We start from the raw sequence: 57393 nt of genomic DNA, 5'->3' as shown, positions 1-57393 counted from the left end.
GCTCGATCGGTTGCAGTCCGTGTGTGACAGCCAGGGCCTTGCCCGGCCCATCACCGAGTACAAGGAGCAAGCACGTATCCATGAATGACGACCACGATCACTGGCGCGCATATCCGTTGACGTGCAGAAAGATTGGAGAGTGGCGATGCGGATCGGGCTGACCGGCGGCGCGTCATCGACCGACAAGATCGTGGAGCAGGCCCAAGCGGCTGAAGCCGATGGCTTCACGTCCCTGTGGTACGCCAGCACGGTGGCCGGCGACCCGCTGGTGGCGATGGCCCTGGCGGGACGGGCCACCACATCCGTCGAACTGGGCACCGCCGTCCTTCAGACGTATCCCTGTCACCCGCTGCTGCAGGCTAACCGGGTAGCCGCCGCGGCAAATGCCATGGGCCGCCCGGGATTCACGCTCGGGCTGGGCCCCTCGCACGAGCCGCGCGTCAGCGGCGTGCTCGGCTTGTCCTACGACCGTCCCGGCAGGAACACCGAAGAATATCTGCGCATCATCAGTGCCCTGTTGCGGGGCGAGGAAGTCGACTACTCCGGTCAGGACTGGACGACCCGCAGTCCCGCCGGGGTGGTCAGACTCGACTATGAGGTGCCGCTGCTGCTGTCGGCGCTGTCACCCCGGATGTTGCGCATTGCAGGTCGTTTCGCCGATGGAGTCGTGCTCTGGATGGCGTCGGCATCGGTCATCGAATCCCGCATCGCACCCGCGCTCCGCCACGCGACCACGGAATGGGGTCGGCCCCCGCCAAGGATCGTCGCCGGACTACCCGTCGCCGTGCACGACGACACCGTCGAGGCCCGGGCGGCCACCGCGGCGATGTCCACGATGTACGCGGGGGTGACCAACTATCAGCGGGTCATCGAGGCGGGCGGCGGCGCCTCCCCTGCCGATGTCGCGATCATCGGCGACGAGGAGTCGGTGCGAAAACAACTGCAGGACCTGCTCGATGCCGGAGCCACCGACATCTGGGCACAGCCCATCGGCGTCGGTGATGAGCGAGCACAGCGAACGGCATCGGCCCAACGCACTCGGGAACTGCTCAGCGAACTCGCCCGCCTCGGTTAGGACTTCTGACCACTACGCGACTATGCGTGATGAGCTGCGATAGCCGAGCGCGTCGCCGGCCTGATCGCCTCCAAGGCGCGACCCGTCCCTCCGGCGAAGTAGACGCCGAGATGCCACACCCGGTTCGTATGCCGAGCGTGGGCGATCTAATCGAAAGGTAAGTGTGTGACAAAGAAATTGCGCGTCATCCAGTGGACCACCGGCAAGGTCGGCAAGCTGAGCCTGCGGGGCGTGCTGGACGATCCGCGGTTGGAACTCGTTGGTGTCTACGCATTTTCGGAGGAGAAGGCAGGCTCGGATGCGGGTGCGCTGTGTGGCCGTCCCGATACCGGGGTGTTGGCCACCACCGACATCGACGCGCTGCTCGCGTTGAAAGCGGACACCGTTATCTACACCCCGTTCATGGCCGACATCGACCAGGTAGTGCGTCTGCTCGAAAGTGGGCTCGACGTGATCAGCACCAACCTATTTCTCAATGTCGGCGGCATCCAGGGCGAGACAAAGCAGCGGCTGGCGGCGGCGTGCGAACGTGGGGGCAGCTCGCTCTACATCACCGGGGTCAACCCGGGGTGGATCAACACCATGGTCACGGCGATGACCGCGGTCTGCCGTGACGTCGAGATGGTGTCGGTTTCCGAGTCTGCCGACGTGTCGGTCTACGAGTCGCCCGAAACCTGGCAGTCGCAAGGCTTTTCACTGTCCGAGGCGCCGCCCGCCGTGATCGAGACGGCCAAGATGTGGCTGAGCACGTTTCGCGATTCGGTCCAGCGGATGGCGGTCGCCCTGGGCTTCGAGCTCGACGACATGGAATTCTTCATCGAGCACGCCACCGCGTCGGAGCGGGTCGATCTCGGCTGGTGGGTCATCGAGAAAGACACCATCGCCGCGATGCGGGCCGGCTGGAACGGCAAAGTCAACGGCAAGACGGTGGTGCAATCGAACGTCGCCTGGTACATGACCAAACTGCTGAACGAGGGATGGCAGTTCGACGACGACCACTATCACGTCGTCATCAAAGGCGAGCCCGGCGTCGACACCCGGATTCGCTTCCTGCCACCCGAGAGCTGGGGCAACCACGAATGGGACACCATGACGGCGATGCCCGCGGTTAGCGCTGCCGTCGACGTCGCCGCCGCGCCGGCCGGTATCTTGACCCTCAAGGACGTCGGGCTGCCGTGCGCGCCGGCCGGTTTATGGCTCGAGGGCTGAAGCATCTCCATGAACTGCACTTCAGCGCCGGGGCGCCGACACCGCCGCGGTGCCGGGCGAGCGTGCCCGGGGTCAGTGCGCGGGGGTGTTGCCGATCAGCTCGACGGCGTTGCCGTTCCAGTGGAACTTCACGTCGGTGCTCAGGCCGGAAAGCCCGCCCGGGTAGGTCAGCGCCACCGTGTCACCGGTGGTCTGGGCCGGGTCGATGCCGTTGAACCCGTAGGTGTCGGGCACCCCCTGCGGGATGAATTGGCCGAGGTGGAACAGCACCGCCCGGGTGCTCGGGCTGATCGCGTTGGTGTTGGCCTTGACGATCACCGCCGACAGCTGCGCGCACTGGTTGTAGTTGCCGGCCAGCGGCTCGGGGTTCCACGGCTGCTGGCTGCGCGGGTCGCGCGGCAGCTCGGAGACCACTTTCGCGATGGTCGGTGCGGCGAGGTTGACCGCGCACGGGTCGGCCGGCTGCCCGACGCCGGGCTGCGCGGCGGCCGCCGACGGCGTGGCCGGTGCGGTGATCGACGGGGTCTCCGACGTCGTGCGGGCCTGCGGCGTCTTGGCGACGGTGGAGTCCCCGGAACCGCATCCGGTCAGCGTGACGGCGATCAAGGCGACAGCGGCCGAGCCGGTCAGCGGCTCGGTACGACACGGTGGCGACCACACATCGACGCACCGTACCGTCATCGCGGCCGCGGGGGTGGCAGGCGTGGCCGGGCGTCGCCCGGCTGTGCCCACGATCACGGGCCGCACCGGGCGCGGCGCGACCACTAGACTCCATGGGCGATGACCCTCCCGGACAGCTCGACTGAGGCTGCCTCCCCGACATTTGCCGACCTGCAGATCCATCCCTCGGTTTTGCGGGCGATCGCCGACGTCGGCTACGAGACGCCCACCGGCATCCAGGCCGCGACCATCCCGGCGTTGATGGCCGGCTCCGACGTCGTCGGGCTGGCCCAGACCGGCACCGGCAAGACGGCCGCGTTCGCGATCCCGATCCTGTCCAAGATCGACGTCGCCAGCACCGCCACCCAGGCGCTGGTGCTGGCGCCCACCCGGGAGCTGGCGTTGCAGGTGGCCGAGGCGTTCAGCCGCTACGGCGCGCATCTGCCGAAGATCAACGTGCTGCCGATCTACGGCGGCTCCTCCTACGCCGTGCAGCTGGCCGGATTGAAACGCGGCGCCCACGTGGTGGTCGGCACGCCGGGCCGGGTGATCGACCACCTCGAGCGCGGCACGCTGGACCTGTCGCACGTCGACTACCTGGTGCTCGACGAGGCCGACGAGATGCTCACCATGGGGTTTGCCGAAGAGGTCGACCGCATCCTGTCCGAGACCCCGGAATACAAGCAGGTCGCGCTGTTCTCGGCGACCATGCCGCCCGCGATCCGCAAGCTCACCGCCAAGTATCTGCACGATCCCCTCGAGGTCAGCACCAAAGCGAAAACCACGACCGCCGAGAACATTTCGCAGCGCTACATCCAGGTCGCCGGTCCGCGCAAAATGGACGCGCTGACCCGGGTGCTGGAGGTCGAGCCGTTCGAGGCGATGATCGTGTTCGTCCGGACCAAACAGGCCACCGAGGAGGTCGCCGAAAGGCTCAGGGCGCGCGGCTTCTCGGCGGCCGCGATCAACGGGGACATCCCGCAGGGCCAGCGTGAGCGGACCGTCGCCGCCCTCAAGGACGGCGGCATCGACATCCTGGTCGCCACCGACGTGGCCGCCCGCGGCCTGGACGTCGAACGGATCTCACACGTGCTCAACTACGACATCCCGCACGACACCGAGTCCTACGTGCACCGGATCGGCCGCACCGGCCGGGCGGGACGCTCGGGAACCGCGCTGCTGTTCGTCTCCCCGCGAGAACGCCACCTGCTCAAGGCCATTGAGAAGGCGACCCGCCAGCCGCTCACCGAAGCCGAGCTGCCCACCGTCGAGGACGTCAACGCCCAGCGGGTGGCCAAGTTCGCCGACTCCATCACCGCCGCGCTCGGCGCTCCCGGCATCGATCTGTTCCGCAAGTTGGTTCAGGACTACGAACGCGAGCACGACGTCCCGATGGCCGACATCGCCGCCGCGCTGGCCGTGCAGTCACGCGACGGCGAGGAGTTCCTGATGGCGCCCGAACCGCCGCGGGAGCGACGCGAACGGCACACCGAACGGCGCGAGCGCACCGAGAAACCCAGGAGCACAAGGCCGTTGGCCACCTACCGCATCGCGGTGGGCAAACGGCACAAGATCGGTCCGGGCGCGATCGTGGGCGCCATCGCCAACGAGGGCGGGCTGCATCGCAGCGATTTCGGCCACATCGCCATCGGACCCGACTTCTCGCTGGTGGAGTTGCCGGCCAAGCTGCCCAAGTCGACGCTGAAAAGGCTTGAGCAGACCCGAATCTCCGGAGTGCTGATCAACCTCCAGCCGGACCGGGCGGCGGCCAAGGCGCGCGGTCGGGACGGCGGGAAACCACGCAGGAAATACGGCGGATGACGCTGTCGGAAGAACAAGACGCCCAGGGCGGGCTCGAGCAGACCTCTCGCGTCGACCGCGTCGCCTCGCTGACCGGGGTCCGTGCGGTCGCCGCGCTGCTCGTCGTCGGCACCCACGCGGCCTACACCACCGGCAAGTACACGCACGGGTATTGGGGGTTGGTCGGTTCCCGCATGGAGATCGGGGTGCCCATCTTCTTCGTGCTCTCCGGCTACCTGCTGTTCCGGCCGTGGGTGAAGTCCGCGGCCACCGGCGGCCCACCGCCGTCGCTGAGTCGCTATGTGTGGCACCGGGTTCGGCGCATCATGCCCCCCTACGTCATCACGGTGCTGTTCGCCTACGTGCTGTACCACTTCCGCGAGGCTGGTCCCAATCCCGGGCACAGCTGGCTGGGTCTGGCGCGCAACCTGACGCTCACCCAGATCTACTGCAACGGCTACCTGGGCAAGTATCTGCATCAGGGGCTGACCCAGATGTGGAGCCTGGCCGTGGAGGCGTCCTTCTACGTCATCCTGCCGCTACTGGCCTACCTGCTGCTGGTGCTGGTCTGCCGGCGGCAGTGGCAGCCGAAGCTGGTGCTGGGCGCGCTGGCGGGGCTGGCCTTGGTCAGCCCGGCCTGGCTGGTGCTGGTGCACACCGATCACTGGTTTCCCGACGGCGCCCGGCTGTGGCTGCCCACCTACCTGGCCTGGTTCCTGGCCGGCATGATGCTGACGGTGCTGCAGGAAATGGGCGCGCGCGCCTACGGTTTCGTGGCCATCCCGCTGGCGGTGGTCAGTTATTTCATCGTCTCCACCCCGATCGCCGGCGCGCCCACGACGTCACCGGCCACGCTGAGCGAGGCGTTGTTCAAGGCCTGCTTCTACGCCGTGATCGCCGCCCTCGCCGTGGCGCCGCTGGCGCTGGGCGATCACGGGTGGTATTCGCGGCTGCTGGCCAGCCGCCCGATGGTGTGGCTGGGGGAGATCTCCTACGAGATCTTCCTGATCCATTTGATCACCATGGAATTCGCGATGGACTACATCGTCGGCGCCCGCGTCTACACCGGCTCGATGCTGAACCTGTTCGTCGCGACGCTGGTCCTGACGATCCCGTTGGCGTGGCTGCTGCACCGGTTCACCCGGGTGCGCGACTGAGCCGGCAGGCGCCCGTCGTCGCGCACCCTTCGTCACATGGGCCACAGCAGCCTCTCCGAGAGCGGACAGGCGATATGCCCGCCTCACAGCGACAACTCGGTTACGGGTGCGAGCGCACCAACAGGTTGTCGCTCAGAGGCGGGCACTTCGAACACCGGCTGCGGGCCGGCCCGACGCGACCTGCGGGCTTAGCCGCGGGCGGACACCGGCGTCACGATCGGGACGACGAACTCTTCGATCATCGCCCGCTCGTCGGCCTCGTCGTGTCCGGGAAACAGCAGCAGCGACGTGATCACCCGGACCACCCAGCGTGCCCGGCGCTCGACGACGGCGGGCTCTTCCGGGCCCAGCGAGCCGACGAACGCGGCGGCCAGGGCGGTGATCACCTCGGAGTGTTCGGCCAGCTCACCGGCGATGGGCGGGCGGGTGACGGCGAACCACGACGCCAGCGCGGGGTTGCCGCGGACCATCCGCAAGGTGGTGGTGATGCTCGCGGTCAGCCGCTGGCGGGGCTCGTCGATGCCGTCGATCTGTTCCATGATCGCCCGGCCCAGCCGGTTGGCCTCGCGGTGCACATACGCGGTGCGCAGCGCCTCCCGGTTCTCGAAGTACCGGTACAGTGTGGCGCGGGAACACCCTGCGGCCCTGGCGATTTCGTTCATGCCGATGGATTCCGAATCGCGCTGGGTGTAGAGCTCCTGGGCCGCGTCGAGGATCCGGTCGACGGCCGCCTCGTTGCGGTGTCCGGAAAGCCAGTCGGTGCTCCTGCGCGCGCCGGGCATCAGGACTTCACCCGGATCGGCACCGACAGCGGTCGCCGGACGTAGTTGCCGCCCGCCCACACGATGCCCGACTCGTCCACCTCGAAGTCGGGGCAGCGGGCCAGCAGCTCGGTCAGCGCGACCCGCGACTGCATCCGCGCGGCGGCCGCGCCCAGGCAGTGGTGCGCGCCGTGGCTGAACGTGAGGATGTTGCGCGGACAGCGGGCGACGTCGAGTTCGCCGGCGTCGGGCCCGTACTGGCGTTCGTCGCGGTTGGCCGACCCGTACAGCAGCAGCACCCGGCGCCCGGCCGGGATGGTGGTCCGGCCGATCGTCACGTCCCGGGTGGTGGTGCGGGCCAGCCCCTGCACCGGCGAGGTCAGCCGCAGCAGCTCCTCGACGGCGTCGGGGATCAGCTCCGGCTCGTCGACCAGCCGCTGCCTTTGGTCGGGCCGCTGGTGCAGCAAAGGCATTGACCCGCCGAGCATTCCGGTGGTGGTGTCGTTGCCGCCGGTGACCATGGTGAACGTGAAGGCCAGCACCGACAGGGTGCCGGCGATGTCGCCGTCGGCGCCCACCCCGGCGGACACCAGATGCGAGATGGTGTCGTCCTCGGGGTCGGTCCGGCGCCGCTCGATCAGCCCGGTGAAGTAGGCCATCATCGACGTGACCGCATCGCCCGCACTGCCCAGCGCGCCGGCGACACCGCCGTCGGCCGTGTTGGCCGCCACGATGGCCTCGGTCCAGCCGTCGAATTGTGCCCGATCTTCCTCGGGCACACCGAGATAGTGGGCGACGACCATCGACGGCAGCGGTTTGAACAGCTCGGCGACGATGTCCCCGCCGCCGGCCGCGCGCAGCCGTTCGATGCGCTCGACCACGAAGTCGCGCACCTTGGGCTCCACCGCCTCGACCTGCCGCGGCGTGAAGCCGCGCGACACCAGCTTGCGAAACTCGGTGTGCACCGGTGGGTCCTGCATCACGAACGGCGGATTGTCTTGCAGCCCAATGAGTTCCAGGTCGTCATAGTTGACCGTCAAACCCTTCGCCGAGGAGAAGGTTTCGTGGTCGCGGGCCGCGGCCCACACGTCGGCGTGCCGGGACAGCACGTAGTAGTCGTGCTCCGGGCGCTTGGGCGGGACGACGTGGTGCACCGGGTCGTGGTCACGCAGCGCGCGGTACATCGGCCACGGGTCGGCCCAGGTGTCGGCGTTGGGCAACTCGAACGCCACCGGCACGTTGTGAGACACAGTCGATGTCATGTCTCATTCGTACGACAGTTACGGGCGCTGTGTCAACCCCGTCGTGGCCTCCCGTCACGCTGGCGTGACGCTCGGCGGGCGAAGCCACGCTAGCGTGACGCTCGGCGCCAACTTGGCAACAAACAGCTCAGATCCCCGAGCCGGGGTTCAAGATGCCCTGCGGGTCCAGCGCCTGCTTGATCCGCCGGTTGAGGTCCATCACCTCGGGCCCCAGGTAGCCGGCCAGCCAGGGCCGCTTCAGCCGGCCGACGCCGTGCTCGCCGGTGATGGTGCCGCCCAGGCCGACGGCCAGGTCCATGATCTCGCCGAACGCCAGGTGTGCGCGCTCGGTCATGTCGGCATCGGCGGGGTCGTAGACGATCAACGGGTGGGTGTTGCCGTCGCCGGCGTGGGCGATCACCGAGATCATCAGGTCACGTTCGGCGGCGATGGCCGCGATCCCGGTGACCAGCCGGCCCAGCGCCGGAAGCGGCACCCCGACGTCTTCGAGCAGCAACGACCCCTTGGCCTCCACGGCCGGAATGCAGAATCGGCGGGCGACGACGAACGCTTCGCCCTCGTCCGGGTCGTCGGTCGAAAACACTTCCGTCGCAGCGTTTTCCGCGAACACCTTGGCCATGATCTCGGCGTCCTCGCTGCCGGCGCGGCCACGCTCGTCGGACCCGGCGACCAGCATCGCGGCCGCGCCGCGGTCCAGGTCCATCCGCAGGGTGTCCTCGACGGCGTTGATCGCGACGGAGTCCATGAACTCCAGCATCGACGGGCGCAGCCGCCCGGTGACGCCGAGCACCGCGCCGACCGCATCCTCGACCGTGGCGAAGCTGGCCACCACGACGCTGGAGGTGTTCTGCTTGGGCACCAGCCGCAGCGTCACCTCGGTGATGACGCCCAGGGTGCCCTCGCTGCCGACGAACAGCTTCGTCAACGACAGCCCCGCGACGTCCTTGAGCCGCGGCCCGCCGAGCCGAACGGCGGTGCCGTCGGCCAGCACCACCTGCATGCCCAGCACGTAGTCGGTGGTCACGCCGTACTTCACGCAGCACAGGCCGCCGGCGTTGGTGGCGATGTTGCCGCCGATGCTGCAGATCTCGAACGACGACGGGTCCGGCGGATACCACAGGCCGTGCTCGGCGGCCGCCTTCTTCACCTCGGCGTTGAACAGCCCCGGCTGGCAGACCGCCGTGCGGGTCACCGGGTCGACGGTGATGTCGCGCATCTTCTCCGTCGAGAGCACGATGCCGTTGTCCAGGGCGGTCGCACCGCCGGACAGGCCGCTGCCGGCCCCGCGGGTCACCACCGGGACGCCGTGCGCGCTCGCCCAGCGCAGCACGGTCTGCACCTCCTCGGTGCGCCGCGGCCGCACCACGGCCAGCGGTTTTCCGGCCGACGGGTCGAACGCGCGGTCCTGGCGGTAGCCCTCGGTCACCGTCGGGTCGGTGACCACAGTCCCGTCGGGCAGGTCGGCGATCAGGCTGGCCAAGGCTTCGGAGCTCACCGCCCGATCCTAAGCCCGCCTCACGGACCCGGGTCGTCGGCGAACTGCGGTGCCCGGTCCAGTTCGCGCAGCGACGGCAGGCCGCAGGCCACGACACCGATCGCCAGGATCGGCACCGCCAAGGTCAAAAAGGTGGCCTTCAGGCCGGCGGCGTCGGCCAGTGGGCCGGCGACCAACAGGCCCAGCGGCCCCGCCGCGTAGGTCAGTCCGGCCATCACCCCGACCACCCGGCCCCGCAGGTGATGCGGCGCCCGGGTCTGCATGACGAAGTTATAGATCGGCTGGATCGGGCCGTACACCACGCCGGTGACGGCGCACAGCCCCAGGATCACGGGCAACGGCGGCAGCACCGCGATACCGGCCGTCGTCGCCCCGAAGGTGAGCGTCGCCGTCAGCACCGCCGTCCGCCGCCGCAGCCGTGCTGACAGCACGCCATAGCCCAGCGCGCCCGCCACCCCGCCCAGCGCCAGCGCCATCAGCGCCCAACCCAACTGGGCCGGCTGGTGCTGATCGGCGAAATACTTGGGGAACAACACGCTTTCCATAGGCAGATACAGCGCGGTCACGGCCAGGTCGATCAGCCCCAGCGTGCGCAGCACCCGCAGGTTCCAGACGAACCGCACGCCCTCGGCGATGCCGGTCACCAGCCCGACCGGGCGGGTCGCCCGCGGCGGTTTGCCGGCACCTTCGAGCCGTAGCGCCCCAATTGCCAAGAAGGACAAGGCGAAACAACCCGCCGTCACCCACATCGTGTTGATGCCGCCCAGCGTGGCGATCAGCAAGCCGCCCAGCCCCGGGCCCACGATGAAAGCCAGATTCAGCATCGCCTCGTAGCTGCTGTTGGTGCGGTCCAGCGACCAGCCGGCCCGCGCGGCGGCCTCGGGCAGCATGGACTGGCGCGCCGTCATCCCGGCCGGGTCGAAAGCGGCGGCGCAGAAGGCCAATACGGCCAGCTCGGCGACGTCGATGGCCGCGGCGCCGAAGATCCAGGCGGTCAGCGGCACCGCCGTCACCGCCGCACCGGACAGCCAATCGCAGACCAGCGACACCCGGCGGCGCCCGAAGAAGTCGACCGCGGTGCCCGCGATCAATGTGGCGAGCACCAACGGCAGGGTCATGGCCGCGGCCACGATCGACGCGTCGGTGGCGCTGTGCCGGTGCTGCAACGCGAGCCACGGGAAAGCGACGATCGATATGCCGGTGCCCGCCGTCGCAAGCAGCGTTGCGAACAAGATCAAAAGGGCCGGGCCGCGGCTCGTGTCAGGCATGGGGATCGCGGGGAGAATGTAACCGCATACCCCGCGCGGCGGCCACTGAATTTCGCGGTGGCCGGCCGCGAATGCAGGATGTTGGTGTGCTCGAGCATCCGCGTACCGGCCAGGCGTTCGACTCGCCGGTGCCGGCCGGTAGCGGATGGCCGGGGGATCCGGCCACCCCGCAGACCCCGGTGGCCGCCGATGCCGATCAGGTGATCGCGTTGGCCCGCCACGCCGGCGCGATTCCCGAACTCGACGCGCTGGTCAGCGTGTGCCGGGCCTGCCCGCGGCTGGTCGAGTGGCGCGAGGAGGTCGCGGTGGTCAAACGCCGCGCCTTCGCCGACCAACCGTATTGGGGCCGGCCGGTGCCCAGCTGGGGATCGGCGCGGCCCCGGCTGCTGATCGTCGGGTTGGCGCCCGCCGCGCACGGCGCCAACCGGACCGGCCGGATGTTCACCGGCGACCGCTCGGGCGACCAGTTGTACGCGGCGCTGTACCGGGCCGGTCTGGTGAACCAGCCGACCAGTGTCGACGCGGCGGATGGGTTGCGCACCAAGCACATTCGCATCGTCGCGCCGGTGCACTGTGCCCCGCCGGCCAATGCCCCGACGCCCGTCGAGCGGGACACCTGCTGGCCCTGGCTGCAGGCCGAATGGCGGCTGATCTCCGAGCATGTCCGGGTGGTGGTGGCCCTGGGCGGCTTCGGCTGGCAGATCGCGCTGCGGCTACCGGGCGTGCCGGCCGCGCGCAAGCCCCGGTTCGGGCACGGCGTCGTCGCCGAGCTGGCGGCCGGTGTGCGGCTGCTCGGCTGCTACCACCCCAGCCAGCAGAACATGTTCACCGGTAGGTTGACACCAGCAATGCTCGACGACGTCTTCCGCGACGCAAAAGGACTGGCGGGGATCAAGTGAGTTGTCATGTCTGACGTGCTGGTGTCCGGTGCCAGCGTGGCCGGTACGGCGGCGGCCTTTTGGCTTGGGCGCCATGGCCATTCGGTGACCGTGGTGGAGCGCCATCGCGGGCCCCGGCCGGGTGGTCAGGCCATCGACGTGCGCGGACCGGCGCTGGGCGTGCTGGAGCGCATGGGGCTGCTGGCCGCCGCGGCGAAGCGCAAGACGCAGATCCGGGGCTCCTCGGTCGTCGACCGGGACGGCAACGAGCTGTCCCGGGACACCGAAGCCGCGATTTCTGGCCCCACCGGCGGGCCGATCGAGAGCACCGACATCGAGTTGTTGCGCGACGACTTGGTCGAATTGCTTTACGGCGCAAGCCAATGGACCGCCGAGTACCTGTTCGACGACACCATCACCGCGCTCGACGACGGGGGCGCGGCGGTCCGCGTCAGCTTCGAGCGCGCCGCCCCGCGCGATTTCGACCTGGTGATCGGCGCGGACGGCTTGCACTCCAACGTGCGGCGCCTGGTGTTCGGGCCGGAAGACGAGTTCATCGAGCGGTTGGGCACGCACGCGGCGATCTTTACCGTGCCCAATTTCCTGGGCCTGGACTACTGGCAGATGTGGCACTACGGGGACTCCACCATGGCCGGGGTGTACAGCGCCCGCGACAACGCCGAGGCCCGGGCCATGCTGGGCTTCATGGACGCCGAGCTGCGCCTCGACTACCGCGACACCGAGGCGCAATTCGCCGAGCTGGAGCGGCGGATGGCCGCTGAGGGATGGGTGCGCCCGCAGCTGCTGGAGTACATGCGGACCGCGCCGGACTTCTACTTCGACGAAATGTCGCAGATCAAGATGGACCGCTGGTCGCGCGGCCGGGTGGCGCTGGTCGGCGACGCCGGGTACTGCTGCTCGCCGCTGTCCGGGCAGGGCACCAGCGTCGCGCTGCTGGGCGCCTACATCCTGGCCGGCGAGCTGAAGGCGGCCGGTGAGGACCATGAAGCCGGTTTCGCCAACTATCACCGCGAGTTCGCCGACTACGTCCAGCGCAACCAATGGCTGGTGGTGGACAACATCCCGGGCGGCGCGCCGATACCGCAGGAGGTGTTCGAGCGCATCGTCGCCTCGATCACGCTCAAGGACTACTGATCCTCGGGTGCCCGTGCGCCGGGAAGGTTTGCCGGCGCCGGCGCGTTGACGCCAGCGTGCGTCTTTCCGTCCTCGATCTCGTCCTGGTGCGCACCGACCAGACCACCGGCGACGCGCTGGCCGCCACCGTGGCGCTGGCGCAGGCCGCCGATCGGCTCGGTTTCACCCGCTACTGGGTGGCCGAGCACCACAACATGCCGTCGGTGGGCGCCACCAGCCCGCCGGTGCTGCTCGCGTACCTGGCCCCGCAGACCACCCGGCTGCGGCTCGGCTCGGGCGGGGTGATGCTGCCCAACCATGCGCCGCTGGCGGTGGCCGAGCAGTTCGCGCTGCTGGAGGCCGCCGCGCCGGGCCGGATCGACCTCGGCATCGGCCGGGCGCCCGGCTCCGATCCGGTCACCTCCTACGCGCTGCGCGGCGGCCGCGGCGACGAGGACATCCAGCGCTTCCCCGACTACCTCGACGACGTGGCGGCGTTGATGAGCGCGCGCGGCGTGGTGGTGCCGCTGCGCTCGGGGGACTACCGGCTCAGGGCCACCCCTGCCGCCGCCGGCGAGCCGCGGCTGTGGCTGCTGGGCTCGTCGATGTACTCCGCGCACCTGGCCGCCGCCAAGGGGTTGCCCTACGTGTTCGCCCATCACTTCTCCGGCAAGGGAACCGAGGAGGCGCTCGAGGTCTACCGGTCGCGGTTCCGGCCCAGCGCGCTGACGCCCGAGCCGCTCACCTTTTTGACGGTCAACGCCGTAGTGGCCGAAACCCGGGACGAGGCAACGGCTTTGATGCTGCCCAACCTGCAGATGATGGCGAAGCTTCGCACCGGGCAGCCGCTCGGGCCGGTGCCGCTGGTCGAGGAGGCCGAGCACGCCGAGCTCACCGCCGAGCAGCGGCGCATCGTGGACAGCGGGCTGCGGCGCGCGGTGTTGGGCGGCCCGGCCGAGGCCGCCGAGCAGGTTCGGGCGCTCGCCGAGCGGTTCGGTGTCGACGAGGTGATGGTGAATCCGGTGGCATCGGCCCGCCGCGGGACCGACCCCGCCACCGCGCCGGCCCGGGTCGCGACGCTGGAGCTGCTGGCCAAGGAGCTGTTCTGACTCCCGGGCGAACTCACCCCCGGGACTGGCTGGGATCCGGCGCGTGGCTGGCGATCCAGGCCCGCAGCTCGTCGGGCGGCAGCGGCGGGGTGTGCACGAAGCCCTGGGTGATGTTGCAGCCGTAGCGTCGCAGCGCGTCCAAGGTGTCCTCGTTCTCGACGCCCTCGGCGACCAGGTCGGCGCCCAGGTTGTCCGCCAGCGCCACCGTGGACCGCACGATGGCGACCGAGCGTGCGTCGTGAGCCAGGCGCGCCACGAAAATGCGGTCCAGCTTCAACTCGTCGACCGAAACCTCCTGCAGGCGGGCCAGTGACGACCAGCCGGTGCCGTAGTCGTCGATCGAGATGCGAATTCCCAAGCGCTGCAACGCGGTCACGGTGTTGCGGGATCGCACCGAATCCACCAGCGCGCTCTCGGTGATCTCGAGGATGAGCGCGTGCGCGGGCAGGTCGTAGTTGGCGAGCAGTCTTTCCACGGTGCCGACGAGCTCGATGTCGAGCAGGTTGGTGGTGGACAGGTTGACCGCGACGGTGAGGCGCAGACCCTCTTCGCGCCAGGAGCGGACCTGTTGCAACGCCATGCTCAGCGTGCGGTTGGAGATCTTGCGCATCAACCCGGCGCGTTCGGCGACGGGCAGGAACTCCTCCGGCAGCAACGTCCCGCGGGTGGGATGCTGCCAGCGCAGCACGGCCTCGACGCTGTGGATGCTGCCGTCCCGCCCGTCGATCTTGGGCTGGTAGTGCAGTTTCAGCTCGTCGGTGTCGAACAACGCGGTGCGCAGTTCCTCGATGAGGTTGGTGTCGTTGTCGCGGTGGGCCTCGAACGCGGAGTCGTAGACCGCGATCTTGCTTCGCGCCGATTTGGCGTGCGCCAGCGCGGTTTCGGCGCGGCTCAACAGCTCCCGGGGATGGTCGCAGTGATCCGGACACAGCGCGATGGCGATGCGGCCGTCCACCTGGACGGTGATCGGATCCAGGGCGATCGGTTCGCTCAACGCCTCGAGCAGCCGGCCCGCCTGAGCGCTCGCGGCGGTGAGGTTGGCGCCGTCGGCCAGCAGCACGGCGAACTGGTCGTCGCCCACCCGGGCGAGCAGGTCGTCGCGACGGACGCTGCCGGCCAATCGATTCGCGATGTGGCACAGCAGCTCATCGCCGAATTGCCGGCCGATCGATTCGGTGATCTCGTGAAAGTCGCTCAGGCTCAACAACAACAGCGCGCGACGGGGGTTTGCCCGGCTCGGCATCGAACCGGCGCCGGGCGATGCCGAGCCGGGCAAACCCTGCAGGGCCGTCACCAGCTGGCGCCGGTTGGGCAGCGCGGTCAGCTCGTCGGTCATGGCGTGCCGGTCGTGGCTGTGCAGCAGGCTCACGTCGCGGAAGGTCAGCGAAAACCGCCCGGCTCCGACCACCAGGCTCAACGCCGCCAGGGTGGCGGCCGAACGCGAATGATGGGCCAGCACAATCACTCCCAGCGCCACAATGGTGGACGCCACCGGAGTGACATAGGGGCTGAAACGGCGTCGGGCCTGCGTCGCCGTGGCGGGCGGCGGCGCCCAGCTCGCCATCGCGATGAGCACCGACGACGCGGGCCAGCACACGTCCAGCAGGGAACCGACCCGATACGATCCGGCCGCCGTCTGGAACAGGTAGGCCCCGTCGGCGACCGCGAACAAAACCAGCCCCGCCACCAGCAGCGCCCAGCGAATCTCGTTGCGCCAGCCCAAGATCGGCAGCATGCCGGCCGCCAGGGCCAGCAGCATCAGATCGCACCACGGGTAGGCCAGCCCCACCCACACCGTCTTCGGTGCGTGCACCGCCGCCTGGTGCAGCGGGCCCGCGGTCAGCGCCGCGGCCACCGCGGCCAACGTCAACGCGCACACCACCGAGTCGAGCTGGACCGCGATCGGCAGCCGCTTGAGCCGGGCCCGCATCAGCAGCAGCAATCCGGCGTAGACGAACGGGTAGTAGGCCAGATACTCCGGGTCGGCCACCGACGGTGAGCGCCCGTCGGGCACCCACACCGCGTACACGACGTCGCCCACCGCCGAGCACGCCATGCCGGCGGCGATCAGCGCCCACGCCCACCGGTCGGCCGGAATCCGGCAGGCGCGCAGCGCGATCAGCCCGGCGGCGACGGCGTTCAGCGCCGAATACAGCGCCGTCGCCGAGAAGATTCCGTGCCCGGCGTCCGGATGCGCGACGCTGGACACGCTGAAGGCGACCACCCCGATGGCCAGCATCCCGAGGGCGGCCCGAATACCCCGCGGGGGCCGCCGGGCGGCGTCATGCGGGGAGGGTGACGAGGTGGCCGCGGTCGCGACCTGGGGCGGCGACGCCGGGGCCGCGCCGTTGCCCCCGGCGGCGACGGCGGCAACGGCGGTCGGTGCGGCCGAGCCGGGCGGCGGCGGGAACGCGTACGGCAGCGGCAGGTCCGGCATGAAGCTGCGAATGCATTGGCCCCCTTCGCGTTTGGCCGCATACATGGCCAGGTCGGCGTGCCGCAACAGCTGGTCGACGGTGCAGGTGGACGCGCCGGTGCACACCGTGAATCCGATGCTCGGCCGCACGGTGATCGGAATGCCGTCGATCAGGATGGCCCCGGTGAACGCCTCGAGGATGCGGTGCGCGGCCGCTTGGGATTCGTCGACGGAGGCCTCGATGACGGCCGCGAACTCGTCGCCGCCGAGCCGGGCGATGGTGCCGCTGTCGCCCAGCGCCGCGGTGAGCCGCTCGGCCACCCGGACCAGCAGCTCGTCGCCGGCGGGATGGCCCAGGGCGTCGTTGACCGCCTTGAAGTTGTCGAGGTCCAGGCACAGCACGGCGATGGGCGTGCCGTCGGGATGCCGGCGCGCGACGGCCTGTTCCAGCCGATGCACGAACAGCGCCCGGTTGGCCAGGCCGGTCAGGTTGTCGCGGAAGGCCTCCCGCGCGACCTCCGACAGCAGATTCTGGTTGTCGACCAGGACCACGAACTGCCGCGCCAGCACGGCGGCCACCAGGATTCCCAACGCGGCCAGCATGGGTTCGTGGATGGCTTTGCCCGCCGCGTGCCCCCACCCCACCGCGGCGGCCAGGATCAGCGGCAGGTAGGGCAGCCACAGCCGGGTCCGGAACTCGATCTCGTCCGGCGACCCCGGCGCCGGCTGCTCGTACACGCTGGCCAGCCCGGCCAGCGCCAAGGTGCCCACGCCGGCCACCCGGGCCAGGTCGCCGATGTCGTCGGTGTGGTAGCTGCCGATGCCGGTGTAGAAGACCATCGCGATGTCGGTGACGCTGATCGTGGCGATGCCACAGGCCAGCAGGCTGCGGCTGGGCCGGTCGCCGGGTCGCGCCCGGGACAGCGTCAGGATGGCCGTGGTCATCAGCACGATGTCGTTGAAGACCTCGGCCAGCGTCGCCACCTGGGTGCCGGTGTGTTCGCGCAGCTGCGCCTCGACGACGAACACCCAGGAGATGACGAACAGCGACGTCGCGACGATGAGGCCGTCGAGCAGCAGCCGGCGGGGGCTGTGCCGGGACAGCTGGGACAGCAGCACCAACGACGTCATGGCGCCGACCGGGAACAGCAGCAACACCATCTCGGCCGCCGCCGGGTGGGCGGCGTGTTCGAATTCGGGGCGGACGTCATAGACCGCCCAGATGACCTCGCCCACCGCCCAGCCGAGCAGCGCGGTCGTCAGCGCCAACCAGCCGTACCGGCGCCGTCCGGACGCGGCCCGGGCCGCCCGCGCGGCGCACATCGCCGCGACGGCCAGGCACACAAACATGACGAGGTCGTCGACCGGCCGGGTGCCGTACGGGCCGCGCCACCCGCGGACGGACGAGAGCAGCACCAGCAGGGCGGCCGTGCCGTACCCGCCGGCCAGCAGCCAGCCCACGCGCGCGGGCACCCCCGACCGCCGCCACGGATTCACCGCCCAGCGCTTCATCGCCGCTCCAGCCATCCCTTAGCTGTGGTAATCGACCTCACCACGAGTTACAGGGAATTAAACCGCTGCCGACGTGCGCGGAGTGCGGCTTTGACAGGGTTGGGCGCGGCGTGCGGGCGGCCGAGGCGGGCTCAGTCCGGCTGATTGGCGTCGATGCGGGCCAGCGCCAGGCGCAGGATCTGGCCGGTGGCGTCGCGGTCGGGATCGCGGCGCAGCAGCATTCCCTTGGCCACCGACAGCTTGTCGCCGTTGCGGCGCGGCAGGACGTGCAGGTGGATGTGGAAGACCGTCTGGAAGGCGGCGCTGCCGTCGTTGATCGCGATGTTGGTGGCGTCGGCCAGCTCCGTGCTGCGGGCGGCCCGGGCGATGCGCTGGCCCAGGGTCACCATCCCGGCCAGCGTCTCCGGCGGGGTGTCGGTGAGGTCGACGCTGTGCCGCTTCGGCAGCACCAGCGTGTGGCCGCGGGTGAACGGGCGGATGTCGAGGATCGCCAGGTAGTCGTCGTCTTCGTAGATCCGGATGGCCGGAGCCTCCCCGGCGACGATCGCACAGAACACGCAGGACATGTCGCCCACGGTACTGGTTGGCCCGCGACCGCCTCGTCCCCGCCGGCGCCGGCCCGGCCGATCCGCGGGATACGCTGCGGCGGTGAACGATCTCGCCTTCGCCGGCGCGGCCGCACAAGCGCGCATGCTGGCCAACGGTGACCTGAGCGCGCCGGAGCTGCTCGAGGTGTACCTGGAGCGGATCGCGCGGCTGGACAGCCAGCTGCGCTGCTACCGCGTGGTGCTCGCCGACCGGGCCCGGCGCGAGGCCGCGGCGGCGCAGTCCCGCCTGGACGCGGGCGAGCGGCTGCCGCTGCTCGGCGTGCCGGTCGCGATCAAGGACGACGTCGACGTCGCCGGGGAGGTGACCACCTTCGGCAGCGGCGGGCACGGACCCGCGGTCAGCTCCGACGCCGAGGTGGTGCGCCGGCTGCGCGCGGCCGGCGCCGTCATCATCGGCAAAACCAATGTGCCCGAGCTGATGATGATGCCCTACACCGAGTCGCTGACGTTCGGCGCGACGCGTAACCCTTGGGATCCGCGACGCACACCGGGTGGCAGCAGCGGCGGCAGCGCCGCGGCGGTGGCGGCCGGGCTGGCGCCGCTGGCGTTGGGATCCGACGGCGGCGGCTCGATCCGCATCCCGTCGACCTGGTGCGGCCTGTTCGGGCTGAAACCGCAGCGGGATCGGGTGTCGCTGGAACCCCACGACGATGCCTGGTACGGCCTGAGCGTCAACGGCCCGATCGCGCGGACGGTGATCGACGCGGCCGTGTTCCTCGACGCGACCTCCACGGTGCCCGGTCCGGAGGGGGAGTTCGTCGCGGCGGCGACCCGCGAGCCCGGCCGGCTGCGAATCGCGTTGAGCACCAAGGTTCCCACCCCGCTGCCGGTGCGGGTCGGCAAGCCGGAGCTGGCGGCGGTGCAGCAGGCGGGTGCGTTGCTGCGCGATCTCGGCCACGACGTCGTCACGGCCGACCCCGAGTACCCGGCCGCGGCGATCCTGGGCAACTATCTGCCCCGCTACCTGCGCGGGATCTGCGACGACGCCGACTCGTTGGCCCATCCGGAGCGGCTGGAGGCACGCACCCGCAACATGGCCCGGATGGGCTCGTTCTTCTCGGACCGCCGGATGGCGGCCATCCGGGCCGGCGAGGGCCCGCTGATCGCGCGGATTCAGGCGATCTTCGACGACGTCGACGTCGTGGTCACCCCCGGCACCGCGGCCGGCCCGTCCCGGGTGGGCGCCTATCAACGCCGCGGCGCGGTGTCCACACTGCTGCGGGTCGGGCAGTGCGTTCCCTACCAACAGATCTGGAATCTGACCGGCCAACCGGCCGCGGTGGTGCCGTGGGACTTCGACGCCGACGGCCTGCCGATGTCGGTCCAGTTGGTCGGGCGGCCCTACGACGAGGCGACCCTGTTATCGCTGTCGGCGCAGATCGAGGCCGCGCGACCGTGGGCCCTGCGCCGCCCACCGGTCTGTTAAGCGGAATTCCGCAGCACCGCCCACGCGGCTAGTTTGGCGCCCGGCGCCATCACGTGCGCCGGACTGGTCGACGGCAGCCGTTGAAAGCACACGTGATCGGGTGCCGTGGCCAGCCGACGGTAGAGCTCGGCGGCCTTGGCCCCGTTGAAGTACACCCGGGTGATCCCGGGGTGTTCGGCGAAGAACTCGCCGAAATCGTTGACCACCAAGCTGTTTGGCTCGATCGCGGAGTCGGCGCTGCCGGCCCGGCGGCACGCGTGCAGCACATCCCAGAGCGCGATTCGGTGGCGGCGCAGTTGCGCCAGCCGCCGTGGGTAGGGCGCGGCGGCGTCGAAGCCGAACAGCTCACCGGTGATCGACCAGAACGCGTTGCGTGGGTTGGCGTAATACTGGCCCGTCAGCAGCGATTGCGCGCTGGGGAACGAGCCCAGGATCAGCGTCCTGGCCCGCTCGTCGACGACCGGCGGGAAGCCCCGCAACAGCGGTGTGCTCATGACCTCACATGATGGCCTGCCCGCGTTGTACGTTGACGACGTGCACGACGGGGACGACCGGGACATCGAGGATCTGCTCGACGGTCTGCAGGGAACCGCGCGCACCGAACGCGCCGAACTGGTGCGGTGGCTGCTCGCACAGGGCATCACCGCCGAGGAGATCCGAACCACCAACCCGCCGCTGCTGCTGGCCACCCGGCACCTGATCGGCGACGACGGCACCTACGTGTCGACCCGGGAGATCAGCGAGACCTACGGCATCGATATGGCGTTGCTGCAACGGGTGCAGCGCGCCATCGGCCTGGTCCGGGTGGACGATCCCGACGCCGCCGTGCACATGCGCGCCGACGGCGAGGCCGCCGCCTTCACCCAGCGGTTCGTCGACGTGGGCCTGGACCCCGACCAGGTGGTGCTGGTCGCGCAGGTGCTAGCCGAGGGTTTGTCCCGCGCGGCGGAGGTGATGCGGTACTCGGCGCTGTCGGCGATCATGCGCCCCGGCGCCACCGAGCTCGAAATCGCCAAGGCCTCAAAGGCTTTGGTCACCCAGATCGCGCCCCTGCTCGGCCCGATGATCCAGCAGATGCTGTTCATGCAGCTGCGCCACATGATGGAGACCGAGGCGGTCAACGCCGCGGAACGGGCGGCGGGCAAACCGCTGCCGGGCGCCCGCCAGATCACCGTCGCGTTCGCCGACCTGGTCGGCTTCACCCGCATCGGTGAGGCGGTCTCACCCGAAGAGCTGGGGCAGCTGGCCAACCGGCTGGCCATCCTCGCCCGGGACGTCACGGTTCCCCCGGTCCGCTTCGTCAAGACCATCGGCGACGCGGTGATGTTCGTCTGCCCCGAGCCGCGGCCGTTGCTCGATGTGGTGCTGAAGCTGGTGGAGGCCGTCGACACCGACAACGAGTTCCCCCGGTTGCGCGCGGGAGTGGCCTCCGGGACCGCGGTCAGCCGGGCCGGCGACTGGTTCGGCAGCCCGGTCAACGTGGCCAGCCGGGTCACCGCCGTGGCCCGGCCGGGCACGGTGCTGGTCGCCGATTCGGTCTGGGACGTCATCGGGGACAACGGCGAGTTCTCCGGCTCGTTCGCCGGAGCGCGCCGGCTCAAGGGAATCAAGAACGAGGTCAAACTGTTTCGCGTCCGCCGCGGCGGCTGAGCGCCCGGCGCGCCAACCTGCGCACATGGGCAGGCCCGGCGCGACTCTAGGGGGCGTCTGACTCCGTCTTACGCGTGTCCTACGCGGCCGGATTCCTACCCCGTGTTCCGGCGCTTCGAATTGGTCGCTTTCCGGGCCTGCTTCGCTACTCAAAATACGCCGTCGAACAGCCCAGATCAACGGGTTCACCGGCCCCGGTATGCAGCGGTGACCGGGCCGTGACCGGCCGTCTTTCGCTGCCGGTGAACCGCCGTTCCCTTTGCACCCGTAACGGTGTAATCATGTAATCATGAAAGCGCATCACGCACACCGGCGGTACGGCCGCCCCGGCGGCTGGCAGCAGGCCCAGCAGCCCGATGCCAGCGACGCTGCGGAATGGTTCGCCGGGCGTCTCCCGGAACAGTGGTTCGACGGCGACCCGACGGTGATCGTCGACCGCGAGGAGATCACCGTCATCGGAAAGCTCCCCGAGCCGGCCGACGCCGAGAAGGAGGCGAGCGAGGCCCGCACAGCCGGCCGGGCATCGCGATTCCGCGAAGAGACCCGCTCCGAGCGAATGCGCATCGCCGACGAAGCCCAGGATCGCTACGGGCGCAAGGTTTCCTGGGGAGTCGAGGTCCGCTCCAAGACGGGCACCGAGCGAATCCTGTTCACCCACATCGCCGTACCCGTGATGACCCGGCTCAAGCAACCGGAACGCCAGGTGCTCGACACGCTGGTCGACGCCGGTGTCGCCCGGTCCCGCGCCGACGCGCTGGCGTGGTCGGTGAAGCTGGTCGGTGAACACGCCGAGGAGTGGCTGGCTCAACTGCGCGACGCCATGTCCGCGGTCGACGACCTGCGCGCGCAGGGCCCCGACCTGTAGCGCGAAAAGCACTGCACTCCAAGGGTATTCGCGTGCAGGCGACCGCTTACTCGTTGTCGATCTTGGCGACGATCTTGTCGGCGATCTGATCGCCCTGATCGGTGATGCGGTATCCGCAGGCGTTGATGTCGACGATCACGTTGTTGGCAACGCTGAGCGCGCGCTGGCACTCCCAGCCGTCGGCGCCCTCCTGGGTGTCCATCAGGGTGATCTTCGGCGGGGCGCCCTGAACCTGCGCGAACGTCCACCGGTAGGTCTTGCTCTTGTTGGTCACGGTCACCGTCTGGCCCGCGCATCCTTTCCACTTCTGCAGCGAGGTCTGCAGGAAGCTCTTGGCCTTGTCGGCGGACGGAAACAGCACCACGGCCTGGTTGACCCAGTGGTCGTAGTTGTCGCCGGGCTCCGACGACACCAGTCCGTTCACCGCCGAGTAACCGCTGCCCGCATACACCGGATCCTGGGTGGTGTACAGCGCGCCCTGGCAGTCCGGCACGGACACCGTCACCGACGAGCTGTCGGTGGCGGTGATCGGTTTGCCCGGCTCCATCGTCGAGGAGCCCATCACCGCGTTGACCTCGGACGCGCTGAGCAGCAGGGCGCCGAGCCGGTCGGAGGTCAGCGGTGCGGCCTGCGGGGGCTCCGGTTTGGGCCGGATCACCAGCCAGACGCCCACCCCGCCCGCGATGACGACGAGCACGGCGACGACCGCGGCGACGATCGGCCACACCCGCCGTTTGGGCGGCGGCCGGCCCCACGGCGGCGGCCCGGCGAATTGTGCTGGTGCAGCGGCCCAATTGGCGTTGCCGCCCTGGTAGTACGGCGGCCCGGGCTGCCCGGCGGCCGGGATCGGGCCGCTCTCCGGTGTCCAGCCCCGGCCAGCTTGTGACGCAGCGGAACCGGGCTGCCGGGTGTTGACGGCAGGCGGTGGCGCCAGCACCGTGCTGGCCCCGGCGTCGCGCTGCCCCGCGGCCGGCAGGGCGGCCTCTTGACTGCGCCGCAGGATGGTGGCGGCGCGGTCCTGGTCGGGGGTGGACAGCGCCTCCTTGGCGGCCAGCGCCAGATCGCCCGCGCTGGCGTAGCGATCCTCGGGCTTTTTGGCCATGCCGCGGGCGATCACCGCGTCGAAGGCCTTGGGCACCCCGGGCCGTCGCGCACTCGGCGCGGGAATGGGGTCCATCACGTGCGCCGAGACCAGCACCCCGGCGCTGTCGGCCCGATACGGCGCGGACCCGGTCAGGCACTCGAACAGCACGCATGCCAGCGCGTAGATGTCGGCCCGATAGGTGACCTCGGCGTCCGAAAACCGTTCGGGCGCCATGTATTTCCACGTCCCGACCGCCGTGCCGAGCTGGGTGAGCTTTTCATCGGTGGTGGCGCTGGCGATGCCGAAGTCGACCAGGTAGGCGAAGTCGTCGCGGGTGACCAGGATGTTTTGCGGTTTGACGTCGCGGTGCATCACCCCGGCGGCGTGGGCGGCATCCAGCGCGGAGGCGATCTGGGTGATGATGGCGACGGCGCGCGGCGGGGGCAGCGGGCCGAAGCGTTTGAGCACGCTGTCCAGGTCGGTGCCCTCGACCAGGCGCATCTCCAGAAACATCTGCCCGTCGATTTCGCCGTAGTCGTGCACGGGCACCACGTGCGGTTCCTGCAAACGACCGGCGGTGCGCGCCTCCCGCTTCATCCGCTCGCGAAACACCGGGTCGCTGCTGAAGCTTTCGTTGAGGAGTTTGACCGCCACCGTCCACTCCTTGACGGTGTGCTCGGCTTCGTAAACCTCACCCATCCCGCCGCGCCCGAGCAGCCGTTTCAGGTGGTAGGGGCCGAACATCGAGCCCACCTTCGAGGACCGCTCGTCGCTCATCGCGCATCCTTTCGACCCGAGACCGACAACGTGACGGTAAGCGCCCGCCCGTCGCGCCGCACGATAACGGCAACAATTGCCGCCGCCCGGTGCCGAGCTAACCGGCGTGCTGATTCTCTTCGGCCAGCCGGAAAGTGAATTCGTGCTCGCAGATCCGGATGCGGTCGCCGTCCTGCAGGACGGCGGCCGAGTGGATTCGTTGGTCTTGCACGTGCACGCCGTTGGAGGATCGCAGGTCGTTGATGATGTAGCTGGTTCCGGTGTCGACGATGACGGCATGGTGCCGGCTGACCTTGGGAGAGTCGAGGACGATGTCGTTGTCGTCGAGGCGCCCGATCGTCGTCGAGCCGCGCAGCGGAAACGCCCGCCCGGCCGCGTCGTGCAGCAGGGCTCCGGCGTTCCTGCCGGACGCCAGGGTGTAGTGCTCGAGCACGGTGACGGTGACCGCGGCGGTCGTCATGGCATTCTTCTTGGCGTCCAGCGGTTCCTGGCGCAGGATCCGGTCGTTGAGCATGCGCAGGTTCTGGCCCGGGTCGATCCCCAGGTCGTCGGCGAGTGACTTCTGCACGCGCCGATACGCGGCCAACGCGTCGGACTGACGGTCGGTGAGGTAGTACGCCGTCATCAACTGCGCCCACAGCTGTTCGCGGTAGGGATGTTCGCGGGTCAGCGATTCCAGTTCCGTGATTACGGAAAACGCACGGCCACAAGCTATTTCGGCTTCTGCCTGCGCGATGTGGGTCAGGATCTTCTCCTCCACCAGCGAGGTGGCGAAGGTGCCGACGAACCGGAACTCCGCCAGGTCTTCGAGCACCGGGCCGCGCCACTGCGCCAACGCGGCCGCCAGGTGCGCGCCGGCCTGTTCGAAGCGGCCGGAGGCCGCCGCCTGCACGCCGGCGGTCTTCTCGGTGATGAACCGACCGAGATCGCAACGGTCGTCGGGGATGTTGAGTCGGTAGCCCGGCGGCGCCGCGACCAGCACCGTGCGAGGGTCGACCCCGGCGTTGCTGAGCAGCTTGCGCAGGTTGGATACGTAGGAGTGGAGGCTGGCCCGCGCCCCCGACGGCGGCGACTCGTCCCACAGTCCGGTGATCAGCCGATCGATGCCGACGGGGTTGTTGCGGTTCATCAGCAGCATGGCCAGCACCGCGCGCTGCTTGGGCGTGCCCAGGGGCACCAGGTCGCCGTCGACGGTCATCTCCAGCGGTCCGAGCAGGCCGAACTCGAGACGCTTGGCCATCATCGGGTTCGACCTGCCGTGCGGGGGGTCGGGTGGCAGGGAGGTCACAGGGGAGATTGTGACGCCCGGCGGCCGGATTCGTTGCGAATCCGAAGGGCCCGCGCGCGACCGGCTAGGCGGGCTGGCCGGAGAATTGCGGGCAGTAGGCCTGTGTCGCGGCGGTGACCAGGCCGGCCGCCTGCGGGGGAGTCAGGTTGGTCTGCCGGAAGACGGCGACGGTGACGGCGGTCGGGGTCTTGCCGGCGGACAGTTCAGCGCATACCTGGTGGCCCTCCCGCACGGCCTCCTGCGGCGACGGGAAAGAGACGCCGAGGCTTCGCATCTGGGCGAGGAACATCTCATCGCCGGTCTGCACGGTGCGGGCGGCGGCGGGTCCGGCCAGTCCGACGGCGGCGAGCCCGATGGCGGCGGTGATGAGCACGGTGATGATGCGGCGCGAGAACATTGTTGCCACCCCTTTCAGTTATCGAGTAGGACGATCCCAGCGTCGCGTTTGTTCCTTGGAAACTTCTCAATAACTTCTTGGTACCGAACGCGATTGCTTATCGATGCGCAGATCGCGGTGCCCGTCGTCGCTGTGTCCGCCCACCGCTATGCCTGGGTCATCGCGTAGTACACACCGCGCCGGGCCAGCAGTTCGGCGTGAGTGCCCTGTTCGAATATCCTGCCCGCCTCGATCACCGCGATGCGATCGGCATCGCGGATGGTCGAAAGACGGTGCGCGATAATGAAACTCGTGCGATCCCGGCGCAGTTCGCGGGTCGCGTGCGCGATCAGGGCCTCGGTGCGGGTATCGACCGAGCTGGTCGCCTCGTCCAGGATCAACAGCTGCGGACGGGCCAAAAACGCGCGCGCGATGGTGATGAGTTGCCGTTCACCGGCGCTGAGGTTGCCGCCGTCGCCGCTCACCCGGGTGTGGTAGCCGTCCGGCAGGTTCTGGACGAAGCGGTCGACGTAGGCGGCCCTGGCGGCCGCCACGATCTCGTCGTCGCCGGCGCCGGGGCGCCCGTAGCCGATGTTCTCCGCGATCGTCCCGTCGAAGAGCCAGGTGTCCTGCAGCACCATGCCGATTCGCGACCGAAGCGCCCGCCGGTCCATCGTGGCGATGTCCACGCCGTCGATCGAAATCCGGCCGGCGTCAACGTCATAGAACCGCATCAGCAGATTCACCAGCGTGGTCTTGCCGGCCCCGGTGGGGCCGACGATGGCCACCGTGCTGCCCGGTTCGGCCACCAGTGACAGGTCGTCGATCACCCGGATGCCCGGGCGGTAGGCGAAGCTCACGTGCGCGAACTCGACGCGTCCGCCTCCTCCTGCGTCGCGGCCGGCGGGCCCCGGCGCGGTCGGCTTCTCCTCCGGCGGTGCGTCCGGCGGTTCCTCGGGCTCGTCGAGCAGGGCGAAGACGCGTTCGGCGCTGGCCACCCCCGACTGCAGCGTGTTGTACATTCCGGCCAGTTGGCTCAGCGGTGAATTGAATTGCCGCACATATTGAATGAAGGCCTGGATGTTGCCCAGGGTGATCTGTCCGGTGGCCACCTGCAGGCCGCCCAGGACGGCGACCGCGGCGTAGCCGAGGTTGCCGATCACCGCCGTCGCGGGCGCCACCAGGCCGGAAAAGAATTGGGCCCCGAAACTGGCCCGATAGACCTCGTCGTTGAGGGCGCGGAAGCGGTCCCGGGCGGCGGCCCGGTGGCCGAACGTCTGGACCACCGTGAAGCCGCTGTAGGTCTCTTCGATGTGGGCGTTGAGCCGCCCGACGCTCGTCCACTGGGCGACGAACAGACGCTGCGAACGCCGCACGATCACCCGCGTCGCCAGCAGCGACAGCGGCACCGTCAGCAGGGTGATGCCGGCGAGCAGTGGTGAGATGGACAGCATCATCGCCAGCACCGTCAGCACGGTGAGCACCGACGTCAGCAGCTGGCTGATCGTCATCGACAGCGACGACTGGATGTTGTCGATGTCGTTGGTGACCCGGCTGAGTAGCTCACCGCGCTGACGCCCGTCGAAGTACGCCAGCGGCAGCCGGTGCACCTTGTCCTCGACGGCGGAACGCAGCGCCACCATGGTGCGTTGCACCGTGCGGTTGAGCAGCCGCGCCTGCACCCAAATCAACAGTGCCGAAACGAGATAGAGGAGCAGCGCCAGCGCCAGCGTGCGTGCGACCGCGCCGAAGTCCACCCCGCGGCCCGGCACCACGTTCATCCCGGACAGCAAGTCGGCGAAGGTGTTCTGCCCGCGGCTGCGCGCCGCGGCGACCGCCTGCGCCTTGCTGATCCCGGCGGGCAGTTGGCGGCCGACGACGCCGTTGAACAGCAGGTCGGTGGCGTGCCCCAGAATCCGCGGAACCATCACCCCGATCACCGTGCCGGCGATGCCCAGCGTGATCACCGCGATGGCCGTCCGACGTTGCGGCGCAAGCTGTTTGACCAGCCGGGCGGCCGAGCCCCAGAAATCGCGGGACCGCCCGGCGGGAGCCGGGGGCGCCGGGCGGGTGGTCGTCGTCATGGGGTGCTCCCGGTGTGACCCGACGGCACTGCCCCCACCGACTGCGAGTCGGCGAACTCGGCGTAGACGGCGCAATCGGTGAGCAGCGCATCGTGCGTGCCGGCACCCGCCACCTTTCCGTCGTCGATCACCACCACCTGATCGGCGGTCGCGGCGATCGAAACACGTTGCGTGACAACGATAACGGTGGCGTCACAGGTTATCTCGCGCAGCGCGGCACGAACCCGAGAGTCGGTGCGGGCGTCGAGCGCGGCGAACGAATCGTCGAACAGGTAGATGGCCGGGCGGCGGATGACCGCCCGGGCGATGGCGAGTCGTTGCCGCTGCCCGCCCGAGAAGTTGATGCCGCCCTGGGCGACCCGCATGTGCAGGCCGTCGGGGTGCGCACCCACGAAATCGTCGGCGGCGGCCACCCGCAACGCCTCCCACATCTGCTGCTCGGTCGCATCGGCCCTGCCGTAGCGCAGGTTGTCCGCGACCGTCCCGGAGAACAGGTAGCCGCGTTGGGGGACCAGACCGATCGCCGACCACAGCCGCTCGGTGCGGTAGTCACGCACGTCGATGCCGTCGATCTGGACGGCTCCGCCGGTCACGTCGTAGAGCCGGCAGATCAACGAGATCAGCGTCGACTTCCCCGAACCGGTGCTGCCGACGATCGCGGTGGTGGTTCCGGGTCGCGCGGTCAGCGAAATGTCTTGCAGCACCGGACGGTCGGCGCCGGGGTAGGTGAACGTCGCACGGTCCAGTCGCACGATCCCGGTGATCGCCCCCGGCGGGGACTTCGGGCTGGCCGGGTCGGCGACGGCGGCGCCGGTGGACAGCACCTCGGTGATCCGTTCGGCGCACACCGACGCGCGCGGCAACACCACCAGCGTCATCGTCGCCATCAACACCGCCATCAGGATCTGGGTGAAGTAGGCCAGGAAGGCGGTCAGCGAGCCGACCTGCATCTGGCCGTGGTCGATGCGCAGCCCGCCGAACCAGATCAGCGCGACGCTGGACACGTTGATGGTCAGGGTGGTCACCGGCAGCATCAACGCCTGCCAATTGCCCGCCGCCAGCGCGGTATTCGACAGCGTGGCGTTGGCCCGGTCGAAGCGGTCCCGCTCGAAATCCTCCCGGGCGAACGCCCGTACCACCCGCACACCGGACAGCTGGTCGCGCATCACCCGGTTGACGCCGTCGATCAGGGCCTGCATGCGGCGGAAGAGGGGAAGCATGTGCGACATCACCCAGTAGTTGGTCAACGCCATCACCGGGACGCTGATAAGCAGCAGCCAGGTCAGGGCGGCCTCTTGGTGGATGGCCATCACGATTCCGCCGAGGCACATGATCGGGGCGGTCACCAGCACGGTGGCCGTTATCTGCACCAGGTACTGAATCTGGCGCACGTCGTTGGTGCTGCGCGTCAGCAGGGTGGGCGCCCCGAAGCGGGCGGTCTCCCGCTCGGAGAAGGTGATGACGTGCTCGAACATCGCCGCGCGCAGGTCGCGGCCGAAGCCCATCCCGGTGCGCGAGCCGAAATAGACCGCGCCCACCGCGCACAACGCCTGCACTGCGGTGACCCCGAGCATCACCACGCCGAGCCGCACGATGGTGGAGGTGTCGCCCTTGGCGACGCCCTCGTCGATGATGGCGGCGTTGACCGTCGGCAGATACAGCGACGCCAGATTGCTGATGACCTGCAGCGCCATCAGCACCGCCACCAGCCGCCGGTACGGCTGGATGTACTGGCGCAGCAGTGCCAGGAGCATGGGGTAACTGTCGCACACCCCGCGCCCGGCCGGCCGCGTCGCCGCCGGATCGTCACCGCGTCAAGGCTCGTCGCCGGCGGCGCCGAAATACCTGCTCAGGCGCGTCGGTGGTTGACCCGCTGGGCGGCCGCTACAGTGCATCGTGTGGACCAGCAGCGGGCAGAACGGAAGCAGGGTGGCGGTGCGGCGTAACACGAGGGCGCTGGCTCTCGTCGCGTCAGCCTTGACGATCCTGATCCCCGCGACCGCGGCCTGCTCCGACTCCGGCGGCTCCAAACCCGGGGCGACGACGTCGTCGGCGCCGCAGAACGGCCAGGGCAACCACGGGCCGATGTTCCCGCAGTGCGGCGGCATCAGCGACCAGACGGTCGCGGAATTGACCAAGGTGAGCGGCCTGATCAACACCGCGCGCAACTCCGTCGGATGCCAGTGGCTCGCGGGCGGCGGAATCCTCGGGCCGCACTTCTCCTTCTCCTGGTACCGCGGCAGCCCGATCGGGCGCGAGCGCAAGACCGAGGAGCTCTCCCGCGCCAGCGTCGACGACATCAACATCAACGGCCACAGCGGCTTCATCGCCGTCGGCAACGAGCCCAACCTGGGTGATTCGCTGTGCGAGGTGGGCATCCAGTTCTCCGATGACTTCATCGAATGGTCGATCAGCTTCAGTCAGAAGCCGTTCCCGCCGCCCTGCGACATCGCCAAGGAACTGGCCCGGCAATCGATTGCGAACTCGAAATGATGGCCATGATGCGTCCCGGACCGCGCCGCAGCACCGCTCGCGCCGCGGCGACCGTGTTGTTCCTCGCGCTGCTGGTGCTGACGGGCTGTTCCCGCTCGATCGCGGGCAACGCCGTCAAGGCGGGCGGCAACGTTCCCCGCAACAACAATTCCCAGCAGCAGTACCCCAACCTGCTCAAGGAATGTGAGGTGTTGACCAGCGACATCCTGGCCAAGACCGTGGGTGCGGACCCGCTCGACATCCAGAGCACCTTCGTCGGCGCGATCTGCCGGTGGCAGGCCGCCAACCCGGCGGGGCTGATCGACATCACCCGGTTCTGGTTCGAGCAGGGCAGCCTGTCCAACGAGCGCAAGGTCGCCGAGTTCTTGAAGTACAAGATCGAGACCCGCAACATCGCCGGGATCGATTCGATCGTGATGCGCCCCGACGACCCCAACGGCGCCTGCGGGGTGGCGAGCGACGCCGCCGGGGTGGTCGGGTGGTGGGTCAACCCGCAGGCACCCGGCATCGACGCCTGCGGCCAGGCCATCAAGCTGATGGAGCTGACGCTGGCGACCAATTCCTAGCCTCACCTTGGCTCGGCCGATGAGCCTCAGCGCGCAACGACGAAGTCGCTCAGCGTCGCCGCCCCGAGTTCCAGCTCCGTCCACCGGCACGGCACCGCGAGCACCGCGATCGCCGACGTCGGAAACTTGTTCGAGATGCGTTCGGCCGCAGCGGGATTGGCGCCCCTGCCGCCGCCCAGGCCGAGCGCAAGGGCCGACATCGTCGGCTCGTGTCCGATGACGAGCAGCGTGCTGACGTCGTCGCCCACCGTGTTGATCTCGTCGATGACGATGCCCGGGGTGCTGGCGTAGAGCCGCTCGCTATATCGCACCGGCGCCTCGATGTGGGTGTTGCGCAGCGTCTCCCGGGTGCGCGTCGCGGTGGAGCACAGCACGGCATCGATGGCGGGCGCGCCGGCGCGCAGCCAGTCGCCGGCCAGGCCGGCCTGCCGGATGCCGCGCGGCGCCAGCGGCCGATCATGGTCGGCGACGCCGTCGGGGTAGTCCGACTTCGCGTGCCGCATCAACAGCAGGGTGCGTCGGCCGGTCACGGCCAATCAGATTAGACGGCGGCAGGGTCGATCAGGCCGCGTGGTCGTCACCCTGGTCGGCTTCTTGTTCGCCGTCAACTTCGTCCTCGCCGTACTCACCCCGGAGGAGTTTTTCGGGGTGGTGGAAGGTGTTGGTGCGGGGTTGGTTTCGGTCTAGGTGGGGTGGTGGGAGCCATTGGGTTTCGCCTTTGGCGTTTTTGTGGGTGGTCCAGGCGCCGGGTTGTAGGAGGCGGTGGTGGGGTCCGCAGGCGAAGGTCAGGTCGTTGATGTCGGTGGTGTGGCAGGTGGCGTAGTCGGTGCAGTGGTGCACTTCGGCGTAGTAGCCGGGCACGGTGCAGCCGGGGGCGGTGCAGCCGCGGTCTTTGGCGTATAACACGATGCGCTGTGCGGGGGAGGCCAGGCGTTTGGTGTGATACAGGGCCAGGGCTTTGCCGTGGTCGAAGATGGCCAGGTAGTGGTGGGCGTGCCGGGATAGCCGGATCACATCGGAGATGGGCAGCAGGGTGCCGCCGCCGGTGAGCCCTTTGCCGGCGGCGGTTTCGAGGTCGGCCAGGGTGGTGGTGACGATGATGGAGGCCGGGAGTCCGTTGTGTTGGCCGAGGTTTCCTGAGGCGAGCAGGGCGCGCAGGCCGGCCAGCAGCCCATCGTGGTTGCGCTGGGCCGCCGAGCGGGTGTCCCCCTCGATGGCCTGCTCGGTGGGATTGCCGTCCACGCACGGGTTTTCATCGAGGGGGTTGCACATGCCGGGGGCGGCGAGTTTGGCCAGCACCGCCTCGAGGGTGGCGCGCAGTTCGGGGGATAGCCAGCCGCGGAGTTCGGACATGCCATCGGCGTGTTGGTTGCCGAGGGTGAGGCTGCGGCGGCGGGCGCGGTCCTCGTCGCGGTAGAGGCCGTCGGGGTTGAGGCAATCGGCCAGCGTGCCGGCCAACGCGGCGAGGTGTTCGGGCCGATACCGGGTGCCTTCCCTGGCGAGGTCGGTTTCGGCGCGCTCCCGGGTCGCCTGGTCGATCCAGCCGGGCAACTGGTGGCAGAACTTGCGGATCACGGCCACCTGCTCGGGACCCAACGACCCGGCCCGTTGTGCGGCCGCGGTGGCCGCCAGCAGCGGAGGCAACGGTTCCCCGGTCAGCCCGACGCGGGGGCCCAGGTCGGCGGCGGTGTGCACCCGCCGGGCGGCCTCGGCGCGGCTGATCAGCGTCGCCTCGGCGATCGCATGCGAAAGCCGGCCACCCAACTCCGCCGGGCTGGCTTGTCGGGCAACGAGATTGATCAGCTGGTGTTCGGCGACGGGCAGGCGCCGTCGGGCTTTTTCGCAGCGCCCCAATAGCGCCAGGCATTCCCGCGGGGTCAAGCCGTCGAAACCGAGCGCCGCCACGCCGTCGAGCGCGGCATCGAGCGCATCGAAGGCCGCGCTGATCGCGTCCCGATCGATGATGCCGCCCGAACTCATGCCCCCGAAACTAGGGCAGCCCACCGACAGAAAAGCCCGCAATGTGACCACAGAAACGAAAGTGACATAAGAGATTTAGTCGGGCGCCTCCGAGCGTGCCGGTGGCCCACGACCCCAACCGGCGATCAAGCCCGCCCCATCGAGACCCGGCGGATTCTCCCTTCGAGACCTGCCGATCGACGTCCCGCGTCTTGTCGGTGCGCAGACCTAAACTCGCGATGCCCTGATAAACACGCACTTCGAAAGGGGGTCGCCGGCATGCGATTCCTGCACACCGCCGACTGGCAGCTGGGCATGACGCGGCACTTCCTCGCCGGTGATGCCCAGCCCCGCTATTCGGCGGCCCGCCGCGACGCGGTCGCCGGGCTGGGCGCGCTCGCGGCGGAGGTCGGCGCCGAGTTCGTCGTCGTGTCGGGCGACGTGTTCGAGCACAACCAGCTTCCGCCGAAGGTGGTCGGGCAGTCACTGGAAGCCATGCGCGCCATCGGAATTCCGGTGTATTTGCTCCCGGGCAACCACGACCCGCTGGACGCCTCGTCGGTGTACACCAGTGCGCTGTTCACCGCCGAACGTCCCCACAACGTGACGGTGCTCGATCAGGCCGGCGTTCACCCGGTCCGCCCCGGGCTGCAGCTCGTCGCGGCGCCGTGGCGGTCCAAGGTGCCCACCACCGACCTGGTCGGCGAGGTTCTCGACGGCCTGCCCGAGACCGACGACACCCGAATCCTCGTCGGGCACGGCGGGGTTGACGTCCTGGACCCCGATCGGGACAAACCCTCGCTGATCCGGCTCGCCAAGCTCGAGGACGCGCTGACCCGCGGCGCCGTGCACTACGTGGCGCTGGGCGACAAGCACTCGCTGACCCAGGTCGGCCGCAGCGGCCGGGTGTGGTACTCGGGCTCGCCGGAAGTCACCAACTTCGACGACGTGGAAGCCGACCCGGGCCATGTGCTGATCGTCGACATCGACGAGGCCGATCCGCGCCGCCCCGTCTCGGTGACCGCCCGGCGCGTCGGATGCTGGCGATTCGTCACGCTGCACCGGCAGGTCGACAGCAGCCGCGACATCGCCGACCTGGACATGAATTTGGACCTGATGACCAACAAGGACCGAACCGTGGTGCGCCTGGCGCTGACCGGTTCGCTGACCGTCACCGACCGCGCCGCGCTGGACGCCTGCCTGGACAAGTATGCGCGGCTGTTCGCCCACCTGCGCACCTGGGACAGCCACACCGAGCTGGCCGTGATCCCGGCCGACGGCGAATTCAGCGACCTGGGCATCGGAGGCTTCGCCGCCGCCGCGGTCGAGGAGCTGGTGGCGACCGCGCGCCAACAGGATTCCGACACCGCCGCCGACGCGCAGGGGGCGCTGGCGCTGCTGTTACGGCTCGCCGATCGGGGCGCGGCGTGAAGCTGCACCGGCTGACCCTGACGAACTACCGCGGCATCGCGCACCGGGAAATCGAATTCCCCGACCACGGTGTGGTGGTGGTGTGCGGCGCCAACGAGATCGGCAAGTCGTCGATGATCGAGGCCCTGGATCTGCTGCTGGAGGCCAAGGACCGCTCCACCAAGAAGGAAGTCAAACAGGTCAAGCCCACCCACAGCGACGTGGGTGCCGAGGTTTCGGCCGAAATCAGTTGCGGCCCATACCGATTCGTCTACCGCAAACGGTTCCACAAAAAGTGTGAGACGGAGCTGACGGTGATCACGCCGTACCGCGAACAGCTGACCGGCGACGAAGCCCACGAACGGGTCCGGGCGATGCTGGCCGAGACGGTGGACAGCGACCTGTGGCATGCCCAGCGCGTGCTGCAGGCGGCGTCGACCGCCGCGGTGGATCTGTCGGGGTGCGACGCGCTGTCCCGCGCGCTCGACGTCGCCGCCGGCGACAGCGGCGGGCTGTGCGGCACCGAGCCGTTGCTCATCGAACGCATCGACGCCGAATACGCGCGCTATTTCACCCCGACCGGACGCCCGACGGGGGAGTGGGCCGCCGCGATCGCCCGGCTTGCCGACGCCGAGGCCGCCGTCGCCGAATGCGCGGCCGCCGTCGCCGAGGTCGACGAGCGGGTGTCCCGCCACGCCGCGTTGACCGAACAGGTGGCCGACCTGTCCCAGCGGCGCATCGCCGCCGGCCCGCGAGTGACGGCCGCGCGGCAGGCCGCCGACCGGATCGCCGAGCTCACCGCCCAGCGCCGGGAAGCCCAGCTGGTCGCCGAGGCCGCGGCGGCCACCAAAGCCGCGGCGGCCCAGGCCCACTCCGGCCGGCTACAACTGCTCGCCGACATCGACACCCGGGCCGCCGCCGTCACGCAGACACATGCTCAGGTCCAGCAGGCCGCGGCCGACCACGCGGTGGCCCAGGCCGACGCGCAGGCCTGCGACACCGCGCTGCAGCACGCCACCGAGGCCCTGGCCGAGCTGGAGCGCCGGGTGCAGGAGGCGCAGCGCACCGTCGAGCGGTCGGCCGGCCGCGAGGAGGCCGACCGGTTGGCCGCCCGGCTGGACAAAATTGATGCCATCCAGCGCGATCGCGAGCGCATCAGCGCCGAGCTGAGCACCATCGCGGTCACCGAGGAGTTGCTGCGCCGCATCGAGGACGCCGCCGCCGCGGTCGACCGCATCGGCGACCAGTTGGCGTCGACGTCGGCGGCCGTCGAATTCACCGCGGTAGCCGACATTCACCTGGTGATCGGCGACCGGCAGGTGTCCCTGCCGGCGGGGCAGAGCTGGTCGATCACCGCCGTCGGGCCCACCGCGGTCGAGGTTCCCGGTGTGCTGACCGCCCGCGTCACCCCGGGCGCGACCACCCTGGATGTGCAAGCGAAACACGCTGCGGCGCAACAAGAACTGGCCGCAGCGCTGACGGCGGGTGCCGTTGCCGACCTTGGCGCCGCCCGATCCGCCGACCAGCGGCGCCGCGAGCTGCAGGGCACTCGCGACCAGCTCGGCGCCACCCTGGCCGGATTGTGCGGCGACGAGCCGCTCGACGAGCTGCGGTCGCGGCTGGCCCGGCTGCGCGCCGAGCATCCGGAGCAGCCGGCCGCGCCGACGGGTGGGGCCGCCGACCTCGCCGCCGCCCGCACCGAACTCGAAGCGCTCGCGCAGGCCCGCGCCTGCGCGTCGGCCGAATGCGTCACGCGCCGTCAGGCCGCCACCGCAGCGGCCGCCAGGCTTGCCGAAACCGCCACGGCGGCAACGGTTCTGCAGAACAGGCTGGACACCCTGCGGGCCGAGCTGGACGCGGCCACCGGTCGGCTGGCCGCCGAGCGCGCGTCGGTCGGCGACGAGGAGCTGGCGGCGTCAGCCGATGCGGCGCTGCGCGCCGAGCAGGCCGCCGAACGTCGGGTCGCCGAACTCGCCGACGCCCTGGCCGCGGCGTCTCCGGACTCCGTCGCCGCCGAATTAGCCGATGCCACACAGGAATCCGAGTCGCTGCGGGAGCGCTACGAAGAAGCGGCCGGCGCGCTGCGCGAGGTGACGATCGAGCTGTCCGTCTTCGGCAGCGAGGGGCGCCAGGGCAAGCTCGACGCCGCGGAAACGGAGCGCGAGCACGCCGCCAGCGAGCACAGCCAAGTCGGCCGCCGGGCCCGCGCCGCCCAGCTGCTGCGCTCGGTCATGACGCGGCACCGCGACACCACCCGGCAGCGTTACGTCGAGCCCTACCGCGCGGAATTGCAGCGGCTCGGCCGTCCGGTGTTCGGCCCCACCTTCGAAGTCGACATCGACAGCGACCTGTGCATCCGCAGCCGCACCCTCAACGGCATCACCGTGCCCTACGAGTCCCTGTCCGGCGGCGCCAAGGAGCAGCTGGGCATCCTGGCACGGCTGGCCGGCGCCGCGCTGGTCGCCAAGGAGGACGCCGTCCCGGTGGTGGTCGACGACGCGCTCGGTTTCACCGACCCGGACCGGCTGGCCAAGATGGGGCAGCTGTTCGACAGCGTGGGAAGCCACGGGCAGGTGATCGTGCTCACCTGCAGCCCGGACCGGTACGACGGCGTCAAGGGCGCGCACCGCATCGACCTCAGCGCTTAGCCCGCGCGGCCGAGCCGCCGGCCGGCCCCGCCTGCAGAATGGGACCATGGCGGTCCGACCCGAATGACGATGAACGCAAAGCGGCGGCGCATGCAGCAGCGGCTGGCGAAACTGCCCGGTGTGCGCGCCGTGCGCCGGCCGATCTCGCCGGACACCGCCGACGAGTTCGACCTGTACTACGTGCGCGCCGGCCGCAAGTCCCGCCACCCGGTGGTCATCATCCCCGGCGGGCCGGGCGTGGCGTCGGTGCAGATGTACAAGGGGCTGCGCCGGCGCGCCGCTGCGGCCGGTCTCGACGTCATCATGATCGAACACCGCGGGGTGGGGATGTCGCGTCACGACGACGCCGGCGCCGACCTGCCGCCGGAGGCGATGACGGTCAATCAGGTGGTCGACGACGTGGCGGCGGTGCTCGACGACGCCCGCGTGGATTCGGCGGTGGTCTACGGCGCGTCGTACGGCACCTACATCGCGTCCGGCGTGGGCGTGCGTCATCCCGCCCGGGTGCACGGGATGGTGCTCGATTCGCCGCTGCTGTCCCGGCACGACATTGTGATCGTGCGCCGGGCGATTCGCCGGCTGCTGCTGCGCGGCGACAGCCCCGAAACCGCTTCGCTGGCACCGAAAATGCGCAAACTTGTCGACGCCGGGCTGATGACCGCGACGGCGACACAGGTGGTGGCGACGATCTACGGCTACGGCGGGGCGCGGCTGCTCGAGCGGCAACTCGACCTGCTGCTGGATGGCCGAAAACTGTTGTGGTGGACGCTTTCCCGCTTCACCACCCTGCGCAACCTGCCGTTTCGGTATGAAGAGGACCTGGTGAGCCGCATCGCGCTTCGCGAGCTGGACTATGCCGCCGAACCGGACGGTCTGCCGCTTGACCCCGCCGTGGCAGAACGCGAAGTACGCACGCAGACAGCGACTTTCGAGGACGAGCCCTACGACCTGCCGGCCGAGATGCCGAGCTTCGACTGGCCCACCGCGGTGGTGTCCGGCGGTCGCGACCTCATCACCCCACCGGCGGTCGCCGAGCGCGTCGCGTCGCTACTGCCCCATGCGGTGCTGCTGAGCCTGCCGGACATGGCGCACAGCGCGCTCGATTTCCACGAGGCCGTCGCGCTGGCCAGCGCCGACGCGGTGCTGCGCGGCGACCTGGCCGGACTCGCCGCCCGGGCCTGCACCCTGAACGCGCTTCCGCCACGCCCCGAGGTGCGGCTGCTGTGGGCCCTGATCGCGGCGGCCGCCATGATCGAGGGCGCGCTGCCGATCCCGGCGCCGCTGCGGCGCCGGCTCAGCTGCGGGTGAACCCGATCGCGGTGTAGTTCAGATCGCCCAGACCCGCGGCGCCGAAGTTCGCCAGCGTGCTGCGTACCGCGACGTCACCGGGCGACTGCGTCAGCGGCAGGCTGAACCCTTCCGCCCAGATCAGCTTGTCCAGGTCGTTGGCCAGGGCGCGCGCCTTGTCCGGATCGAGCTCTTGTAGGGTGCGTTCGATGGCGGCGTCGATCTGCGGGCTGCCGATCTTGCCGAAGTTGCTCTCCCCGTCGGACTTGTAGATCTGGGTCAGCGCCGAGAGCGGGAATGCGTCACCGAGCCAACCGAATTGGGCCATGTCGAAGGCGCCGACGTTGATGTAGTTGGTGAAGAATCCGCTGCCCGCGCGGGCGACGAGTTCGAGCCTGACGCCGATTTGGGCCAGGCTGTGCTGCGCGATCTGGGCGAACTGCCGGCTGCCCTGGGCGTCGTAGAAGAGATCGCGGATGACCAGCTGCCGCCCGTCCTTCTCGCGGAACCGGCCGTGCAGCTTCCAGCCCAACGCGTCGAGCTCCCGGCCGGCCGCGGCCGGGTCGTAGGGAACCGTCGTGCTGTTGTCCTGATAGCCCTGTTGTCCGGCGACGTAGATGTGATTGCCCAGCGCCACCGGGTTGCTGGTGAGGCCGTACTGCACCACCTTGGCGATGGTCTGCCGATCGATGCCCTTGGACACCGCGACGCGCAGCGCCCGGTCGGCCAGGATCGAGCCGGGGGCGCCGTTGAAGGTGAAGTGGGACCAGGCCGGGGCGGGGGCGCGCCGGATCGAGATGCCCGCGGTGTGCTCGGCGATGGTCAGCTGATCGAGGGTGCCGACCCCGGTGGCGTCGATCGTGTTGTTCTGCAGCGCCGGCAGCCGTGCGGCGTCGTCGAGTACCAGGTAGGTGATGCTGTCCAGGCGCGGCCGCGTCCCCCACCATTTCGGGTTGCGGCTCAACACGATCCGCTGCGTGGTGCGATCCAGTGACGACACGATGAACGGGCCGGCCGACGGTCCGGGCCCCTCGAGCTGACCCTTGTTGAACGCCTCCGGCGTGGCGGTCATGCTCTTGGGCAGCAGCATGCCGTTGCCCGCGAACATGCCGCGCCACTCGGCATACGGCTTGGCGAAGGTGACGACGGCCTGCCGGTCGTCGACGCCGCGGGTCACCGAGGCGACGCGCTCGGCCCCGCTGGACCCGGCGATCTCGAACGTCTTGTCGGCGCCGCTCAGCGCGTGGATCTGGCTGGCGATGTCCTCCCAGGTGATCGGGGTGCCGTCCGACCACACCGCCTTGGGATTGATCGTGTAGGTCACCACTTGCGGTGCGGTGCCGGTGAGTTCGACGCTGGTGAAGTAGTCGGTGTCCACCGTGGTCGAGCCGTCCGGGCCGATGACGAAGGCCCGCGGCAAGGTGGCCTTCATCATCGCCGAAACGTCGGCGGAGTTTCCGTCGATGTGCAAGATGTTGAAGTTGGGCGGGAAGTCGGTCAGCGCGAGGCGCAGGTTGCCGCCGTCCTGCAGGGTGGCCGGATCGCGCGGGTTGATGTCGCTGGTGGTGCCGATCCGCGCGTTCTGCCCGGTTTCGGGAACCAGGTTGATGGCCGGTGAGCAGCCCGCCACCGCCAGCACGACCGCGGCGACCAGCGCGGCCGGCCGAAATCCGCAGCGCCCCAAGCCAAGCCCGCTAGCCACGGCTGCCCGGATTCGGTTGTGGCACCGCGTCCAGCAGCCGCCGCGTGTATTCGTGTTGCGGGTTGCCGAAGACCTGACTGCTGTCGCCCTGCTCCACGATGGATCCGGCGTACATCACTGCCACGTCGTGGGCGAGATGCTTGACCACCGAAAGATCATGGGAGACAAACAGATAGGACAGTTGAAATTGCGCTTGCAGGTCCAGCAGCAGGTTGATGATCCCGGCCTGGATGGACACGTCGAGTGCGGAGACGGGTTCGTCGAGCGCGAGGATCTTCGGTTGCAGCGCCAGCGCTCGCGCGATACCGATGCGCTGTTTCTGCCCGCCGGAGAACTCCGCGGGGTAGCGGGCCGCGTCGGCCCGTCGCAGCCCCACAGTCTCGAGCAGCTCGGCGACGCGCGCGTTGGTGTGGTCCTTGTCGAAGCCGTTGGCCCGCAACGGTTCGGCGAGCAGCTCGAAGACCGGCAGCCGCGGGTCCAGCGACGCGACCGGGTCCTGGAAGACCACCTGGATGTCGCGTCGCAGCGAGCGTCGGCTCGCCGGGCTCAACGCGGCGACGTCGGTGCCCAACACCTCGATGGACCCCGATTGCGGCGCAACGAGTTCCAGGATCTCGTGCAGGGTGGTCGATTTCCCCGACCCGGACTCGCCGACGATGCCCAGGGTGCGGCCCTGTCGCAGCTGGAAACTGATCCGGTCCACGGCTCGCACTTCGCCGGCGCTGCGGCGTAACACGCCCTTGGTCAGCCGATAGGTCTTGGACAGCTCGCGCACCCGAACGACGACGGGCGAGTTGGCCGGCTCGCCCGGGTGGGGTTGGGTGCGCACCCCGTAGATGTCGGCTGCGCTGCGCCCGTCGACCTGGTCGGTGCGGATGCACGCCGCCCGGTGATCGGGGCCGACGGGCAGCAATTCCGGTTCTTGTGAACGGCATTCGTCGATCGCCAGCGGGCAGCGCGGGGCGAACGGGCACCCCGGATCCAGGCCGGCCAGCGACGGCGGCGCGCCCGGGATCGGCACCAACCGGGTGCCCTGGGCGGCGTCCAGTCGCGGCACCGAGCCCAACAGGCCCACGGTGTAGGGCATTCGGCGGTCCCGGTACAGGCTCGCCACCGCAGCCGATTCGACGACCCGACCGGCGTACATCACCAGCGCCCGGTCGGCGAGCTCGGCGACCACCCCGAGGTCGTGCGTGATGATCAGCACCCCGGCGCCGGTGATGTCGCGGGCCGTCTTGAGCACCTCGAGGATCTGCGCCTGCACGGTGACGTCCAACGCGGTGGTGGGCTCGTCGCAGATCAGCAGGTCGGGGTCGTTGGCGATCGCGATCGCGATGACCACGCGCTGTCGCTCCCCGCCGGACAGCTCGTGCGGAAACGCCCGGGCGCGTCGCTGCGGCTGCGCAATGCCCACCAGCTCAAGCAGTTCCACCGCGCGGTCGCGGGCGGCCTTCCTGCCCACCCGTGGCTGGTGGATCGTGATCGCCTCGGCGATCTGATCGCCGACGGTGTACACGGGCGTCAGCGCCGACATCGGATCCTGGAACACCATGCCGACCGCCCGGCCGCGCAACCGCGACATCGCGTCGTCGCCCAGGCCCAGCAACTCGGTGTCGTGCAACCGGACCGAGCCGCGTACCCTGGCGTGCTCGGGCAACAGTCCCATCACGGCCATCGCCGAAACAGACTTCCCCGAACCCGATTCGCCGACCATGGCGACGACTTCCCCCGGTTCGATGCGATAGCTGATGCCGCGCACCGCGGTCACCGGCGCATCGCCGGCCGGGAAGGTGACGGCCAGGTCGGTCACCTGCAGCAGCGGGCTCATCGGCGACCACCGCGGGCCGGCCCGCTGCCGGGGTCCAGCGCGTCGCGCAGGCCGTCGCCGGTCAGGTTGGCGCACACCAGGATCAGCACCAGGACGCCGGCGGGAAACAGGAACACCCACGGAAAGGTGGTCGCCGACTGGGTGCCGTTGGCGATCAACGTCCCCAGCGACACGTCCGGCGGCTGGACACCGAAACCCAGGAAACTCAAACCTGTTTCGGCCAGGATGGCCGAGGCGACGTTGAGCGCGGCGTCGATGATCAGGATGGACGCCACATTCGGCACCACATGCCCGACGATGATACGACGGCTGGACACACCCATATACCTTGCCGCCCGGATGAATTCGCGCTCGCGCAAGCTCATCGTCATGCCCCGCACCATGCGCGAGCTGACCATCCAGCCGAACCCGGCCAGCAGCAGGACGAGCATCAGGATATTGGCGGAGTTCTTGGTGCGCGGCGTCACGATGGCGATGAGGATGAAGCTGGGCACCACCAACAGCAGGTCCACCAGCCACATCAGCACCCGGTCGCGCCAGCCACCGAAATAGCCGGCGATCGAGCCGACGGTGGCGGCGATGCCGGTGGAGATGACCGCGACGCAGACACCGATCAGCATCGACTTCTGCATCCCGCGCAGGATCTGCGCCAGCAGGTCCTGTCCCAACGCGTTGGTGCCCAGCCAGTGGCGCGCGTTCGGCGGCTGCAGCAGCGCGTCGAAATCGAGGTCCTGATAGGAATATGGGAGCACCGCGGGCAGCGTGTAGCAGCCGACGAACAACAGCACCAACAGCGTCAGCGAGGTCACCGCCAACCGGTTGCGGCCGAACCTGCGCAGCACCAGCGTGCGCCGCGAGGCGAAGCCCGCCACTTCGTGGCCCGAAAAGCCGTGAGCACCATCGACATTCGCCTGGGCGGTCATGACACCCGGACCCGCGGATCAAGAGCGGCGTAGAACACGTCCGAGAGCAGACCGGCCAGCAGCACCACCGCGCCGGAGAACAGCGTGATCGCCGCGACGATGTTGGTGTCCTGCGTCGCGACGCCCTGCACCAGCCATTCGCCCATGCCGTGCCAGCCGAAGATCTTCTCCACGAACACCGCCCCGGTGACCAGACCGGCCACCCCGTAGGCGAACAGGGTGGCCAGCGGGATCAGCGCGGTGCGCAGGCCGTGCTTGACCAGCGCGCGCCGGCGGGTGAGCCCCTTGGCGCGGGCGGTGCGAATGAAATCCTGGCCGAGGACGTCGAGCATCGCGTTGCGCTGATAGCGGCTGTATCCCGCCGCGGCGGCCAGCGCCAGGGTCAGCGACGGCAGCACCAGATGCCGCAGCCGGTCGAGCAGCGCGGCGGCCCCACCGGTCACGCCCGGCGACGTCTCACCGGTGTAGTCGAAAACCTGTACGCCCAGGGCCCAGTTGACTCGCAGCGCGGCGAGGATCAACAGGCTGGCGATGACGAAGGTCGGGGTGCTCAGCACCAGCAGCGCCAGCATGGTGACCACGCGGTCGCTGAGGCGGTACTGCCGAATGGCGCCCCACGCGCCGGCCGCGATCCCCGCGACGGTGCCGATCAGCGAACCAATCACCAGCAGCCGCAGCGTCACTCCGACGCGGCGCCCCAGCGAGGCGCCCACCGGCTGCCCGGTGACGGTCTTGCCGAAGTCGCCGCGGACCGCGTGTGAAGCCCAGTGCGCGTAGCGGATTGGGATCGGCTCGTCCAGACCCAGGCTGTGGGCCTTCGCATCGATGACGGCCTGCGGGGGCCGCGGGCTGCGCTGCAACAGGCTGTCCAGCGGCTTGAACGCCACCGACGTCAGGCAGAACGTCAGGAACGACGCCAGCGCCAGCAGGACGAGGTAGTTGAGCAACCGGCGCGCCAGAAAGCGAGTCATGCCCCACCACAGTGCCGCATTGGGACAGGTTAGCCAGACGAACGCGAACCTTCCGATCGTGCTGATTGCCAACGGTGAAAATCAGGTACCCGATTGTTAAGATCCGTCGCGGCGGCAGTCCGCGTAGCAAATTTTCGAGGAGACTGGCATGGCGGTTACCGATGACTACCTGGCCCACAATGCCGGGTACGCGCGCAGCTTCGAGGGACCACTGCCGATGCCACCCAGCAAACACGTCGCGGTCGTCGCGTGCATGGACGCGCGGCTGGACGTGTATCGCATCCTCGGCCTGCGCGAGGGGGAGGCCCACGTCATCCGAAACGCCGGCGGCGTCATCACCGACGACGTGGTCCGCTCACTGGCCATCAGCCAACGGCTGCTGGGAACCCGGGAGATCATCCTGATCCACCACACCGACTGCGGGATGCTCACCTTCACCGACGACGACTTCAAGCGCGGCATCCAGGAGGAGACCGGGATCAAACCGCCCTGGGCGGCGGAGGCCTTTGCGGATCTGGCCGAGGATGTCCGGCAGTCGCTGCGCCGCATCGAGGCCAATCCGTTCGTCACCAAGCACGTCTCGGCCCGCGGATTCGTGTTCGACGTCGCCACGGGCAAGCTCGACGAGGTCAAGCCCTAGACTCGTCCGGCGAGCGTGTAGTCAGCGCGAAAAAACGGCCCGAACGTCACCGTGGGTGCACGCTCGGCCGACAACTTGAGCGCCGGCCGACACAACTTGAGCGCCGGCCGACAACTCGAGCGCCGGCCGGCTCACCCCACCTTGTAGGTGGCCAGCGCCTTGGCCACCAGCGTGCCCTGCGGGTCGACGATCTCGGCCTCGCAGTTGACCAGCGACCGGCCCCGCCGCAGCACCCGGCCGACCCCGATCACGTCGCTGGCCCGGGCCGGGGCCATGAAGTCCAGGGCCATCGACACCGTCACCCCGCGCAGCTGCGGCGGCGCCTGGGCGCCGCACCACGCCGCCGCCATCACGGTGAGATCGGCCAGCGTGGCGATGGCGCCGCCGTGCACCATGTCGCCGATCGTCACGTTGGAGGGATCCCAGGGCAGCCGCAGCCGGACCTCGTCCTCGTCCAGCCGCTCGGCCACGATGCCGAGCTTGACGACGAACGGCGACTGGGGCAGGAACTGGGCGATCACCTCGCGACCGCTCGGGGCGGCGGCCGATTCGGAAGCGGAAGAAGTGGAAGAAGTCATCCGCCCATGTTTTCGCACCGCGCCCCGCCGGCAAAGCACCGCGCCCACTCGGCGTGACGGTGACGCCGCCCGCGCCGGAGTTGACAGCGCCGGCGCCGGCTGGTCTCATAGATCGTTAAGATGCCAAATATAGTCAGTTCTACCAGGTTTTATCTCCGACGTTGCCGAAGGAAGCCATGACCGCTGATCTGCAGACGGCGCCCGCCGCCGGACAGTACGAATTGAGCCATCTGCGCTCGCTGGAGGCGGAGGCGATCCACATCATCCGTGAGGTCGCCGCCGAGTTCGAGCGCCCGGTACTGCTGTTCTCCGGCGGCAAGGACTCGATCGTCATGCTGCACCTGGCGTTGCGGGCCTTCCGGCCCGGACGGCTGCCGTTCCCGGTGATGCACGTCGACACCGGGCACAACTTCGACGAGGTGATCGCCACCCGCGACGAGTTGGTCAAGCAGCACGGCCTGCGCTTGGTGGTCGCCTCGGTTCAGGACGACATCGACGCCGGACGGGTGGTCGAGCCGAAGCAGGGACGCAACCCGATCCAGACCGTGACCCTGCTGCGCGCCATCCGCGAGAACAAGTTCGACGCCGCGTTCGGCGGGGCGCGCCGCGACGAGGAGAAGGCCCGCGCCAAGGAGCGGGTGTTCAGCTTCCGCGACGAGTTCGGGCAGTGGGATCCGAAGGCGCAGCGGCCCGAACTGTGGAACCTCTACAACGGCCGGCACCACAAGGGCGAGCACATCCGGGTGTTCCCGCTGTCCAATTGGACCGAATTCGACATCTGGTCCTACATCGGCGCCGAGAACATCGCGCTGCCGTCCATCTATTACGCCCACCGGCGCAAGGTGTTTCGCCGCGACGGCATGCTGCTCGCGGTCGACCGGAACATGCAACCCAATCCCGACGAGCCGGTGTTCGAGGCGACGGTGCGGTTCCGCACCGTCGGGGACGTCACCTGCACCGGCTGTGTGGAATCGCAGGCGGCCACGGTGGACGAGGTCATTGCCGAGACCGCGGTGTCCCGGCTCACCGAGCGCGGGGCGACCCGGGCGGACGACCGGATCTCGGAGGCCGGCATGGAAGACCGCAAGCGGCAGGGGTACTTCTGATGGCCGCCCCAACCACGCTATTGCGTTTGGCCACTGCGGGATCCGTCGACGACGGTAAGTCCACGCTGATCGGCCGGCTGCTCTACGACTCCAAGGCCGTGATGGAAGACCAGTGGGCGGCGGTGGAGCAGACCTCGAAGGACCGCGGCCACGACTACACCGACCTGGCGCTGGTCACCGACGGCTTGCGGGCCGAACGCGAGCAGGGCATCACCATCGACGTCGCCTACCGCTACTTCGCCACGCCCAAGCGGAAATTCATCATCGCCGACACGCCCGGCCACATCCAGTACACCCGCAACATGGTGACCGGCGCGTCGACCGCGCAGCTGGTGATCGTGCTGGTCGATGCGCGGCACGGCCTGCTGGAGCAGTCCCGCCGGCACGCCTTCCTGGCCTCGCTGCTGGGCATCCAGCACATCGTGCTCGCGGTCAACAAGATGGACCTGATCGGTTGGGACAGAGAGAAATTCGAGTCCATCCGAGACGAATTCCACGCCTTCGCCGCGCGCCTGGACGTGCACGACGTGGCCACCATCCCGATTTCGGCCCTGCACGGCGACAACGTGGTGACCAAGTCGGATCAGACACCCTGGTACGAGGGGCCGGCGCTGCTGTCGCACCTCGAAGAGGTGTACATCGCCGGTGACCGCAACCTGGTCGACGTGCGGTTCCCGGTGCAGTACGTGATCCGTCCGCATACCCACGAGCATCAGGACCACCGCAGCTACGCCGGTACCGTCGCCAGCGGCGTGATGCGTCCCGGCGACGAGGTCGTGGTGCTGCCGGTCGGCAAGCGCACCCGGATCACCGCGATCGAGGGCCCGAACGGCCCGGTGCAAGAAGCGTTCCCACCGATGGCGGTGTCGCTGACCCTGGCCGACGAGATCGACATCTCGCGCGGGGATCTGATCGCGCGCACCCACAACCAGCCCAGGATCGCCCAGGATTTCGACGCGACGGTGTGCTGGATGGCCGACAACACGACGCTGGAACCGGGCCGCGACTACGTCATCAAGCACACCACCCGCACCACGCACGCGAGGGTGACCGGGCTCGACTACCGGCTCGACGTCAACACGCTGCATCGGGACAAGACCGCGGCGGCGCTGAAACTCAATGAGCTGGGCCGTATTTCGCTGCGCACCCAGGTGCCCCTGCTGCTCGACGAGTACACCCGCAACCCCAGCACCGGCTCGTTCATCCTGATCGACCCGCACACCAACGGCACGGTGGCCGCGGGCATGGTGCTGCGCGACGCCTCGGCCCAGGCCGCGAGCCCGAACACGGTGCGGCACAAGTCATCAGCGATCGCCGCGGCGCGGCCCCGCGGCAAGACGGTGTGGTTCACCGGTCTGTCCGGTTCCGGCAAGTCGTCGGTGGCCATGCTGGTCGAGCAGAAGCTGCTCGAAAAGGGTGCGCAGGCTTATGTTCTCGACGGCGACAACCTTCGGCACGGGCTCAACGCGGACCTTGGTTTCTCCATGGCCGACCGGGCGGAGAACCTGCGCCGGCTCGCGCACGTGGCGGCGCTGCTGGCCGATTGCGGCAACGTCGTGCTGGTTCCGGCGATCAGCCCACTGGCCGAGCAACGCGAATTGGCGCGCAAAGTGCACGCCGACGCCGGCTTCGACTTCATCGAGGTGTTCTGCGACACCCCGATCGAGGAATGCGAAAAGCGTGACCCCAAGGGTCTGTACGCCAAGGCGCGGGCCGGCGAGATCACCCAGTTCACCGGCATCGACAGCCCGTATCAGCCGCCGGCGAACCCCGACCTGCGGCTCACCCCGGACGGCACCGTCGAGGAGCTGGCGCAGCGGGTGATCGACCTGCTGGAATCACGCGGGTAGCCCGCCGGGTCAGCCAGGCTGCATCGAAATCGCCGCTCCGGGTGGCACAATCCTGAGGGTGCGGATGTCAGCGAAGGCGGAGTACGCCGTGCGGGCGATGATCCAGCTCGCCACGGTGCCCGACGGGACGCTGGTCAAGACCGACGATCTGGCCCAGGCGCAGGGCATTCCGCCGCAATTCCTCGTCGACATCCTGACCAATTTGCGCACCGATCGGCTGGTGCGCAGTCATCGCGGTCGCGAGGGCGGCTACGAGTTGGCCCGCCCCGGCAAGGACATCAGCATCGCCGACGTGCTGCGCTGCATCGATGGGCCGCTGGCCAGCGTCCGCGACATCGGGCTGGGCGACCTGCCCTACTCGGGGCCGACCGCCGCGCTCACCGACGTCTGGCGGGCGTTGCGGGCCAGCATGCGGTCGGTGCTGGAGGAAACCACTCTGGCCGACGTCGCCACCGGAAGCCTGCCCAAGCATGTCGCGCAGCTGGCCGACGACTACCGCAAGCAGGAAAGCCAGCGGCACGGCACCGCGCGCACCGGCGACTAGTTCGCCGCGCCCGACCCGTACGGGCGGGTGAGGATCTCCATGGCGTGGCCGGAGGGATCCAGGAAGTACACCCCGCGCCCGCCGTCGTTGTGGTTGATCTCGCCGGGACGCCGGGCGCCGGGGTCGGCCCAGTGTTCCAGGCCGCGGGCGCGGATCTTGCCGTAGATGGTGTCGAACTCTTGCTCGGAGACCAAGAACGCGTAGTGCTGGCGCGGGATGTCCGCGCCGTCGGGGGCGTCCGCGTAGTCCAGGCTGGCGCCGTGGTCGAGTTCGACGACCATGAAGTGGCCGAACGGTTTTGGGCCGGGCAGGTCGAACAATTCGGCGAGAAACTCCGCGGATTCCCGTTTGTCGCGTGAGGCGACGATGGTGTGGTTGAAGCTGATGGTCATGATTCTGTCCAGTCAACCACCGCGCGGCCGCGGCGACAATGCGCCGGGCGGCTACTTCGGGGCGGTCAGCTCCAGGGCGATGTTGTCGGGATCGCGGAACTGCAGGATGTAGGCCGGGCCGATGTCCTTGACCGGCTCGTGAGCGACGCCAAGCCCGTCCAAATGCGCTGCGGCCGCATCCAATTCGTCCCTGCTGTCGAGCCGGAACGCGATGTGGTCCAGGCCGGTGCGGTCCTCGTCGAAGCGGTCGGTGGCCACCGGCCGCAGCCCCAGCAGCGTGCCGCCGAGGTCGTAGATGACACCGCCGAACAAAAAGCTCAACTGCTCACGAGTGGACGCGTCGGCGTTGTCGGGCACCTCCAGCAGCACCGGCCAACCGAACACGCTCTCGTAGAACCGCCGTGACCGCTCGATGTCGGTCACGGTCAGGCGCACATGCGCGATGGAGGTGTTGGTCAGACCCATTCGCCCCATGGTTCCACTGAAGGGCCGAATGTTAAACATGCCAGAATCGCCGTCGTGCGGGTAGCGATGACCATGCCGGTGATGGAGCCGGATCTGGACGCGACGGTGCTCGAGACCTGGGCGCGCACCATCGACGAGGGCCCGTTCTCGTCGCTGTGCTGGGGCGAGCGCATCGCCTTCGACAACCCGGACAGCCTCACACTGCTGGGGGCGTTGGCCGCCTGGACCGAGCGGGTCCGGCTGCTGACCACGGTGATCGTGCCGCAACTGCACGACCCGGTGCTGCTCGCCAAGGGGCTGGCGACCGGCGACCTGCTCAGCGGCGGTCGGCTGAGCGTGGGCATCGGCGTGGGCGGTCGGCAGGAGGACTACCACGCCGTCGGCGCCGACCCCGCGACCCAGACGATGCGCGGCATGGCCGAGCGGGTGGCGGTGATAAAGCGGGTGTGGGCGGGCGAGAAGCTCACCGAATCCGTGCGGCCGGTCGGGCCGGCGCCGGTGCAGCCCGGCGGACCGCCGCTGTTCGTCGGCAGCATCGGACCCAAGACCATTCGCAGCGCGGCCGCTTGGGCCGACGGGCTGGCCGGCACCACGCTGGACCTCGACGTCGCCAAGCAGCGCGAGCTGTTCGACGTGACCCGCGACGCCTGGGCGCGGGCCGGCAAGCCCGCGCCCCACCTGATCACCTCGTTCTGGTTCGCGTTCGGCTCGCCCCGGACCGCCCGCGAGCAGGTCCACCGCCACCTGCGGCGCTACATGAACTGGATACCGGCCGACTACGTCGACGCCATGGCGCCGATGACGGGCTGGGCCGGTGACGAGGACGAGCTGGCAGAGGTGCTGCGCAAATTCGCCGAGATCGGGGCCGACGAGGTGCAGCTGATCCCGACCAGCTCGGACGTCGGCCAGCTGCGCCGTGCGGCCGACGTCGCCGCCCGGCTGTAGCCGGGTCCGGGCGCGTCGGGGTGAATTGCCGGGCCGGCGCGGCGGCGATTTGATTGGTGGCATGACGCAGCAGGAATTGCCCGCCCCGCTGGCCGAACTGACCGGGCTGTTGACCGAGTGCACGAACAAGGGCGATTTCGTGGGGGCCGCGCGACAGGCCGGAGAGCTGGTCACGCTGTGCCGGGCAACGCTGGGCGAACGCCATCCCACCGCCCTGGAACTCAAGGTGTCGCTGGCCACCCTGCAGCTGCGGGCGGGCGAGTGCGCGGTGGCCTACGAGGAGTTCGAGCGGTTGATACCCGACCTCGTCGAGGTGCTCGGCCCCGATCATCTGAGCACCCTGACCGCGCGACACCTGTTGGCCAGTCGACAGCAGGCCGCGTTGTCGTCGCTGGCCGAATGGTCGCAGCTGTTCGCCGACGAACAGCGGGTCTGGGGCGCCGACCACGAGAACACCCTGGTGGCCCGCGAGAAGATCGCCGAGAAGCGTTGGGAGATAGGCGATTTCGTCGGCGCGATGGCCGAGGGCGAGCAGGTGCTGGCCGCGCGGCGCCGGGTGCTCGGCGCCGATCACACCGACACCCTGGGCACGCAACTGATGTTGTCGATCTGGCGGGGCCGCGCCGGCGACGTCCCCGCGGCCGTCGCCGAGCTGGAGCCGCTGATCGGTGAGCTGCGCGAGAAGCTGGGAGACGACCACGCGCACGTGCTGATGGCGCGGCACATGTTCACGCTGTGGGCGCCGGAGCGGGCCGGTGTCACCGACGCGGTCGCGGCGTGGGAGGCACTGGTCGAGGAGGAGAGCCGGGTGCTCGGTGACGAGCACCCGGTGACCCTGGCGGCCCGCCTGGAGCTGGCCGGATGGTGCGCCCGGCGCGACGGCCAGGCGGGCGGCGCCGGCGCCCAGGGGTCGCTGGACTGGTCGGCGTCATGACCCGCATCTGCCGTGCCGCGGCCCTCAGGTCGTCGCCTTGTCCGCGGTCCGCTCCTCGTTGGCGGGCTGCTGGGGCGGCTGCCCCTTGCGCAGCGTCTCCAGCAGCTCGCGATACGGACCCACCAGGTAGACGGTGTCGCCGGCCCGGAGCCAGGCGTCGCGGCGGGGATGCAGCTCGACGGGCGTGTCCCGACGAGTGATCGCGATGACCCGGGTCTGGGTGGACATTTCGAACATCCGCAGCCCGTCGAGCTCGCTGCCGGCCGCCACGTGCATGGCGCCGACCATGAAGGACCGCTGCCCGACCGAGAACGTGCCCAGCACCTGCAGGCCCATCGCGGCGCCGATGAACCAGGGCGCCGCCAAGTCGACGGTGGATCGGACGTTTTCGAACCCGAACCGCTTGGCCACCGCATCGCCCAGGGTGCGGTCATAGATGCGCAGCACGATCGGCACGTCGGGCCGGTTCACCTCGGGCATCACCCGCGGCCCCAGCATCTCGCGCAGCACGATCCCGATCTCGATGTTGACCATGTCGTCCTGGGTCAGCACCGCGACGGCCCGGGCCCGGTCGACCCGGGCCGACTCCAGCGTCTGGCGCAGCGTCGCATCCCCGAAGATCACCGGCACGTCGAGTTCGGCCGCGGTGGACAGGAACCGGTTGTTCTCGTCGCGCTCGATCACCGCGACGTCGTAACCGGCGGCGGTCAGGTCGGCGACGACGCGGCTGCCGAACGATCCCAGCCCGACCACGATGATGTGGTTGCGCAGATGGCGTGCCCGCCGCAGCCCGGCCGACTGCAGAAAGCGCCGCGACAGCAGCAGGTCCGCCAGGAACGCGACGAGCAGCGCGGTGGTCGTCACGCCCGCGAACATCAGGCCCACGGCGAAGATTCGCAGCCAGGCGGACTGGTGGGCGAAGGTGAACTCGCCGTAGCCCACCGTGGTGATGGTCTCGGCGGTGAAGTACAGGGCGTCCAGCCAGGACAGCCGCGGCTTGGTGTAGGAGAAGTGCACGATGACCGTGGACACCAGCAGCAGGGTGAGTGCGAGCAGGATCGCGGGGAACAGCATCGGGTTGACGTCGTCGCGCATGGCGCGGGCGGCGTCCAACACCCGCCGCAGCCACGTCTGGCGAGAACGGGTCGCGGGGGGCCGCGGTGTTCTGATGCCGCGCGCGGCCAGTTCGTCGGCGCTGCCGATCATGGCGGTCCAGTCGCCGGCGCGCACCCGGTGGTCCCGGCCGGGACAGGGCACCACCTCGCCGGGGGTGGCGCCGTCGTTGCCGTGGATCACCGCCACCGGCGCCAGGTCGCCGTAGATCTCCCGGAGCGTCGCGTCGCGGGGTGCCTCGGCCCCCGACACCAAGAAGTCGATGCCGGCCGCCCGGACCGGGTGGGTGCTGCTCGACAAGCAGGCCTCGACGACCGAGGGCGCGGCGAGGTCGGCGACGTCGAGGATGGCGCCGGGGCCGTTGTCGGCGGCCACCGCCCCGCGCAGCACGTCGTTGCCCAACCGGGCGACCACCCGCACGTGCGGGTTGGTTTTCCTTGCCAGCAAGGCGATTTCGAGATTCTTGGCGTCGTCGCGCCCGGCGCACACGATGGCGCTGGCGCGGGCGAGGTCGGCGCCGGCGAGTTCCTCGCTGGGCAGCTTGACGATGGTGGCGCCCGCGCGGTTCAGTTCCTCGGCGATGGTGGTCGCCAGCACGTCGTCACCGCTGACGATGATGTGGCGGCGCGGACTCATCCGGGGTGAGTCGTCACGCATAACCCCACCTCTTGATGACATTGGCGCTCACGGTGTTGCTACGACTATCGGGCACCATGCCGATTGACGCCAGTGCGACGCGGTAAGGCGGTGCTAGAGGACCTGGACGTCGGTCGGGGACCAGAACGCGCGCATCGCCGTGATCTTGGCGTCCTCGTCGAACGACATCGTCGAGATGGGCGAGATGCGGGTGCGGGTGTCGCCGGCGTCGAGCGTGAGGTGCCACAGGAAGGCGGCTTCGCTGCCGGAGACCCGCAATTCGGCGAGTTCGGTGTCCTTCTTGGCGTCCTGGAATCCCGCATAGAAGGCCCGGATCGCGTCATGCCCGCGGCGAATGTCGGCTCCGATCGGATCCTCGATGGTGGCGTCGGCCGCGTACAGGGTCACGATGTCGTCGGCGGTACCGGTGGCGACGAGCGCCAGGTAGCGATTCACGGTGTCGGTGATGGCTTCTGCGGACGGCATGAATCGGGACGCTACTCCTGGCCGTGTCGGGTGTGGTGTTCGTCGCGATACTGGGCGGCGTGACTTTCATCGAACGCCTCGCCAGCCGGGAGATCTACCGCAACCCGTGGATGGTGTTGCGCGAGGACGACATCCGCCGCCCGGACGGCAGCGCGGGCATCTACAGCGTGGTCGACAAGCCTTCGTACGCGCTGGTGATGCCCTACGACGGGCGGCGTTTCGGGTTGGTGGAGCAGTTTCGCTACCCGATCGGGGAGCGGCGCTGGGAGTTCCCCCAGGGCACCGCTCCGGAGTTGGCCGACGCCGATCCCGTCGAGCTGGCCCGGCGTGAGCTGCGCGAGGAAACCGGATTGCGCGCAACGACGTTCGAGCCGCTGGGCCGGCTCGACGTGGCCCCGGGGATGAGCAGTCAGCGCGGCTGGGTGTTCCTGGCCACCGGGATCGTCGAGGGTGAAGCCGACCGCGAGCACGAGGAGCAGGACATGCGCAGCGCCTGGTTCTCCCGCGACGACGTCGAGCAGATGATCCGGACGGACGTCATCGCCGACGCGCAGTCGATCGCCGCGTACGGCCTGTTCCTGTTGCGCCCGGAATCAACCGGCGCGCCCGTGACGGATCAGGGGCAGTAGTTGGATTCCGCGGCGCTGACGATGGCCGTGGCGTCGGCGTAGTTGAAGGAACTGTTCAGGCCGGAATGCACATCGGCGGCCAGCTCGTCCGGGGTATTGCCCGCGGCGCGGTCCGAGCAGATCGCGTGGCCCAGCTGAATCAGCGTGGTGTCGCCGCCCGGCTGCCAGGCGACGCCGATCTTCTTCAGTTGGGCGAGGTACCCGTCGTCGTCGGCGACGGCGATCCCGCTACCTACGGTCAACGCCGCAGCAACGACGGCCGGAATGCATAACATGCGTAGCCCGCAAACAGACATGATGCGTGGCTCTTCTTTCGGTGGGGTGCAACCGGCTCAGTATGCGGGCTATGACGCCGGGTTGCGCGCGGAACGGCGCAAACCGCGCAAACGCATTCATGCCCGTCGAGCGGCGCCGTCAGCAAGGCGGGCGTTCGGTGGTGGCAATCCCGTTGCCGCGCAACGGCTCGGACGTTCAGTCCGGCGGCGTCGGGGTCATCGACGCGATGTAATAGGTCTCGTGCCCGCTCGGGTAACCGCCGCCGTCGGTGGCGATGTGGACATGGTCGTAGTGGTCGGCGGTTTCGGAGCCCAGGTCCGCCATCCAGTTGCCCCCGCCGACGCCCGGATAGATCTTCTGCCGCCAGATCACGTGATTGATTCCCCAGCGTTTGGCGTTCGCCAGGGCGTAGCCGGCAATCTGGTTGCCGAGCTCGATGCCTTCGGGGGTGTGGTAGTTCGGGATCATCACGTCGATCGCCAGCCCGTTGGGGTGCCACGGCAACGGGTCTTCCCGATACCCGTAGATGGTCGTGATCTGGGGGAACAGCACGCTGATGGCGCGGGCCGCCCAGATGGTCTTGACCTGCAGCCGGTCCTCGGAGCCCACGCTGTGCGGCAGTGCGAGCTGGAATTGCTGCCCCGCGGACGGGGCGGGTGGTGCCAGGGCCGTCAGCGATTCCACCTCGGCGGGACTGGCGGTGCGCGGAGCGCCGGCCGGCGGTGGGTTCGCGGCGGCGCTGGAGGCGGTGGCGCTGGGGGTGGGCGCCGCCGCCGGTGGCGCGGGGCAGCAGCGCGGCTTGGTGCCCTGGGCGTGGATCATGGCGGCGGAGATGACGAGGGAGGCCGCGACCGCCAGCCATCGGCCGGCGCCCTTGGTGACCACCCGTGACCGCGCTCGCTGAAATTCCCCACTGATGCTCATCGAAATTCCCCATCCGTGTGGCTCCGCCGAGAAGGGCGGGCCTCCTTCGATGCTGCTGGTGTCTGATGCCAGTTGCTTCGTTGAAGGAGGCCCGCTTTCTCATGCTCACATGGGAGGACGATGTGGAAGTACATGCTCTACGCAAACGTGGTTGGACGATCTCGGCGATCGCCCGCCATACCGGGTTCGACCGCAAGACGGTCCGCAGATACCTCACCGGTGAGGGCAAGCCTGGGGAACGGGCCCGGCCGGGCCCGGATCCGTTTGACCGGTTCGTCGACTACGTCACCGCGCGTCTGCTGGAGGACCCGCATCTGTGGGCCCGCACCCTGTTCGATGAACTCGAAGACCTCGGGTTCGGCCTGTCGTATCAGAGCCTGACCCGCAACATCCGCACCCGGAATCTGCGGCCGGTCTGCCAAGCCTGCCGCACTGCCACCGAACGTCCCAACGCGGTCATCACGCATCCGCCCGGGGATGAAACCCAATGGGACTGGCTGGAATTGCCGAATCCACCCGCGTCCTGGGGATGGGGCAAGACCGCCAATCTGTTGGTCGGTTCCCTGGCGCACTCGGGCAAGTGGCGCGCCGCCTTGTCTGCCTCGACCGACCAACCGCATCTGGTTGCGGCTCTGGACCGCGTCGTGCGCGGCCTGGGCGGGGTGAGCCGAGTGTGGCGGTTCGACCGGATGGCCACCGTCTGCGATCCCGGCAGTGGGCGGGTGACGGCGTCGTTTTCCGGAGTGGCCAAACACTACGGCGTGGCGGTGGCTATCTGCCCCGCCCGGCGCGGCAACCGCAAGGGCGTGGTGGAAAAGATCAACCACACCGCCGCCCAACGCTGGTGGCGCACCTTGGCCGACGAGGCCACCGTTGAACAAGCCCAGGCCAGCGTGGACCGCTTCGCCCGGGTGCGTGGTGACACCCGTATCCGGGCTACCGCCGATGGTCGCTCGTCGGTGGCCACCGTCGCCAAAACCGAACCACTGCAACCGGTGCCGACCGTGCCGTATCCGGTGATCGTCACCGAACAACGGACCGCATCGCGGCAAGCGTTGGTGTCCTACCGCGGCAACCGCTACTCGGTGCCCCGGAGCTGGCCGCCGCCGCGGTGGTGGTCAGCCATCCGATCGGCGGTGAGTTCTGCGATATCGCCACCACAGGCGGGATCGTGATCGCGCGGCACCGCATGGCCACCGACGGGCTCGGGGTGATGGTCCGCGACAGCGGGCATGTCATCGCCCTGGACGCCGCCGCGCTGGCCACCGCGGCCACCGGGCGACCGCACCGCCGCAAGGAACGCATCCCACCCGGGCCGGTAGCCAAAGCCGCGGCCGCACAACTCATTCAACTCCAAGACGGTGGTTCCGTTGCTGCCGAACCCTGCACGCCGCCAACCGATTCCACTGTCATCGACCTCTCCGCTTATGAGCGGGCCGCCCAGAAAAGGACCCTGCAATGACCCCCACAGCACGCAGCCCCAAAACCACCCAGGCTGTCGTTGAGTCACCGTCGGCGGCGGCCAGCCGTTATCAGCAGCTGCGCTCGCATCTGGCCGAACTCAAACTGCACGCCGCCGCCGAAGCCCTCCCAGCAGTCCTCGACCAGGCCAGCGCCGACGGCCTCTCGCTCACGGTGGCCTTGGAACGACTGCTCGCTGTTGAGGTCGACGCCACCGCGGCCCGCAAACTGGCGGGGCGATTGCGGTTCGCCTGCCTACCGACCCCGGCCACCCTGGCCGACTTCGATATCGATGCCGCCGCCGGGATCGACCGGGCGTTGATCGATGAGCTGGGCACCTGCCGCTACCTGCAATCGGCGACCAACATTTTGTTGATCGGCCCGCCGGGCACCGGCAAAACACACCTGTCGGTCGGGTTGGCGCGGGCGGCCGCCCATGCCGGCTACCGCACCTACTTCACCACCGCCGCGGATCTGGCCGCTCGCTGCCACCGCGCCGCCATCGAAGGACGTTGGGCCACCACCATGCGGTTCTTTAACGGACCCACACTCTTGGTGATCGATGAACTGGGCTACTTACCGCTGCCGGCCGAAGCGGCCTCGGCGTTGTTTCAGGTTGTCTCCCAACGATATTTGAAGACCTCCATCGTGATCACCACCAACCGCGGCGTCGGCGCCTGGGGTGAAATCCTCGGCGACACTACCGTCGCGGCAGCCATGCTCGACCGCCACC

The 57393-nt window shown here is 69.4% G+C and carries 50 protein-coding genes and 1 pseudogene (1 of these 51 only partly in view); 25 read left to right on the top strand and 26 right to left on the bottom strand.

The features are described 5' to 3' along the window. From NF20_RS12935 to NF20_RS12925, 3 genes are all read left to right on the top strand, one after another. Positions 1-88, top strand: partial view of a cytochrome P450 gene (locus NF20_RS12935; RefSeq protein ID WP_023897560.1) — the end only. It extends 1277 nt beyond the left edge of the window; the window shows 88 of its 1365 coding nt (coding positions 1278-1365); the start codon falls outside the window, past its left edge; its stop codon occupies positions 86-88. A gap of 57 nt (positions 89-145) precedes the next feature. Then, complete coding sequence (locus tag NF20_RS12930) at positions 146-1075, top strand: TIGR03564 family F420-dependent LLM class oxidoreductase (protein ID WP_023897561.1); 930 nt, start codon at positions 146-148, stop codon at positions 1073-1075. A 165-nt stretch (positions 1076-1240) separates the two neighbouring features. Next, positions 1241-2284 (top strand): hypothetical protein, encoded by a 1044-nt coding sequence (locus tag NF20_RS12925; RefSeq protein ID WP_023897562.1) that lies wholly within the window; start codon positions 1241-1243, stop codon positions 2282-2284. Between the two features lie 72 nt (positions 2285-2356). Here the strand turns inward: NF20_RS12925 and NF20_RS12920 are convergent, their stop codons facing one another. Further along, positions 2357-2965, bottom strand: coding sequence for an LppP/LprE family lipoprotein (locus NF20_RS12920; protein WP_003875559.1), 609 nt, complete (start codon positions 2963-2965; stop codon positions 2357-2359). Positions 2966-3064: 99 nt separating this feature from the next. Between NF20_RS12920 and NF20_RS12915 the strand changes: the two genes are divergently transcribed. Both NF20_RS12915 and NF20_RS12910 read left to right on the top strand, forming a co-directional pair. Then, on the top strand, positions 3065-4765 hold the full coding sequence (locus NF20_RS12915; protein ID WP_011724115.1) for a DEAD/DEAH box helicase: 1701 nt from the start codon (positions 3065-3067) through the stop codon (positions 4763-4765). Continuing rightward, positions 4762-5901 (top strand): acyltransferase family protein, encoded by a 1140-nt coding sequence (locus tag NF20_RS12910; protein ID WP_011724116.1) that lies wholly within the window; start codon positions 4762-4764, stop codon positions 5899-5901. The genes NF20_RS12915 and NF20_RS12910 overlap by 4 nt, the downstream gene beginning before the upstream one ends. Positions 5902-6089: 188 nt before the next feature. On the opposite strand, the gene NF20_RS12905 is transcribed toward NF20_RS12910, so the two are convergent. The 4 genes from NF20_RS12905 to NF20_RS12890 form a co-directional block, all read right to left on the bottom strand. After that, the gene (locus tag NF20_RS12905) at positions 6090-6683 is read right to left on the bottom strand and encodes a TetR/AcrR family transcriptional regulator (RefSeq protein WP_003875562.1); all 594 of its coding nucleotides are present in this window, start codon (positions 6681-6683) and stop codon (positions 6090-6092) included. Then, on the bottom strand, positions 6683-7924 hold the full coding sequence (locus NF20_RS12900) for a cytochrome P450 (RefSeq protein ID WP_031354714.1): 1242 nt from the start codon (positions 7922-7924) through the stop codon (positions 6683-6685). The genes NF20_RS12905 and NF20_RS12900 overlap by 1 nt, the downstream gene beginning before the upstream one ends. Before the next feature lie 127 nt (positions 7925-8051). Beyond that, complete coding sequence (locus tag NF20_RS12895) at positions 8052-9419, bottom strand: FAD-binding oxidoreductase (RefSeq protein WP_003878433.1); 1368 nt, start codon at positions 9417-9419, stop codon at positions 8052-8054. Between the two features lie 20 nt (positions 9420-9439). Beyond that, the gene (locus NF20_RS12890; protein ID WP_023897566.1) at positions 9440-10687 is read right to left on the bottom strand and encodes an MFS transporter; all 1248 of its coding nucleotides are present in this window, start codon (positions 10685-10687) and stop codon (positions 9440-9442) included. Positions 10688-10758: 71 nt separating this feature from the next. Here NF20_RS12890 and NF20_RS12885 point away from each other — a divergent pair, with 71 nt between their 5' ends. From NF20_RS12885 to NF20_RS12875, 3 genes are read left to right on the top strand one after another with little or no spacing between them, the layout of a single operon-like run. Next, on the top strand, positions 10759-11586 hold the full coding sequence (locus NF20_RS12885) for a uracil-DNA glycosylase (protein ID WP_033711623.1): 828 nt from the start codon (positions 10759-10761) through the stop codon (positions 11584-11586). A 6-nt stretch (positions 11587-11592) separates the two neighbouring features. After that, positions 11593-12720 carry an FAD-binding protein gene (locus tag NF20_RS12880; RefSeq protein WP_033711624.1) on the top strand — a complete coding sequence of 376 codons (1128 nt, stop codon included), beginning with the start codon at positions 11593-11595 and terminating at the stop codon, positions 12718-12720. Between the two features lie 56 nt (positions 12721-12776). Further along, positions 12777-13808 (top strand): LLM class flavin-dependent oxidoreductase, encoded by a 1032-nt coding sequence (locus tag NF20_RS12875; RefSeq protein ID WP_033711625.1) that lies wholly within the window; start codon positions 12777-12779, stop codon positions 13806-13808. A 13-nt stretch (positions 13809-13821) separates the two neighbouring features. Here the strand turns inward: NF20_RS12875 and NF20_RS12870 are convergent, their stop codons facing one another. Then, complete coding sequence (locus NF20_RS12870; protein ID WP_255343258.1) at positions 13822-17751, bottom strand: bifunctional diguanylate cyclase/phosphodiesterase; 3930 nt, start codon at positions 17749-17751, stop codon at positions 13822-13824. A gap of 116 nt (positions 17752-17867) precedes the next feature. Next, positions 17868-18302 (bottom strand): HIT family protein, encoded by a 435-nt coding sequence (locus tag NF20_RS12865; protein WP_003875571.1) that lies wholly within the window; start codon positions 18300-18302, stop codon positions 17868-17870. 82 nt (positions 18303-18384) lie between these two features. Between NF20_RS12865 and NF20_RS12860 the strand changes: the two genes are divergently transcribed. Then, on the top strand, positions 18385-19770 hold the full coding sequence (locus NF20_RS12860) for an amidase (RefSeq protein ID WP_011724125.1): 1386 nt from the start codon (positions 18385-18387) through the stop codon (positions 19768-19770). Here the strand turns inward: NF20_RS12860 and NF20_RS12855 are convergent. Continuing rightward, entirely contained in the window at positions 19767-20264 is a 498-nt protein-coding gene (locus NF20_RS12855; RefSeq protein WP_011724126.1) for a DNA-deoxyinosine glycosylase, read from the bottom strand. The two genes, NF20_RS12860 and NF20_RS12855, sit on opposite strands and share 4 nt — an antisense overlap. Here NF20_RS12855 and NF20_RS12850 point away from each other — a divergent pair. Further along, entirely contained in the window at positions 20263-21420 is a 1158-nt protein-coding gene (locus NF20_RS12850) for an adenylate/guanylate cyclase domain-containing protein (protein ID WP_010949628.1), read from the top strand. The two genes, NF20_RS12855 and NF20_RS12850, sit on opposite strands and share 2 nt — an antisense overlap. Before the next feature lie 289 nt (positions 21421-21709). Then, positions 21710-22285 (top strand): hypothetical protein, encoded by a 576-nt coding sequence (locus NF20_RS12845; RefSeq protein ID WP_011724127.1) that lies wholly within the window; start codon positions 21710-21712, stop codon positions 22283-22285. A gap of 46 nt (positions 22286-22331) precedes the next feature. On the opposite strand, the gene NF20_RS12840 is transcribed toward NF20_RS12845, so the two are convergent. From NF20_RS12840 to NF20_RS12820, 5 genes are all read right to left on the bottom strand, one after another. Next, positions 22332-24146, bottom strand: a complete 1815-nt coding sequence (locus NF20_RS12840) for a serine/threonine-protein kinase PknH/PknJ (RefSeq protein ID WP_003875576.1) — start codon at positions 24144-24146, stop codon at positions 22332-22334. A 97-nt stretch (positions 24147-24243) separates the two neighbouring features. Further along, positions 24244-25389 (bottom strand): BTAD domain-containing putative transcriptional regulator, encoded by a 1146-nt coding sequence (locus tag NF20_RS12835; protein WP_011724128.1) that lies wholly within the window; start codon positions 25387-25389, stop codon positions 24244-24246. 109 nt (positions 25390-25498) lie between these two features. Beyond that, complete coding sequence (locus NF20_RS12830; RefSeq protein ID WP_011724129.1) at positions 25499-25831, bottom strand: DUF732 domain-containing protein; 333 nt, start codon at positions 25829-25831, stop codon at positions 25499-25501. A gap of 146 nt (positions 25832-25977) precedes the next feature. Beyond that, entirely contained in the window at positions 25978-27894 is a 1917-nt protein-coding gene (locus tag NF20_RS12825) for an ABC transporter ATP-binding protein (protein ID WP_011724130.1), read from the bottom strand. Next, positions 27891-29648, bottom strand: a complete 1758-nt coding sequence (locus NF20_RS12820; RefSeq protein ID WP_011724131.1) for an ABC transporter ATP-binding protein — start codon at positions 29646-29648, stop codon at positions 27891-27893. The genes NF20_RS12825 and NF20_RS12820 overlap by 4 nt, the downstream gene beginning before the upstream one ends. Before the next feature lie 181 nt (positions 29649-29829). On the opposite strand from NF20_RS12820, the gene NF20_RS12815 reads away from it, so the two are divergent. Both NF20_RS12815 and NF20_RS12810 read left to right on the top strand, forming a co-directional pair. Then, positions 29830-30387, top strand: a complete 558-nt coding sequence (locus NF20_RS12815) for a DUF3558 domain-containing protein (protein WP_003875581.1) — start codon at positions 29830-29832, stop codon at positions 30385-30387. Then, positions 30384-30953, top strand: coding sequence for a DUF3558 domain-containing protein (locus tag NF20_RS12810; RefSeq protein WP_003875582.1), 570 nt, complete (start codon positions 30384-30386; stop codon positions 30951-30953). Before NF20_RS12815 ends, NF20_RS12810 begins: the two co-directional genes overlap by 4 nt. A gap of 26 nt (positions 30954-30979) precedes the next feature. Here NF20_RS12810 and NF20_RS12805 read toward each other — a convergent pair whose 3' ends face one another. Together NF20_RS12805 and NF20_RS12800 are read right to left on the bottom strand one after the other, a co-directional pair. Then, entirely contained in the window at positions 30980-31483 is a 504-nt protein-coding gene (locus NF20_RS12805; protein ID WP_011724134.1) for a SixA phosphatase family protein, read from the bottom strand. A 31-nt stretch (positions 31484-31514) separates the two neighbouring features. Beyond that, positions 31515-32933, bottom strand: a complete 1419-nt coding sequence (locus tag NF20_RS12800; protein WP_033717305.1) for an HNH endonuclease signature motif containing protein — start codon at positions 32931-32933, stop codon at positions 31515-31517. A 258-nt stretch (positions 32934-33191) separates the two neighbouring features. Between NF20_RS12800 and NF20_RS12795 the strand changes: the two genes are divergently transcribed. From NF20_RS12795 to NF20_RS12785, 3 genes are all read left to right on the top strand, one after another. Next, positions 33192-34343 carry a metallophosphoesterase family protein gene (locus tag NF20_RS12795; protein ID WP_011724136.1) on the top strand — a complete coding sequence of 384 codons (1152 nt, stop codon included), beginning with the start codon at positions 33192-33194 and terminating at the stop codon, positions 34341-34343. Further along, positions 34340-36970: an AAA family ATPase gene (locus NF20_RS12790; protein WP_011724137.1), complete on the top strand. Its 2631-nt coding sequence runs from the start codon at positions 34340-34342 to the stop codon at positions 36968-36970. The genes NF20_RS12795 and NF20_RS12790 overlap by 4 nt, the downstream gene beginning before the upstream one ends. A 63-nt stretch (positions 36971-37033) precedes the next feature. Further along, positions 37034-38278, top strand: a complete 1245-nt coding sequence (locus NF20_RS12785; RefSeq protein WP_011724138.1) for an alpha/beta hydrolase — start codon at positions 37034-37036, stop codon at positions 38276-38278. Here the strand turns inward: NF20_RS12785 and NF20_RS12780 are convergent. From NF20_RS12780 to NF20_RS12765, 4 genes are read right to left on the bottom strand one after another with little or no spacing between them, the layout of a single operon-like run. Next, the gene (locus tag NF20_RS12780) at positions 38265-39941 is read right to left on the bottom strand and encodes an ABC transporter family substrate-binding protein (protein WP_009975665.1); all 1677 of its coding nucleotides are present in this window, start codon (positions 39939-39941) and stop codon (positions 38265-38267) included. The two genes, NF20_RS12785 and NF20_RS12780, sit on opposite strands and share 14 nt — an antisense overlap. A gap of 10 nt (positions 39942-39951) precedes the next feature. After that, complete coding sequence (locus NF20_RS12775; RefSeq protein ID WP_011724139.1) at positions 39952-41787, bottom strand: ABC transporter ATP-binding protein; 1836 nt, start codon at positions 41785-41787, stop codon at positions 39952-39954. After that, positions 41784-42659: an ABC transporter permease gene (locus NF20_RS12770; protein WP_024636893.1), complete on the bottom strand. Its 876-nt coding sequence runs from the start codon at positions 42657-42659 to the stop codon at positions 41784-41786. The genes NF20_RS12775 and NF20_RS12770 overlap by 4 nt, the downstream gene beginning before the upstream one ends. A gap of 47 nt (positions 42660-42706) precedes the next feature. Then, positions 42707-43681 carry an ABC transporter permease gene (locus NF20_RS12765; RefSeq protein ID WP_009975670.1) on the bottom strand — a complete coding sequence of 325 codons (975 nt, stop codon included), beginning with the start codon at positions 43679-43681 and terminating at the stop codon, positions 42707-42709. Between the two features lie 148 nt (positions 43682-43829). Between NF20_RS12765 and NF20_RS12760 the strand changes: the two genes are divergently transcribed. Then, complete coding sequence (locus tag NF20_RS12760) at positions 43830-44321, top strand: beta-class carbonic anhydrase (RefSeq protein WP_009975672.1); 492 nt, start codon at positions 43830-43832, stop codon at positions 44319-44321. Between the two features lie 131 nt (positions 44322-44452). On the opposite strand, the gene NF20_RS12755 is transcribed toward NF20_RS12760, so the two are convergent. Then, on the bottom strand, positions 44453-44842 hold the full coding sequence (locus NF20_RS12755) for a PaaI family thioesterase (RefSeq protein WP_003875595.1): 390 nt from the start codon (positions 44840-44842) through the stop codon (positions 44453-44455). A 233-nt stretch (positions 44843-45075) separates the two neighbouring features. Here NF20_RS12755 and cysD point away from each other — a divergent pair, with 233 nt between their 5' ends. From cysD to NF20_RS12740, 3 genes are read left to right on the top strand one after another with little or no spacing between them, the layout of a single operon-like run. Continuing rightward, complete coding sequence (gene cysD, locus NF20_RS12750; RefSeq protein WP_003875596.1) at positions 45076-46005, top strand: sulfate adenylyltransferase subunit CysD; 930 nt, start codon at positions 45076-45078, stop codon at positions 46003-46005. After that, positions 46005-47855 carry an adenylyl-sulfate kinase gene (cysC, locus tag NF20_RS12745; RefSeq protein WP_033710715.1) on the top strand — a complete coding sequence of 617 codons (1851 nt, stop codon included), beginning with the start codon at positions 46005-46007 and terminating at the stop codon, positions 47853-47855. The genes cysD and cysC overlap by 1 nt, the downstream gene beginning before the upstream one ends. Before the next feature lie 58 nt (positions 47856-47913). Next, complete coding sequence (locus NF20_RS12740; protein ID WP_003877278.1) at positions 47914-48399, top strand: Rrf2 family transcriptional regulator; 486 nt, start codon at positions 47914-47916, stop codon at positions 48397-48399. Here NF20_RS12740 and NF20_RS12735 read toward each other — a convergent pair. Then, complete coding sequence (locus tag NF20_RS12735) at positions 48396-48791, bottom strand: VOC family protein (protein ID WP_003877279.1); 396 nt, start codon at positions 48789-48791, stop codon at positions 48396-48398. The genes NF20_RS12740 and NF20_RS12735 overlap by 4 nt on opposite strands. A 51-nt stretch (positions 48792-48842) precedes the next feature. Further along, positions 48843-49256 (bottom strand): VOC family protein, encoded by a 414-nt coding sequence (locus NF20_RS12730; protein ID WP_033710717.1) that lies wholly within the window; start codon positions 49254-49256, stop codon positions 48843-48845. 66 nt (positions 49257-49322) lie between these two features. Between NF20_RS12730 and NF20_RS12725 the strand changes: the two genes are divergently transcribed. Together NF20_RS12725 and NF20_RS12720 are read left to right on the top strand one after the other, a co-directional pair. Beyond that, a complete protein-coding gene (locus NF20_RS12725) occupies positions 49323-50201 on the top strand; it encodes an LLM class flavin-dependent oxidoreductase (RefSeq protein WP_033710718.1) in 879 nt (292 codons plus the stop codon). A 61-nt stretch (positions 50202-50262) separates the two neighbouring features. Next, positions 50263-51135 (top strand): tetratricopeptide repeat protein, encoded by an 873-nt coding sequence (locus NF20_RS12720; protein ID WP_033710719.1) that lies wholly within the window; start codon positions 50263-50265, stop codon positions 51133-51135. 24 nt (positions 51136-51159) lie between these two features. On the opposite strand, the gene NF20_RS12715 is transcribed toward NF20_RS12720, so the two are convergent. Both NF20_RS12715 and NF20_RS12710 read right to left on the bottom strand, forming a co-directional pair. Further along, positions 51160-52905, bottom strand: a complete 1746-nt coding sequence (locus tag NF20_RS12715) for an NAD-binding protein (protein WP_050593656.1) — start codon at positions 52903-52905, stop codon at positions 51160-51162. Positions 52906-52998: 93 nt separating this feature from the next. Further along, positions 52999-53370 (bottom strand): nuclear transport factor 2 family protein, encoded by a 372-nt coding sequence (locus NF20_RS12710; RefSeq protein ID WP_009975685.1) that lies wholly within the window; start codon positions 53368-53370, stop codon positions 52999-53001. Between the two features lie 23 nt (positions 53371-53393). Here NF20_RS12710 and NF20_RS12705 point away from each other — a divergent pair, with 23 nt between their 5' ends. Beyond that, entirely contained in the window at positions 53394-53999 is a 606-nt protein-coding gene (locus tag NF20_RS12705) for an NUDIX domain-containing protein (protein ID WP_033710721.1), read from the top strand. Here NF20_RS12705 and NF20_RS12700 read toward each other — a convergent pair. Next, positions 53987-54274 carry a DUF732 domain-containing protein gene (locus tag NF20_RS12700; RefSeq protein ID WP_033710722.1) on the bottom strand — a complete coding sequence of 96 codons (288 nt, stop codon included), beginning with the start codon at positions 54272-54274 and terminating at the stop codon, positions 53987-53989. The genes NF20_RS12705 and NF20_RS12700 overlap by 13 nt on opposite strands. 196 nt (positions 54275-54470) lie before the next feature. Further along, positions 54471-55199: a hypothetical protein gene (locus NF20_RS12695; RefSeq protein WP_050593657.1), complete on the bottom strand. Its 729-nt coding sequence runs from the start codon at positions 55197-55199 to the stop codon at positions 54471-54473. A gap of 101 nt (positions 55200-55300) precedes the next feature. Here NF20_RS12695 and NF20_RS12690 point away from each other — a divergent pair. Together NF20_RS12690 and istB are read left to right on the top strand one after the other, a co-directional pair. Further along, positions 55301-56661, top strand: a pseudogene (locus NF20_RS12690) (IS21/IS408/IS1162 family transposase). Continuing rightward, positions 56658-57393: IS21-like element helper ATPase IstB (gene istB / locus NF20_RS12685; RefSeq protein ID WP_033717304.1), on the top strand; the 736-nt coding region annotated here is incomplete at its 3' end. The pseudogene NF20_RS12690 and the gene istB, both read left to right, overlap by 4 nt.

The organism is Mycobacterium sp. MAC_080597_8934, assembly GCF_000523975.1.
Lineage (GTDB): Bacteria > Actinomycetota > Actinomycetes > Mycobacteriales > Mycobacteriaceae > Mycobacterium > Mycobacterium avium.
The sequence above is the reverse complement of the archived record's forward strand: the minus strand, read 5'-3'. Positions and strand labels throughout refer to the sequence as shown.

Excerpts from the sequence above, each read along its gene's own strand:
- NF20_RS12930 (WP_023897561.1), top strand. The coding sequence starts at position 146 with ATGCGGATCGGGCTGACCGGCGGCGCGTCATCGACCGACAAGATCGTG.
- NF20_RS12920 (WP_003875559.1), bottom strand. The coding sequence starts at position 2,965 with ATGACGGTACGGTGCGTCGATGTGTGGTCGCCACCGTGTCGTACCGAG.
- NF20_RS12915 (WP_011724115.1), top strand. The coding sequence starts at position 3,065 with ATGACCCTCCCGGACAGCTCGACTGAGGCTGCCTCCCCGACATTTGCC.
- NF20_RS12910 (WP_011724116.1), top strand. The coding sequence starts at position 4,762 with ATGACGCTGTCGGAAGAACAAGACGCCCAGGGCGGGCTCGAGCAGACC.
- NF20_RS12905 (WP_003875562.1), bottom strand. The coding sequence starts at position 6,683 with ATGCCCGGCGCGCGCAGGAGCACCGACTGGCTTTCCGGACACCGCAAC.
- NF20_RS12900 (WP_031354714.1), bottom strand. The coding sequence starts at position 7,924 with ATGACATCGACTGTGTCTCACAACGTGCCGGTGGCGTTCGAGTTGCCC.
- NF20_RS12890 (WP_023897566.1), bottom strand. The coding sequence starts at position 10,687 with ATGCCTGACACGAGCCGCGGCCCGGCCCTTTTGATCTTGTTCGCAACG.
- NF20_RS12885 (WP_033711623.1), top strand. The coding sequence starts at position 10,759 with ATGCAGGATGTTGGTGTGCTCGAGCATCCGCGTACCGGCCAGGCGTTC.
- NF20_RS12880 (WP_033711624.1), top strand. The coding sequence starts at position 11,593 with ATGTCTGACGTGCTGGTGTCCGGTGCCAGCGTGGCCGGTACGGCGGCG.
- NF20_RS12870 (WP_255343258.1), bottom strand. The coding sequence starts at position 17,751 with ATGGCTGGAGCGGCGATGAAGCGCTGGGCGGTGAATCCGTGGCGGCGG.
- NF20_RS12865 (WP_003875571.1), bottom strand. The coding sequence starts at position 18,302 with ATGTCCTGCGTGTTCTGTGCGATCGTCGCCGGGGAGGCTCCGGCCATC.
- NF20_RS12850 (WP_010949628.1), top strand. The coding sequence starts at position 20,263 with ATGACCTCACATGATGGCCTGCCCGCGTTGTACGTTGACGACGTGCAC.
- NF20_RS12855 (WP_011724126.1), bottom strand. The coding sequence starts at position 20,264 with ATGAGCACACCGCTGTTGCGGGGCTTCCCGCCGGTCGTCGACGAGCGG.
- NF20_RS12845 (WP_011724127.1), top strand. The coding sequence starts at position 21,710 with ATGAAAGCGCATCACGCACACCGGCGGTACGGCCGCCCCGGCGGCTGG.
- NF20_RS12840 (WP_003875576.1), bottom strand. The coding sequence starts at position 24,146 with ATGAGCGACGAGCGGTCCTCGAAGGTGGGCTCGATGTTCGGCCCCTAC.
- NF20_RS12835 (WP_011724128.1), bottom strand. The coding sequence starts at position 25,389 with ATGATGGCCAAGCGTCTCGAGTTCGGCCTGCTCGGACCGCTGGAGATG.
- NF20_RS12830 (WP_011724129.1), bottom strand. The coding sequence starts at position 25,831 with ATGTTCTCGCGCCGCATCATCACCGTGCTCATCACCGCCGCCATCGGG.
- NF20_RS12825 (WP_011724130.1), bottom strand. The coding sequence starts at position 27,894 with ATGACGACGACCACCCGCCCGGCGCCCCCGGCTCCCGCCGGGCGGTCC.
- NF20_RS12820 (WP_011724131.1), bottom strand. The coding sequence starts at position 29,648 with ATGCTCCTGGCACTGCTGCGCCAGTACATCCAGCCGTACCGGCGGCTG.
- NF20_RS12810 (WP_003875582.1), top strand. The coding sequence starts at position 30,384 with ATGATGGCCATGATGCGTCCCGGACCGCGCCGCAGCACCGCTCGCGCC.
- NF20_RS12800 (WP_033717305.1), bottom strand. The coding sequence starts at position 32,933 with ATGAGTTCGGGCGGCATCATCGATCGGGACGCGATCAGCGCGGCCTTC.
- NF20_RS12795 (WP_011724136.1), top strand. The coding sequence starts at position 33,192 with ATGCGATTCCTGCACACCGCCGACTGGCAGCTGGGCATGACGCGGCAC.
- NF20_RS12785 (WP_011724138.1), top strand. The coding sequence starts at position 37,034 with ATGACGATGAACGCAAAGCGGCGGCGCATGCAGCAGCGGCTGGCGAAA.
- NF20_RS12775 (WP_011724139.1), bottom strand. The coding sequence starts at position 41,787 with ATGAGCCCGCTGCTGCAGGTGACCGACCTGGCCGTCACCTTCCCGGCC.
- NF20_RS12765 (WP_009975670.1), bottom strand. The coding sequence starts at position 43,681 with ATGACTCGCTTTCTGGCGCGCCGGTTGCTCAACTACCTCGTCCTGCTG.
- NF20_RS12760 (WP_009975672.1), top strand. The coding sequence starts at position 43,830 with ATGGCGGTTACCGATGACTACCTGGCCCACAATGCCGGGTACGCGCGC.
- cysD (WP_003875596.1), top strand. The coding sequence starts at position 45,076 with ATGACCGCTGATCTGCAGACGGCGCCCGCCGCCGGACAGTACGAATTG.
- cysC (WP_033710715.1), top strand. The coding sequence starts at position 46,005 with ATGGCCGCCCCAACCACGCTATTGCGTTTGGCCACTGCGGGATCCGTC.
- NF20_RS12735 (WP_003877279.1), bottom strand. The coding sequence starts at position 48,791 with ATGACCATCAGCTTCAACCACACCATCGTCGCCTCACGCGACAAACGG.
- NF20_RS12730 (WP_033710717.1), bottom strand. The coding sequence starts at position 49,256 with ATGGGTCTGACCAACACCTCCATCGCGCATGTGCGCCTGACCGTGACC.
- NF20_RS12725 (WP_033710718.1), top strand. The coding sequence starts at position 49,323 with ATGACCATGCCGGTGATGGAGCCGGATCTGGACGCGACGGTGCTCGAG.
- NF20_RS12720 (WP_033710719.1), top strand. The coding sequence starts at position 50,263 with ATGACGCAGCAGGAATTGCCCGCCCCGCTGGCCGAACTGACCGGGCTG.
- NF20_RS12715 (WP_050593656.1), bottom strand. The coding sequence starts at position 52,905 with ATGCGTGACGACTCACCCCGGATGAGTCCGCGCCGCCACATCATCGTC.
- NF20_RS12710 (WP_009975685.1), bottom strand. The coding sequence starts at position 53,370 with ATGCCGTCCGCAGAAGCCATCACCGACACCGTGAATCGCTACCTGGCG.
- NF20_RS12700 (WP_033710722.1), bottom strand. The coding sequence starts at position 54,274 with ATGTTATGCATTCCGGCCGTCGTTGCTGCGGCGTTGACCGTAGGTAGC.
- NF20_RS12695 (WP_050593657.1), bottom strand. The coding sequence starts at position 55,199 with ATGAGCATCAGTGGGGAATTTCAGCGAGCGCGGTCACGGGTGGTCACC.